The sequence below is a fragment of the Bdellovibrio sp. MYbb2 genome, assembly GCF_056175685.1.
This window is the reverse complement of record NZ_JBJKJI010000002.1, coordinates 1-56911: the sequence shown is the minus strand read 5'-3', so window position 1 is coordinate 56911 and position 56911 is coordinate 1. Positions and strand designations below refer to the sequence as shown.

The 56911-nt window shown below is 48.9% G+C and carries 52 protein-coding genes and 1 tRNA gene (1 of these 53 cut by a window edge); 28 read left to right on the top strand and 25 right to left on the bottom strand.

What is annotated here, in order from left to right:
• Positions 1-1688: the 3' portion of an acyltransferase family protein gene (locus tag AC04MQ_RS10300; protein ID WP_475392040.1), read on the top strand. The gene continues 253 nt to the left of window position 1, outside the view; only the last 1688 of its 1941 coding nucleotides appear in the window; its start codon lies beyond the left edge, outside the window; it ends in the stop codon at positions 1686-1688.
• A 65-nt stretch (positions 1689-1753) separates the two neighbouring features.
• A complete protein-coding gene (locus tag AC04MQ_RS10295) occupies positions 1754-3004 on the top strand; it encodes an O-antigen ligase family protein (protein ID WP_475392039.1) in 1251 nt (416 codons plus the stop codon).
• Here the strand turns inward: AC04MQ_RS10295 and AC04MQ_RS10290 are convergent.
• Genes AC04MQ_RS10290 through AC04MQ_RS10275 form a run of 4 tightly spaced genes read right to left on the bottom strand, consistent with a single transcriptional unit; the run spans position 2979 to position 9604 of the window.
• Positions 2979-5339 (bottom strand): ArnT family glycosyltransferase, encoded by a 2361-nt coding sequence (locus tag AC04MQ_RS10290; protein WP_475392038.1) that lies wholly within the window; start codon positions 5337-5339, stop codon positions 2979-2981. The genes AC04MQ_RS10295 and AC04MQ_RS10290 overlap by 26 nt on opposite strands.
• Positions 5336-7648, bottom strand: a complete 2313-nt coding sequence (locus tag AC04MQ_RS10285) for a hypothetical protein (RefSeq protein ID WP_475392037.1) — start codon at positions 7646-7648, stop codon at positions 5336-5338. The genes AC04MQ_RS10290 and AC04MQ_RS10285 overlap by 4 nt, the downstream gene beginning before the upstream one ends.
• Before the next feature lie 59 nt (positions 7649-7707).
• Complete coding sequence (locus AC04MQ_RS10280) at positions 7708-9006, bottom strand: lipopolysaccharide biosynthesis protein (RefSeq protein WP_475392036.1); 1299 nt, start codon at positions 9004-9006, stop codon at positions 7708-7710.
• Positions 8972-9604: an acetyltransferase gene (locus AC04MQ_RS10275; RefSeq protein WP_475392035.1), complete on the bottom strand. Its 633-nt coding sequence runs from the start codon at positions 9602-9604 to the stop codon at positions 8972-8974. Before AC04MQ_RS10275 ends, AC04MQ_RS10280 begins: the two co-directional genes overlap by 35 nt.
• A 157-nt stretch (positions 9605-9761) precedes the next feature.
• Between AC04MQ_RS10275 and AC04MQ_RS10270 the strand changes: the two genes are divergently transcribed.
• The 3 genes from AC04MQ_RS10270 (at position 9762) to AC04MQ_RS10260 (ending at position 14655) form a co-directional block, all read left to right on the top strand.
• A complete protein-coding gene (locus AC04MQ_RS10270) occupies positions 9762-10973 on the top strand; it encodes a DegT/DnrJ/EryC1/StrS family aminotransferase (protein WP_475392034.1) in 1212 nt (403 codons plus the stop codon).
• The gene (locus AC04MQ_RS10265) at positions 10973-12835 is read left to right on the top strand and encodes a polysaccharide biosynthesis protein (protein ID WP_475392033.1); all 1863 of its coding nucleotides are present in this window, start codon (positions 10973-10975) and stop codon (positions 12833-12835) included. Before AC04MQ_RS10270 ends, AC04MQ_RS10265 begins: the two co-directional genes overlap by 1 nt.
• Positions 12836-12909: 74 nt before the next feature.
• Positions 12910-14655, top strand: a complete 1746-nt coding sequence (locus AC04MQ_RS10260) for a hypothetical protein (RefSeq protein ID WP_475392032.1) — start codon at positions 12910-12912, stop codon at positions 14653-14655.
• On the opposite strand, the gene AC04MQ_RS10255 is transcribed toward AC04MQ_RS10260, so the two are convergent.
• The 5 genes from AC04MQ_RS10255 to AC04MQ_RS10235 form a co-directional block, all read right to left on the bottom strand.
• The gene (locus AC04MQ_RS10255; RefSeq protein ID WP_475392031.1) at positions 14645-15460 is read right to left on the bottom strand and encodes a class I SAM-dependent methyltransferase; all 816 of its coding nucleotides are present in this window, start codon (positions 15458-15460) and stop codon (positions 14645-14647) included. The two genes, AC04MQ_RS10260 and AC04MQ_RS10255, sit on opposite strands and share 11 nt — an antisense overlap.
• Before the next feature lie 15 nt (positions 15461-15475).
• Positions 15476-16378, bottom strand: coding sequence for a methionyl-tRNA formyltransferase (locus AC04MQ_RS10250; RefSeq protein WP_475392030.1), 903 nt, complete (start codon positions 16376-16378; stop codon positions 15476-15478).
• Positions 16371-17315, bottom strand: a complete 945-nt coding sequence (locus tag AC04MQ_RS10245) for a glycosyltransferase family 2 protein (protein WP_475392029.1) — start codon at positions 17313-17315, stop codon at positions 16371-16373. Before AC04MQ_RS10245 ends, AC04MQ_RS10250 begins: the two co-directional genes overlap by 8 nt.
• A 131-nt stretch (positions 17316-17446) precedes the next feature.
• On the bottom strand, positions 17447-17917 hold the full coding sequence (locus AC04MQ_RS10240; protein ID WP_475392028.1) for a hypothetical protein: 471 nt from the start codon (positions 17915-17917) through the stop codon (positions 17447-17449).
• Positions 17918-18051: 134 nt separating this feature from the next.
• Positions 18052-18501 (bottom strand): hypothetical protein, encoded by a 450-nt coding sequence (locus AC04MQ_RS10235; RefSeq protein WP_475392027.1) that lies wholly within the window; start codon positions 18499-18501, stop codon positions 18052-18054.
• Positions 18502-18750: 249 nt separating this feature from the next.
• Between AC04MQ_RS10235 and AC04MQ_RS10230 the strand changes: the two genes are divergently transcribed.
• Both AC04MQ_RS10230 and AC04MQ_RS10225 read left to right on the top strand, forming a co-directional pair.
• Positions 18751-18966 carry a helix-turn-helix domain-containing protein gene (locus AC04MQ_RS10230; protein ID WP_015090833.1) on the top strand — a complete coding sequence of 72 codons (216 nt, stop codon included), beginning with the start codon at positions 18751-18753 and terminating at the stop codon, positions 18964-18966.
• Positions 18963-20222 (top strand): HipA domain-containing protein, encoded by a 1260-nt coding sequence (locus tag AC04MQ_RS10225; RefSeq protein WP_475392026.1) that lies wholly within the window; start codon positions 18963-18965, stop codon positions 20220-20222. The genes AC04MQ_RS10230 and AC04MQ_RS10225 overlap by 4 nt, the downstream gene beginning before the upstream one ends.
• Positions 20223-20277: 55 nt before the next feature.
• On the opposite strand, the gene AC04MQ_RS10220 is transcribed toward AC04MQ_RS10225, so the two are convergent.
• Positions 20278-21762 (bottom strand): nitronate monooxygenase, encoded by a 1485-nt coding sequence (locus tag AC04MQ_RS10220; RefSeq protein WP_475392025.1) that lies wholly within the window; start codon positions 21760-21762, stop codon positions 20278-20280.
• 297 nt (positions 21763-22059) lie between these two features.
• On the opposite strand from AC04MQ_RS10220, the gene AC04MQ_RS10215 reads away from it, so the two are divergent.
• Together AC04MQ_RS10215 and AC04MQ_RS10210 are read left to right on the top strand one after the other, a co-directional pair.
• Positions 22060-22530 carry a mobile mystery protein A gene (locus tag AC04MQ_RS10215; protein ID WP_475392024.1) on the top strand — a complete coding sequence of 157 codons (471 nt, stop codon included), beginning with the start codon at positions 22060-22062 and terminating at the stop codon, positions 22528-22530.
• The gene (locus AC04MQ_RS10210; RefSeq protein ID WP_475392023.1) at positions 22527-23114 is read left to right on the top strand and encodes a mobile mystery protein B; all 588 of its coding nucleotides are present in this window, start codon (positions 22527-22529) and stop codon (positions 23112-23114) included. Before AC04MQ_RS10215 ends, AC04MQ_RS10210 begins: the two co-directional genes overlap by 4 nt.
• Positions 23115-23122: 8 nt before the next feature.
• Here the strand turns inward: AC04MQ_RS10210 and AC04MQ_RS10205 are convergent, their stop codons facing one another.
• Entirely contained in the window at positions 23123-23545 is a 423-nt protein-coding gene (locus AC04MQ_RS10205; RefSeq protein ID WP_475392022.1) for a PPC domain-containing DNA-binding protein, read from the bottom strand.
• A gap of 102 nt (positions 23546-23647) precedes the next feature.
• On the opposite strand from AC04MQ_RS10205, the gene cysK reads away from it, so the two are divergent.
• The 4 genes from cysK to AC04MQ_RS10185 all read left to right on the top strand — a co-directional run bounded on the left by cysK (position 23648) and on the right by AC04MQ_RS10185 (position 26169).
• A complete protein-coding gene (gene cysK / locus AC04MQ_RS10200) occupies positions 23648-24637 on the top strand; it encodes a cysteine synthase A (protein WP_015090839.1) in 990 nt (329 codons plus the stop codon).
• A gap of 3 nt (positions 24638-24640) precedes the next feature.
• Positions 24641-25387, top strand: a complete 747-nt coding sequence (locus AC04MQ_RS10195; protein ID WP_015090840.1) for an endonuclease/exonuclease/phosphatase family protein — start codon at positions 24641-24643, stop codon at positions 25385-25387.
• Between the two features lie 124 nt (positions 25388-25511).
• Positions 25512-25754 carry a type II toxin-antitoxin system Phd/YefM family antitoxin gene (locus AC04MQ_RS10190; protein WP_015090841.1) on the top strand — a complete coding sequence of 81 codons (243 nt, stop codon included), beginning with the start codon at positions 25512-25514 and terminating at the stop codon, positions 25752-25754.
• Positions 25744-26169: a type II toxin-antitoxin system VapC family toxin gene (locus tag AC04MQ_RS10185; RefSeq protein WP_015090842.1), complete on the top strand. Its 426-nt coding sequence runs from the start codon at positions 25744-25746 to the stop codon at positions 26167-26169. The genes AC04MQ_RS10190 and AC04MQ_RS10185 overlap by 11 nt, the downstream gene beginning before the upstream one ends.
• Here AC04MQ_RS10185 and AC04MQ_RS10180 read toward each other — a convergent pair.
• The 3 genes from AC04MQ_RS10180 to AC04MQ_RS10170 form a co-directional block, all read right to left on the bottom strand.
• Positions 26156-30253: a tail fiber domain-containing protein gene (locus AC04MQ_RS10180; protein ID WP_475392021.1), complete on the bottom strand. Its 4098-nt coding sequence runs from the start codon at positions 30251-30253 to the stop codon at positions 26156-26158. The two genes, AC04MQ_RS10185 and AC04MQ_RS10180, sit on opposite strands and share 14 nt — an antisense overlap.
• Before the next feature lie 105 nt (positions 30254-30358).
• Entirely contained in the window at positions 30359-30880 is a 522-nt protein-coding gene (locus AC04MQ_RS10175; RefSeq protein ID WP_475392020.1) for a hypothetical protein, read from the bottom strand.
• Positions 30877-31407: an RNA polymerase sigma factor gene (locus AC04MQ_RS10170; RefSeq protein ID WP_015090845.1), complete on the bottom strand. Its 531-nt coding sequence runs from the start codon at positions 31405-31407 to the stop codon at positions 30877-30879. Before AC04MQ_RS10170 ends, AC04MQ_RS10175 begins: the two co-directional genes overlap by 4 nt.
• Positions 31408-31607: 200 nt before the next feature.
• Between AC04MQ_RS10170 and AC04MQ_RS10165 the strand changes: the two genes are divergently transcribed.
• Together AC04MQ_RS10165 and AC04MQ_RS10160 are read left to right on the top strand one after the other, a co-directional pair.
• Complete coding sequence (locus AC04MQ_RS10165) at positions 31608-33674, top strand: sodium-translocating pyrophosphatase (protein WP_015090846.1); 2067 nt, start codon at positions 31608-31610, stop codon at positions 33672-33674.
• A gap of 180 nt (positions 33675-33854) precedes the next feature.
• The gene (locus AC04MQ_RS10160; protein WP_051026289.1) at positions 33855-34394 is read left to right on the top strand and encodes a hypothetical protein; all 540 of its coding nucleotides are present in this window, start codon (positions 33855-33857) and stop codon (positions 34392-34394) included.
• On the opposite strand, the gene AC04MQ_RS10155 is transcribed toward AC04MQ_RS10160, so the two are convergent.
• Positions 34391-34666, bottom strand: a complete 276-nt coding sequence (locus tag AC04MQ_RS10155; protein WP_015090848.1) for a TMEM165/GDT1 family protein — start codon at positions 34664-34666, stop codon at positions 34391-34393. The genes AC04MQ_RS10160 and AC04MQ_RS10155 overlap by 4 nt on opposite strands.
• A 60-nt stretch (positions 34667-34726) precedes the next feature.
• Between AC04MQ_RS10155 and AC04MQ_RS10150 the strand changes: the two genes are divergently transcribed.
• The 3 genes from AC04MQ_RS10150 (at position 34727) to AC04MQ_RS10140 (ending at position 37067) form a co-directional block, all read left to right on the top strand.
• Entirely contained in the window at positions 34727-35314 is a 588-nt protein-coding gene (locus AC04MQ_RS10150) for an exopolysaccharide biosynthesis protein (protein WP_148278777.1), read from the top strand.
• A 101-nt stretch (positions 35315-35415) separates the two neighbouring features.
• Entirely contained in the window at positions 35416-35802 is a 387-nt protein-coding gene (locus AC04MQ_RS10145; RefSeq protein ID WP_015090850.1) for a cysteine rich repeat-containing protein, read from the top strand.
• Positions 35803-35810: 8 nt separating this feature from the next.
• Positions 35811-37067, top strand: a complete 1257-nt coding sequence (locus AC04MQ_RS10140) for an MFS transporter (protein ID WP_475392019.1) — start codon at positions 35811-35813, stop codon at positions 37065-37067.
• Here the strand turns inward: AC04MQ_RS10140 and tsaA are convergent.
• From tsaA to AC04MQ_RS10120, 4 genes are read right to left on the bottom strand one after another with little or no spacing between them, the layout of a single operon-like run.
• Entirely contained in the window at positions 37042-37815 is a 774-nt protein-coding gene (gene tsaA / locus AC04MQ_RS10135; RefSeq protein WP_475392018.1) for a tRNA (N6-threonylcarbamoyladenosine(37)-N6)-methyltransferase TrmO, read from the bottom strand. The genes AC04MQ_RS10140 and tsaA overlap by 26 nt on opposite strands.
• Positions 37800-38576 (bottom strand): RNA methyltransferase, encoded by a 777-nt coding sequence (locus tag AC04MQ_RS10130; RefSeq protein WP_475392017.1) that lies wholly within the window; start codon positions 38574-38576, stop codon positions 37800-37802. The genes tsaA and AC04MQ_RS10130 overlap by 16 nt, the downstream gene beginning before the upstream one ends.
• A complete protein-coding gene (gene metG / locus AC04MQ_RS10125; protein WP_475392016.1) occupies positions 38576-40639 on the bottom strand; it encodes a methionine--tRNA ligase in 2064 nt (687 codons plus the stop codon). The genes AC04MQ_RS10130 and metG overlap by 1 nt, the downstream gene beginning before the upstream one ends.
• Entirely contained in the window at positions 40640-41389 is a 750-nt protein-coding gene (locus AC04MQ_RS10120; RefSeq protein ID WP_015090855.1) for a carbonic anhydrase, read from the bottom strand. It abuts the gene before it with no gap.
• 127 nt (positions 41390-41516) lie between these two features.
• Here AC04MQ_RS10120 and AC04MQ_RS10115 point away from each other — a divergent pair, with 127 nt between their 5' ends.
• A complete protein-coding gene (locus AC04MQ_RS10115) occupies positions 41517-42491 on the top strand; it encodes an aminotransferase class IV (protein WP_015090856.1) in 975 nt (324 codons plus the stop codon).
• On the opposite strand, the gene mreB is transcribed toward AC04MQ_RS10115, so the two are convergent.
• Together mreB and AC04MQ_RS10105 are read right to left on the bottom strand one after the other, a co-directional pair.
• Positions 42488-43531, bottom strand: coding sequence for a rod shape-determining protein (mreB, locus tag AC04MQ_RS10110; RefSeq protein WP_015090857.1), 1044 nt, complete (start codon positions 43529-43531; stop codon positions 42488-42490). The two genes, AC04MQ_RS10115 and mreB, sit on opposite strands and share 4 nt — an antisense overlap.
• Position 43532: 1 nt before the next feature.
• A complete protein-coding gene (locus AC04MQ_RS10105; protein ID WP_015090858.1) occupies positions 43533-44147 on the bottom strand; it encodes a hypothetical protein in 615 nt (204 codons plus the stop codon).
• Between the two features lie 82 nt (positions 44148-44229).
• On the opposite strand from AC04MQ_RS10105, the gene AC04MQ_RS10100 reads away from it, so the two are divergent.
• The 6 genes from AC04MQ_RS10100 (at position 44230) to AC04MQ_RS10075 (ending at position 48652) form a co-directional block, all read left to right on the top strand.
• A complete protein-coding gene (locus AC04MQ_RS10100) occupies positions 44230-44994 on the top strand; it encodes a glycosyltransferase (protein ID WP_041578307.1) in 765 nt (254 codons plus the stop codon).
• The gene (locus AC04MQ_RS10095) at positions 44972-45955 is read left to right on the top strand and encodes a hypothetical protein (RefSeq protein ID WP_015090860.1); all 984 of its coding nucleotides are present in this window, start codon (positions 44972-44974) and stop codon (positions 45953-45955) included. Before AC04MQ_RS10100 ends, AC04MQ_RS10095 begins: the two co-directional genes overlap by 23 nt.
• An 82-nt stretch (positions 45956-46037) precedes the next feature.
• Positions 46038-46113 (top strand) — tRNA-His (locus tag AC04MQ_RS10090).
• Positions 46114-46347: 234 nt separating this feature from the next.
• Complete coding sequence (locus AC04MQ_RS10085; protein ID WP_148278778.1) at positions 46348-46974, top strand: zinc metalloprotease; 627 nt, start codon at positions 46348-46350, stop codon at positions 46972-46974.
• 108 nt (positions 46975-47082) lie between these two features.
• On the top strand, positions 47083-47622 hold the full coding sequence (locus AC04MQ_RS10080) for a rhodanese-like domain-containing protein (protein ID WP_080602367.1): 540 nt from the start codon (positions 47083-47085) through the stop codon (positions 47620-47622).
• A gap of 40 nt (positions 47623-47662) precedes the next feature.
• A complete protein-coding gene (locus AC04MQ_RS10075) occupies positions 47663-48652 on the top strand; it encodes a cysteine synthase A (protein ID WP_015090863.1) in 990 nt (329 codons plus the stop codon).
• Positions 48653-48664: 12 nt separating this feature from the next.
• Here the strand turns inward: AC04MQ_RS10075 and AC04MQ_RS10070 are convergent, their stop codons facing one another.
• The 3 genes from AC04MQ_RS10070 to AC04MQ_RS10060 form a co-directional block, all read right to left on the bottom strand.
• Entirely contained in the window at positions 48665-49951 is a 1287-nt protein-coding gene (locus AC04MQ_RS10070; RefSeq protein ID WP_015090864.1) for an erythromycin esterase family protein, read from the bottom strand.
• Positions 49952-49963: 12 nt separating this feature from the next.
• Positions 49964-50149 (bottom strand): hypothetical protein, encoded by a 186-nt coding sequence (locus AC04MQ_RS10065; RefSeq protein ID WP_015090865.1) that lies wholly within the window; start codon positions 50147-50149, stop codon positions 49964-49966.
• A 103-nt stretch (positions 50150-50252) separates the two neighbouring features.
• Positions 50253-51119: an Fpg/Nei family DNA glycosylase gene (locus AC04MQ_RS10060; RefSeq protein WP_015090866.1), complete on the bottom strand. Its 867-nt coding sequence runs from the start codon at positions 51117-51119 to the stop codon at positions 50253-50255.
• A gap of 117 nt (positions 51120-51236) precedes the next feature.
• Between AC04MQ_RS10060 and AC04MQ_RS10055 the strand changes: the two genes are divergently transcribed.
• Complete coding sequence (locus AC04MQ_RS10055) at positions 51237-51737, top strand: DUF421 domain-containing protein (RefSeq protein ID WP_158320232.1); 501 nt, start codon at positions 51237-51239, stop codon at positions 51735-51737.
• On the opposite strand, the gene AC04MQ_RS10050 is transcribed toward AC04MQ_RS10055, so the two are convergent.
• A complete protein-coding gene (locus AC04MQ_RS10050; protein ID WP_015090868.1) occupies positions 51734-52543 on the bottom strand; it encodes a helix-turn-helix domain-containing protein in 810 nt (269 codons plus the stop codon). The genes AC04MQ_RS10055 and AC04MQ_RS10050 overlap by 4 nt on opposite strands.
• Before the next feature lie 346 nt (positions 52544-52889).
• Here AC04MQ_RS10050 and AC04MQ_RS10045 point away from each other — a divergent pair, with 346 nt between their 5' ends.
• Both AC04MQ_RS10045 and AC04MQ_RS10040 read left to right on the top strand, forming a co-directional pair.
• Positions 52890-56009: an efflux RND transporter permease subunit gene (locus AC04MQ_RS10045; protein WP_475392015.1), complete on the top strand. Its 3120-nt coding sequence runs from the start codon at positions 52890-52892 to the stop codon at positions 56007-56009.
• Positions 56010-56169: 160 nt separating this feature from the next.
• Positions 56170-56340: a hypothetical protein gene (locus AC04MQ_RS10040; RefSeq protein ID WP_015090872.1), complete on the top strand. Its 171-nt coding sequence runs from the start codon at positions 56170-56172 to the stop codon at positions 56338-56340.
• The last annotated feature ends 571 nt before the right edge of the window (positions 56341-56911 follow it).

Here is a 56911-nt window from a genome sequence, read left to right as displayed (position 1 = left end):
TTGGATGGTTCTTTCTTTCAAGCCTGGACTATCTCAGTTTTTCCAAGTCAGCAGTTTCCTCGCTGCTGTTTATTTCCAATATCTATTACTGGCGTTCCAGCGGGTATTTTGATTCGGATTCTCACTCCAATATATTATTGCATACCTGGTCCTTATCGGTGGAATGGCAGTTTTACATGCTACTGCCATTGTTCCTCTGGGGCGTATATCGGGCTATACCACAAAGAAAAGCCCTTACTGCCTTTTTATGGGTCTCCTTTATCGGCTCATTTTTATTAAGCTGCTATTTTGCTGAGGTTCGCCCATCCCCAGCGTTCTATCTTTTGCCAACGCGCGCTTGGGAAATGATTGCTGGCGGTCTTGTTTTTGTGTCGCATATCCAGCTGAAACGGATTACGGCAAATCTGCTGGCAGTCACTGGTGTGATGTTGTGTCTGATTTGTGCGGTCTTTTATACCGGTGAAATTTCTTATCCCGGATTGCATGCATTTTGGCCGGTGTTGGGCACAGTATTTGTTCTTGTTGCACAGCCTTCCGGATTATGGGTCGACAATAAGTTCCTGCAAAGTGCTGGATCCTGGTCGTATTCGCTGTATCTATGGCATTGGCCTTTTTCGTCGTGGTACCTGGCGCAGCAGAATCAGACCGTGGATTTTGTACCGCTGGTTCTGTCCTTGGCCGCGGTTGTTGGCTTGAGTCTTTTGTCCTACCGCTATATTGAAGGGACCCGTCAAGGGTTTAGCAAAAGCGTTGTTCGCCTTGGGGCGGGACTGTTTGCTGTGGTTGTTCTCGGGTGCGGTTTTATCTGGCAACAAGAGGGAGTCCGGTCCCGGGCTGAAGGAAGTGTTGCTGACTTGCTTAAGATCGAGAAGGCCATGAAGGACTGGAGCTTTCCGTCTAACTGCAATGGACTGGATTTCTTCGGTAAAATCAGACCATGCACGCTCGAAGGTAAAATTGAAGGCCGGGTTCTTTTTTTAGGGGACTCTCATGTTCAACAATGGTGGCCGCGTATTGAAGCCATTCATCAGCGGGACAGCTCGATGTCAGTGACCTTTGTCACCACTGGGGGGTGTCCTCCGTTGCCGTTGGTCGATCGTGTGGGGGCAGGTTTTGCTTGCCCCAAGTTCTGGGAGCAGGCTCTGGCGGAGGCGAACAATCCGGCTACCAGAACTGTCGTGTTCGGAAGTATTTGGCTCGATTATTTTGAGGGTGCCAAGACTGATATAGCTCCTCGCATGGCTCTAACAAAAGCTCCGGGTTCAAGCTGGGGAGTGAGCAGTCCATTATCTTCCGCCGAGGTAGATGAGGTATTCTCTGCTTTCAAGAGTGTTGTCTCTCTTCTGCAGGGGCAGGGAAAAAAGGTTTTCATTGTTTTGCCTATCTTCAGTTCGGTTGGGAATGTACCGCGAGTGATTTACGACAAGGTTTTCTTTTCCGGGGACAAGCCCGGTTACTTAGTTCCCGAGGAAGTTTTCTTGAAAAGATCTCAGTCGATCAGAGAGAGGCTAAACGGGATTTCTATCGAAACCGGAGCTGTTTTAATTGATGGGAATCATCAGCTGTGCGCTGCTGGAAGCTGTTCTTACTTTGATGAAGCGGGGAATCTTCGCTATATGGACGGAAATCATTTGCGGTCGTCATATGTAAAAGAGCATGTAGATTTTCTGGATATAATTTTCAGATAGTGTAGACTCAATTTATTTTCAAAAAGGTCGCACGACGTTTTTAACCTAGATATGGGATATTTTGAGTGAGCGAAAGACAGTTGTTTTTCAAAAAGGACATTGGATTTTATGCGGGGATTGCGCTGGCGACTCCGTTTTTGGCGTCCATACTTCCTTCAGCCGTTCTTTATGTGTCCTTGTTGGCGCTGATTCCGTTCGGTCTTTTTGTACTGATGAAAGTTCGTCGCATAGGATTTGCTTATTTTAATCCTCTTATCGGCGCCTTTTCTGTTTTGCTGCTTACCTATGTCTTATCTTTGTTTGTAACGGGCACGCCTTTTTTATTTGAGGTTTTAAGAGCCGTGATCGGCGCGGTGGTGCTGATAATAATTTATCTTCTGGGCCGCTCCTCGCAAGAGCGCAACACCTCAATTTATAACGGGTTTATGTTTGTTCTGATCCCGGTGGCATTTGTTCTTTCTGTTCTGTCTTTGATTAAGTTGTATCTTTTGATGAGAGGCAGTGAAATTCCTTTCATGAGTACGCCGTATCCCCAGGCGGCGAGCTTGAAATCCGACTATAATATCTTTGCATTCACGATGCTTTTTGCGGCGTTGGCGATCCTGGGTAAATTGATTTATGGAAAACTTACCAGGTTGGAACGGGCTTTTTATCTGCTGATGTTTACGTTGTTTTCCGTTTGTTCCATTGCGGCAGGATCCCGACGAGTTTTGATCTTGGCGCCTTTGGTGTTGGTGGGCTCTTTCGTTGTTGGTGCCGTCCGAAATGGAAGTAAGAAAACCTGGAAACTTTTGCTGACGGGGGCATCAGTTGTCTTTGCCATGCTGCTGGTTTTCAAGGTGACCTACTTTAACGTCTTCATGAAATATCTTTTGGAGTCGATGAGTATCGATAATCTTTTAGGCTTTGTGTCTCGCGTGGACCGCTGGGCTATGGGTTGGGATTTGATTTCCAAGCAAAACTGGTTCAAGCCCATGGGCTTTGCATATCATAAAGTCTTCGCGTGTCAGTTCAATGACTGCACGATTTATGATTATCCTCATTTGACCATCTTTTCGGAATGGCTGGTTTCGGGCGCTTTAGGGCTGTTTCTGTCTGTCGCTATATTTGGATTTATTCTGCGCCTTATAATAAAGGCCGGAGATCTTGGTATCAAGACAGGGGTGAGTTTCATTGCCCTGGCCGCGATTCCCCATGCTTTGATTTCCGGAGACATCCTGGTTTCAAACCCCCAGTTCCTGGGGGTTCTATTGGTCTTGTGCAGCCTTTGTGATCAAAAGGACCTTAATCTCAGTTCTCTGAATAAAAATCGATAGTCATTTTTTCAAGGGTAATGCTAGAGGCCCCCATTTGATCAATTGAAATCATGATGGATTTGACCTTTGAATTCAGCGTTTCACGGCGCTGGAAGTGCAGCTCTGTATGGGTGAGGACGGGGTCGCCTATAAGAACTTTGTCCTCTCTGTTTTCATAGAAGCTGGTGAGCCATATTTTAGTGTAGGCATGGCCCTTGAGGTCCAGAGAAATTGTTACTTCTTTGGAAAGCTTCTGCCGATCACTGAGATTCATGATCGGACTGGATATTGTTGTTTTAAGTTCCTTGTGAAAATAGGGGCGAGTTTCAACATTGGTCCCGGTAAAATCCGCATCGTTAAGTCTTAAGTAAGCAAACGACTTGTTTGCTCCAAAATCTATTCCCGTTTCCTGTTTCCATGGTCCTTGTTCAGGCGTCAAGAACAGGGATTCCGTATTTGATAAATGTGAAGCCGGCTTCAGCTGGTAAATCTGGTGGCCAGAGAAAGACACCTGCAACGTGGACATTTCAGGGTTTGCCATGATGTGCATGAGCGGGCTGTAGATAACTGTTGGAAGCAGGAAGTCCGGCTGATGGATATGGGTGACACCGATATCCAGAAGTGCCTTGTACCCCTCTTCGACGGTCTTGCTGTTGTAAAAGCTCATCAGCGAAGGATCGGTGTGAGTGATCATTCTTCTGTCAGAGTAGTATAAGTCCGCCGGTTTCGTTGTGAAAACCACAGCATCTTTTGGCAGGCTGTCCCTTGCCGTATAGATGAGTTTGTATTCGGGGCGGGATTTCAGACGTTCGGTATATTCAGTATTGGAAGCTGCCGGGAAAGAGCGTTCCCTGTACAGATGGTAAAGCCATCCCTGCAGGCAAAATGAAGCAGCGATCATTGGGGTGATTGCTTTAGAAAATGGCAGTCGTTTTAAGAGGCTGCCGATCATGAATAGGGCACAACCACCTAATACTGCGGCAAAAGGACTGACAAGCAGTAGATAGCGGTCATTTTTAATCATGATATTTAAACCCAGCAGAATCGAGAGCAGAACCCCTGCATGGTACACAGCCAGAACAATAAAACTGGTGGTGCCAGAGCTGAATCCTTCAATACAGGCGGGCTCCGTGTTTTTTCTGTTTTTTATGTTCGCAGTCCACAAGGCCGCTCCGCCTGCTGCCAGCCAAAAAAGAAGGCCATAAGAAGCAAGATTACCCCAGCCTTTCAAAAGTCCGTATTGAATCTGAGAGAAGAAGGTGTCAATTCCACGGGCCAGGAAAAAGTATTCGTCCCAGTGCAACGACTTCAGGCTGACAACCGGAGGGCTGTCGCTGATGAAAGATCCGAAAAGACGGAAGTTTTTAAGATAAGGATAAAAGGCGACAAGCAGCGATCCAGCCAGGGCAACGGCCGGTGCCGAGATGGCTTCAGTCCATTTGCGCTGAAGTATTTTTTCTAAAGATATAACGCCCAAAAAGATCGGCAACAACAACAGAGCCTGTGAGTGGGTCCATAAAGTGATTCCCAGAAGAATGCCAACCGTGATCCACTTTCTCAGAGAGTCACGCAAGAACAGAGTCGAGGCAAAAACCAGGCAGCCGGCAGAGATCGGCAGGATATCTATCAGAGAAGAGTTCGCTCCAAGATATAAGAGCGGTGTCGTTATAAAAATCAGGATTGTTAAACGCGTTCGTTCAGATTTCTGTCCTGACAGGGTGCCCAGCAAAACGGAAGTTGCAATCAGCATCCATGGAGCCAGAAGCCTCATTAGGCCAGGGAAAGCGGCGTGTCCTTGAAGCACCTGAGTTAAATATATCTGAGCGACATAAAGCGGCGGATGTGTCCACGGCGCATAGAATCCGGAAAGGCTCTGTGCAGTTTCAATCAGTGGATAGAAATGAAGAGTTCGTTTGAAGAAAATCTCGCGACCGATAGTGGCATATTCCAGGGCATCATTCTGTGTCAGGGGCAAAGTCAGTGAGTCGTAGATCAGCAGAAGGCTGACAAAGAGCATGGCGATCAAAAGAGGGTCGACAGAGAGGACTTTCTTTATGCCCCAAAGTTCGCGTATTTTGGAGTGCTGTTGATGCGCAAGAGCGGCTCCGAGAATAAGGATCGCCCCGAGTATCACAGTAATGTGCAGGCTGTGGGATGCGCCAGGAAGCGCCAGCAGGACAGCAACGGCAAGCAGACCGCAAATAAGCGGGGCCAGGGTTGCGCCGAAAGCGACGAGGAATGTATTGGAGGCCGATTTTTTCCATGGCAGGGCGATGGAAATAAGAATTCCTAAAATCGAAGAGGCAAAGACGGTCACGGCAAAGATTATAAAATCAAAAAAAGAAATTTCAGTCATAGGGTCGTCGCCCCGTTCAAAGTCAGGATTTCCACCTTTGATTCCTCCAGATAATCAAGGCCTCGGCTTTTGAGCTTAACGAGGATCTTCTGTGATTCAGAAGGCGCAAACAGCTGTCGTTCCAGGTTGAAAGGGATTTTGGGGTCCATGAGAGCAATATCGGCAACATTTGTTGTTCCGATCACTCGGTTTTCATTGTTCAGGAAAACGGCATGAACGCTTACACGGCCAAAGCCCTTGAGGATTGTTTTTAAGACGACTGAATCCGAGCCTGCTGATTGGCCGTCCAGGGAGAATGTCTCTGACCGTTGTTGAGTCCATTCGCGAAGATACTTCAAGACAGGGGCCAATGGCTTTAGTGAATCGGCAGGCAGGGCTATAAGGTCTTTTCTTCCCCCTAAGGTGATCAGAGCCTCGGTTGTTTCCGCTGTCGATGTAAGTGCTGTATAACGGGCAGAGACAGGACTCGCATTGATCTGATAAAGCTGTGAATCCGGTCCTGCTCCAACAAGCTTGGTGTAAACGGGATTTCCAATAATTTTGATCAATGCCGTGTTGTATTCGGTTGGTTGAATATAGGTTGGAACGTAAATGTAATCAAACTCGTTTGCTTTTAGCCATTCCCAAGCGGCACCAGCCTCACTAACTTGATAAAGAGGAATTAGAACTGGATCCACATGGGATGTGGTCGGGATGTCATTCAGGAAAGAGTCGGCGGGCTTGTAGGAAAGTACTTTCCCGGTTAAATGCATGTCTTTCCATGAATGTAAAAATTCAGTAGTCTCTGTGAAGGATCGGCGCTGCTCGGTTTGGCGCGATCCACCCCAGCTTTTTTTCAGGAATAACAGCTGACCCGCCAATGATAGCGCGAAGGTCAGGCCGACAAGTCCTTGCAGGATCAGTTTGGCGTTTCGGGACTTCAGAGGGTTCTGGGCAAGCACCTGCATCGCAAAACAAATCATCAGAGGCAGAAGAATCATCTGGTAGCGTTCGTTCTTGATATAGTGGGTGGTTCCCAAAAGTGAGATCGCCACGATGGAGGCAAAAAGCCCAAGAATGATAAATAAACTCAAATTCACAATTGAGTGCTTCTTTAAGTGCTGTGATTTTCTTCGGACAGCACAAAAATAGATTCCCAGTGTGAATAAAAACACCCAGGGAATAAGGTTGTACGCTTCATAGTTAAACCACATTTTCAGGTATCCAAATCGCACCACATCAACGAAGTGATAGTAGCCTCTGGAAACCATAAAGTAGGGGTTCATATCCAGGGCAGCGATCTGCGCTACTGGAGAGGCGTCCTTGATTGGATTTCCAAAAATCACGGTATTTCGAACGTAGTAGATGCCGCCGATCAAGATGGCTATACCGCCTGCGATGATGCAATTCTTGATATAGCGGAAGGGCGTCTTTCTATAGACAAACAAGAAGCCAATCCCGAACACCAGTGGATTCAGTATGGCCTGGGAGTGGGCCCACATTCCAAATCCTGAAATCATTCCGACAATAAGGGGGTATGACATTTGATCTGGTTTCAGGGCACAGACCGCAACAAACAATGCAATGTAGGCAGAAAGAGTGCAGGCATCTATGAGTGCCGTGGTTGCCCCCAGACTCCACAGTGGCACGCTCAAGCAGAGAGCAAATGAAAGAAGTGACAGGTTTTTGGAGGTTCGCCATGTTACAGCCGCAATCAAAAAAACTGATGACAGGTAGAACCAAGGGGAAATCCATCTCGTCAGGCCGATTTCATGGATGCCGCCTTGGATAAGGTTCGCAGCATAAAGCAGAGCGGGATATAGAGGAGGGTGAGTCCATGGTCCATAGAAATTCAAAGGATTTTTTTCAGGACTGACTAAAGGGTAAGAGAAAATGTCGTGAGTCTGAAACAGGAATTTACCCACGATCAAATACTCAAGTCCGTCGTTCTGAGTCAGCGGTGTTGTCGTCAGGGCCAGGAGGAACAAGATGCCGGTGATTGCTGCAAAAGCAACGAAGACCCAGCGATGCTTTTCAGCAGGTGATGATGAAGTCGAAGGCGCTGCTGTTTGCGGCAGCAACGCGGCCACACCACGAGTTGTCAGGAAGAAAAAGATAAAGCTCAGGATCAGGTGAAGCATTCCGGAAGATCCTGGAGTCAGCGACATGGCCAGAATCAGGGTCAGGCCCCAAATGAACGGGGCCAGAACGGCACCCATTCCCCAGTGCAAGTGATTAAACTCCGGACTCCAGGGAAAGAGTTTGCAGAGACGAATGCTCTCTAAGGACAGGATGACAGCAATACCTAGCAGTAAAATGGCACTCAACATGGGCCGATCTTATTAACTGATTGCTATTGAGGGCAAATGTTTATTTACCCCGCAGGAAATTAACCCCAAGAGGGAATCACCAGCATCCACACTAAAATGGATGCCCCCAGGGCGGCGAAAACCACCGAAATGCTATTCCAGGAAATTTTGTAAACCCTCATCAGGCTGCAGGTCCATGCAAGATAGTAAACGCTCGTGATTGTGCTAAAAGCGGAAAGGGCCATGATAGGCATGTTAAGAACAGGCCCCCAGATGATTAATGCCAGCAGCGCGAGCACCCCAAAGGCAATCTCGGTTTTGAACACGATGTGGTGTTGCTTTGAGAAATCGTAAAAACGGTCAAGCCAGGTGGTCGTCATCATAAGAAACGAAGGGAACAACATGATCTTCAGAACCTGGGCTGCGCCATCCCATCCAGGGCCGAGTAAAAGGGCAACAATTGGTGCGGCATTTTTATAGATAAGTACTGTTGGCGGTATCAGCAAAATCCATTGTCCCAGCAGATATTTGCGCAATAAATTGGCTGGGGAGTTCTGGCGGGATAAGGCCTCGGTCGCCAGGGGGCGCAGGGCGGTTGTCATAAGTGTTGTTGGGGCTCCCAGCAGGCGGTCCGTCTGGGCGAAAAGGCCCAAAAATTGTTTCTCAGGCAGGCCCGCCAAAGCGAAGTACGGCAGGCGGGTTCTTAGAGTGGAAAGAAAGAAGCTTGGCAGCGCAAACTGCGGGAAAGACCGATAGATCGTTGCAACGGCCTTGACTCGTTTGGACGGGCGCCATGATTTGGGCCACATTTCGGAGGGGATGAGTAAAAATGAGGCAATCGCCGCAATAAGATGGGCGGCGCAAGCTCCTAAGAGCAGGCCATTTCCAGGCAGTTCTTTGAATGCAACCTGCAGCAAAGGGATTAAGCCCAACATAAGGAAAATGAGAATAGTATATTGAGTGTAGCGCTTTCCTCGAATCAAAACTTGGGTTGCCACGTTTGCAAACGACACCGAAAAGACACTTAAGATCGAAAGCAGCGCAAAGGCGATATTGTTATGCGTTAGTAAGGCAATGGCGACCAAAAGCGGAGCGAAAGCCAAGTTTGCCAAGAGTGAAAAACGCACGGCAATTTCCCCTAGGACATTGGCTACAGAGTCGCGTTTGGCGGTTGATATGGCTTCTGCGTACTTTCCAGAGGCCGCACCGGCCAGCACAACCACCAAAGATAGCAACAGGCCGAACTGTGCATACTGCTCCGGGGTATAAATTCTTGCCAGGACAGGAACGAAGAGAATGTTCAAAGTCTGGGACGTAATAATGCCCAGAGAAGTTCGAAGGACTCTATTTATTTTTCTGAGCACGGGCAGGGTTTCCATAGGCGCAAGAGTGAGGGGGGATCTCGCGAACCACGACGGATCCAGCTCCTATCGTACAGTAGGCGCCAATCTTCATCAGTGGAATTGCGACGGAGCGAGCCCCGATTAAGCTCATTTCACCCACATGGACCCCGCCACACAGGACACTGCCAGGAGCCACATGTGTATAAGATCCCACAATGCAGTCGTGTTCCACGATCGTGCCCGTGTTCAAAATGGTGCCTTCCTGAATTTCAGTGTCAGCATTGACGATGGCGCCTGGCATGATGACGGTGCCCATACCGACCCGCACGTTTTGACTGAGGATCGCAGAAGGATCCACCAGCACAGGAAGCATGAGCCCAAGCTCCTGCGCCTGCAGGGACAGTTTTCTGCGCACTTCATTGCTGCCAATGGCTATCGCTGCTGATTTGATATTTTCCGTGACCATAGCGGCCTGCAGATCGGACTTTGTTGAGTAGACGGGGCATCCCAGGAAGGCCTTGCTTTTTGGATTTTCGTCGTAATAGGCCGCAATTTTATAGCGACCCTCTCTCTGAATGACGTCGGAAACTACTTTTGAGTGTCCTCCGCAGCCAAAAACCACAATGCTCTCCATAAGCCTACCTCGATGAGGATTAGGCTATTTGATATTGCGCTTAATCACAAGCTCCGTTATTGCGGCGCGCCTTCGCTTTGATAGCGCACGATATTTTGGCGACGAAAGAAAGATTCTTTATTAGACTTCTTCGCATTCTAGTAAAGGGAAAGAACTCATGGCAGATCTTTTGGCGATTGATGGTGGAACTCCAGTTAAAAAAACTCCGATGGCTCCTTGGCCTTTTTATGCGGAGGATGAGGTGCAGAAGACTGTCGATGTTTTGCGCTCTGGTAAAGTGAACTACTGGACCGGTCCGGAAACAAAACAGTTCGAAGAAGAATTTGCCAGATATCACGGGATGAAACATGGCATTGCCCTGGGTAATGGAACCTTGGCCTTGGAGTTGGCTTTGATCGGCTACAACATCGGACCCGGCGATGAGGTAATCACCACGGCGCGAACGTTCATTGCCTCTGCAAGCTGCATCGTGCGTGTGGGAGCCACGCCGATTATTGTGGATGTGGATCCGGTATCCCAAAACCTTTCAGTTGAAGCAGTTAGAAACGCCATCACTTCCAAAACGAAAGCGATCATTCCGGTACACCTTGCGGGTTGGCCCTGCGATATGGATGCTCTGATGGCTTTAGCCAAAGAACACGATCTGAAAGTGATCGAAGATTGTGCACAGGCGCACGGAGCTAAATACAAAGGACGCATCGTTGGTTCCATTGGTGATATGTCTGCATTTTCCTTCTGTCAGGATAAAATCATTTCTACGACTGGCGAAGGCGGGATTCTGCTTTTGAATGACACCGAGATTTATGAAAGACTGTGGGCATTCAAAGATCACGGCAAAAGTTACGAAGCGGTTTATCGCCGTTCCCATCCTCCAGGGTTCCGTTGGTTGCACGAAAGTTTTGGTACCAATTGGCGCATGACTGAAGTGCAGGCGGCCGTAGGACGTTTGCAGCTGCAAAAGCTGGCGGGCTGGATCGACAAGCGTCGGCACCTGGCTTCGTCCTTCCTGAAGGGGCTGGCGGATGTTCCTGGTTTGAAAGTGACTTTGCCAGGTGATGAAATTTATCACTCCTATTATAAATTCTATGTTTCTGTGGTGCCTGATCAACTTAAAGCCAATTGGAGTCGTGACGCCATCATGGCTGCCGTCAATGCTGAGGGTGTTCCTTGTTTCTCTGGCAGCTGCAGTGAGATTTATCTGGAAAAAGCGTTTACCGGCGCCGGTCTGGGGCCCAAAGAACGACTGACTCATGCCAAACGTTTGGGGGAAATCAGTCTGATGTTCCTGGTTCATCCGACCCTTGAAAGCTCTTATGTGGAAGAGGCGCTAACTGCTGTCCGCAAAGTTATGAAAGAGGCGTGTAAATAATGTTTGCTCGCATTACTCTGCTTCCCCGAAAGATAAAGATTCTTATCATGCTCTTAAGTGATGCGATCCTGCTGCCATTGGCGCTCTGGTCGTCTGTCGCATTAAGAATGGGAACTCTGAAACCGGATGTCGCTGAGTACTCGTGGCTCTTTTTCGTAGTACCTTTTGTTACAATTCCAATTTTCGTTCGCCTGGGACTGTACCGCTCTGTTATCCGTTTTTTGAACGATAAGTTTATTTATACTGTCTTTTACGGTGTCTCGCTCTCTGTTCTGATGCTGACTGCCGTAGTGGTAATGGGCAGAGCATCGGCATTGCCTCGTTCTTCCGTGCTTATCTATTGGGTTATTGCATTTTCCTATATTGCTTTCAGTCGTTTCTTTGCGCGCGGTGTGATGCTCAGTTTTGGGCGCAACTCTGATCGCAGGCAGGCTGTGGCGATTTACGGTGCCGGTCAGGCCGGGCTTCAGACCGCATTGGCGTTATTGTCCGGAACCGAGTTCCGTCCGACGGTGTTCTTTGATGACAATGCCGAACTTCAAGGGACCAATGTTGCGGGTATTCGGGTCTATGACCCCAATGATGCCATTGAGGTGATGCGCAGAAAAGACTGTCGTCAGCTGTTGTTGGCGATGCCGTCCGCCAGTCGCTCCCGCAGGCGCGCGATCATTAAGCACTTTGAGAATGAAGGTATCGTCATGAAAACCCTGCCGGGCCTTGGAGCTTTGGTAAACGGGGTGGTTCGAGTCGAGGACATTCGTGAAGTGGGTGTTGAGGATCTTTTGGGGCGCGATCCAGTTCCGCCGTTTGATGACCTGATTAAATCCTGCATTCGCGACAAGGTCGTTATGGTAACCGGCGCAGGAGGCTCTATCGGGTCTGAGTTGTGTCGTCAAATCATCATGAATACACCCAAAAAGCTGATCATGTATGAACAGGCAGAGTATGCGCTGTACAAAGTTGAGCAGGATATTCTGAAGCATCGGGTGCATTTTGAAGTCGTGCCCGTGCTGGGGGATGTTCTTGATTCTGAGCATCTGGAAACGGTAATGGAAAAGCATGGAGTGCAGACGATCTACCATGCCGCTGCATACAAACATGTGCCTTTGGTTGAATCCAATGTAATTGCGGGAGTTATGAATAATGTCTTCGGGACATTGTCCGCTTCTGAGGCTGCCATTAAAGCCAAAGTGGAGACATTTGTACTTATTTCCACCGACAAGGCTGTCCGACCAACCAATATTATGGGGGCGTCCAAGCGTCTGGCGGAGTTGGTGCTACAAGGACTTTCACAGGATAGGTCCCACAGCACTCGTTTCTGCATGGTTCGCTTCGGCAATGTGTTGGGATCTTCAGGCTCAGTGGTGCCGTTATTCAGAGAGCAAATACGTTTTGGTGGCCCTGTAACAGTAACCCACCCCGATATCACTCGTTATTTTATGACGATTCCCGAAGCTGCTCAACTTGTATTGCAGGCGGGAGCGATGGGAAAAGGTGGAGATGTCTTTGTGCTTGATATGGGTGAAGCCGTTAAGATTGCAGACTTAGCGAAAAAAATGATTGAGTTGAGTGGCTTAGAAGTGCGCAATCCAGAGACGGGTTTAGGAGATATCAGTATCGAGTTTACAGGGCTTCGGCCCGGCGAAAAGCTTTATGAGGAGCTGTTGATAGGCAGTAATGTTTCGTGGACTTCTCACCCTCGAATTATGACGGCAGAAGAGTATAGCCTTGAGGTGAATTTCCTTCGTGAGTCCCTAGAGGAGTTGCGTAGGCTGTGTCTGGAACAGAAAGAAGACGGTGCGAGGAGGGTTTTGAAAAAACTCGTTGCGGAGTATGTCCCATATGTTGGTAGGGCAGAGTAGTGTATCAAGAAAAGGGTACTGCTTTTAGTAGGAGCTGTGGCTGGATATACATAGGGACCTCTATTTTGTTCACTATGCTCGCGGTTGTTTTTGTTTTATATGTTTCCCAATTTGGTATTGAGTTTACCGATGAAGGTTTTTACTTTAATTGGTTATCGACGCCGCACTTCTTTCCTGCCGGGACGACCCAGTTTGGATTTATTTACCATCCGTTTTATGTATTGCTTAATGGAGACATTGTAGCTCTTCGACAAGCTAATTTTGTGTTTACGCTGGCCGTCTCGTGGCTGGTGTTTAGTAAGGTTTTTTCTCTTCCGGCTTATGCAGCAGTCTTTTCTGATACTCAGTCAAAGATTGCAAAACATGCATTGTCTTTAGCATTTTCTTTGTCAGCGTTGTTGATATTTCATCTTTGGTTGCCTACGCCTAATTACAACACCTTGAATTTTCAATCTTTGCTTATTGCCTGTGTTGGGGTTTTGTATATTGAGGAAAAACCACAGAGATTCTCGTGGTTCGGTTGGAGCTTGCTTGGATTTGCTGGATTTCTTTGCTTTATGGCTAAGCCGACCTCGGCATTTCTTTTGGCGATATTGATTTTAGTTTATGCAGTCATCGCGGGACGTCTTTTTCTAAGTGTGCTTGTTGCCGGGATTGTTTCCATAGTTCTTTTGTGCGTATCAGCTATTGCAATTGATGGCTCTCTAACCCAGTTCTTCATAGTGCGCATTGCAGAAGGGATAGCAGATCTTCAGGCTCTTGGTGGGGGGCATTCATTTTATGAAATGTTTAGACTGTACAAATTCGGTTTCAGTCAAATTGAGATGATTTGTATGTTTTTTGTGGGCCTCTTGTCGGCCCTGCCCGGTTTGTTGATAAAGTTTCACCGACCAAACAGTGCACTGGGATATTTGGCCGGATCAGCGGCAGTCCTGATTTTAGTTTTGTCTTTTGCTCAGTACATACTTCCGGTTTTGCAAAATGCTCGGCCTGCAGTTTTGGTTGTAGCTCTGACATTTGGTTTGCTATTTAGCTTATACTCTATTGATAGAAAGTTCCTTGTTGAGAAAAGAAACATTTTTCTATTCTGTTTGTTCTTGTTCATGCCTTATATTTACTCTTTCGGTACGAACAATAATTATTTTTTGGTTTCGTGCGGGGCGGGTCTGTTTTGGATTGTCGCCTGTCTTTCGCTGTTTGCGACCAAGAGTAAGCTTCCTTCGTGGCATTACTTCTCAACGGCGGCTTTGTTGACTCAAGTTCTTGCTTGTGTAGTTTTATATGTAGCCGTTGCAAATCCCTACCGGCAACCTACCGCCCTCTGGAAGAATTCAGTGTCTGCTCATTTCCGGGGTACTAATTGGAAGCTGAGCTCTGAATCAGCAATTTATATCGAAAGTGTGCTGGATTTAATGAGAGACAGCGGTTTTGAGGATGAAACTCCGGTTCTGGATCTCTCTGGACGAAATCCTTCGTTTAGTTTCATTATTAATGCAAGGTCGCTTGCGTACCCATGGGTAATTGGTGGATATCCGGGAAGCCTATCACATGCGAAGAGGGGCTTGTCTCGGGTTTCGTGTTTGAATCTAGGAATGGCATGGTTATTGGTTGAGCCTAAGGGGCCTAGGTCCATATCTATGGAAGCATTGAGCCAGTTCGGTATCAACTTGGCCAGTGACTATGTGGTAGTCGGAGCATTGCAGTCACCTAAGTCTGATTATTCTGAAACCTTTGAGCAAATTGTTTACAAGCCCAAAGGAAGTCTCACGCCAAAATTATTTGAAAACGGGGGCTGCAAAGAGGCGTTTGTTAAGGATTAAATCTGTTCTTTGCTTTAGCTACTGCAATAATGGAGCCTCCAAATGGAATCTTTCCAAGTAGGCATCGTTCAACTGACAACAGCTTTCCTACTACGTCCTGAGCTTTTCCCGTGTGCGAGGAGCTGTGCTCGAGGATGTCTGTCTTATTTTTTGATTTCGGATTCATTTTTTGTAGTAAGTATGGCAGTCGTCTGAATAGGAAGATTGGTAGGATGAGGAAGCTAAAGAAGTATGAAGAAAAAACAACTTCATAGCCAGCATCACTCAGCTCTTTCCTCAGGCTTGTTATTGTGTATCTTCGGAAGTGGCCGGCGCTAATATCGTCATCCGACCAAAGCCAGTTGTAAGCCGGTACAGTTAATACAATTTTTGAGACGCCCGGCATGTTTTCCTGGATACTTCGGTAAACGTTCTCGGGATTATCAAAATGCTCGATGACATCAAATAAGCCAGCGGCGGCATTTGGTTTGGTGGATTTGAAGCCCACTATATCTGCACAGTATACGTCCTTAATTCCTCTTTTAAAGGCATTAAATACGCCGCTCCCAGCTTCAACCAGGGTTACCTTATAGCCCATGGACGCAATTTTTTGTGCCACAAAGCCATTGCCTCCTCCTAAATCATAAAATTCAACCATTTCCGGAACATGATTTTTGAGTACTTTTTCGATGATTAAATTTCTATGCTTAAACCAGAAACTTTTATCCTCAATCTCGAAGTAAGTGCTATTTCCTTGTGCGGGATAGGAGACGTTCTTTTTTGATGCGGAAAAGTATATGCCGTCGACTTTTTGAAACTCAGACATTTGTTCGTCTCCAGTCTACTTTGCACCGAAGCGAAGCTTCAGTTTTCGCAAAGGTAACAAGCTATTTCCGTTTTCGTCACGGAGATCGGTTATTTTTAATTGGCCTTTTCCACATAATACAACTGGATAGCCCCCTTCAATCTCGAAAACCTTTCCTGGTGAGTTGTTTTCAAAGACCAAGGAAGGCACGGCTTCTGCTGACATGATCCGCACCGCTTTTTGTTCAAGAATTGTGGATGCACCTTTGTAAGGGTAGCCGACGGCATCTATCTGGCGAAGGATGAGTTGTGCATCAACCTGCCAATCAATTTTATAATCTTCTTCATCTCTCCAGATACTATATGTTGCATCTTCTTCGTTTTGATCGAGTTCTGCCATATTTTTACCCGAAATAAAGCTGCTAACAATTTCTGTAGAGATTTCTTCATATATTCCAGCGACATGCTGAATGGCACTTTGAATTTTGATTGGATACTCGATTTTTACGCTTCTCTGTAAAAGAATTTTTCCACGGTCATACTTTTCATCAGCGATTAAAGCGGTAGCGCCAATTGTCGTTTCGCCGTTTATTAGGGCAGAAACCAACGGATTGAAACCTCTATAGCGGGGGAGGAGTGAGTCGTGAAAAACGACCAACCTTTTTCCGTCTGAAATAGGAATAAGAGTTCGCCATGAGATTGCGATATGGAGTTCGTTTTCTGAGGCGGTCCTCTGGGGCAGTTTTGTGTGAACTTCAATATTGTATTTAATGCATGTTTCAACTATATCGCTGTGGAAGTCATTGTCTACTGCTGGGTCTTTGCATGTTACTACGAAGGCGATTCTTTCCGGCGTAAAGTCAGCAATTATTCTATTTAAAACGCGAAGACCTTTTTCAGTCATTAAGAAAAGAATGACCTTTTTATCTGGCTTATTCAAAGTTATGCCTTTCGGAAACTAGATAGATCGGGCGGTGCTTTGTGGCCTCAAAAATTTTGCCGATATAGAGGCCAATAATTCCTAGTATGAAAACAATTAGGCCTGTGCAAAAAAGCATGAGGGTAACAAGGCTGGCATAACCCAATACAGCGAATCCGTTTGTCAAAGCCCGGATGATGACTGCTACCATTAGTAGCAGTGATATGCCCGCCATTCCCAATCCCAAACCCGCAACCATCCGAAGAGGTTTGTCTGAGTGGGCAAGTACGATGTCGAGTCCGAGGGCGCAAAGTTTTGAAAAACTATAGGTCGAGGCTCCGTCCTGTCTTGATGCGTGTTGAACCGGCAGTGAAGTTGATTTGAAGCCACACCATTTTACCATTACCGGGAAAAAGCGAATAGGCTCGTTCATGCTGCGGATGGCATCGATAACTTTACTTTGGTATATTCCAAAGTTTGCGATAGATGAATCAAAAGTAGTACCGGTTAGAGCCGACAAGATTTTATAAAATAGTTTTGATAAAGTTTTTTTAAAGAGATGGTCTTGGCGCTCAATTCTTTGCGCTAGAACGATATCAAAACCTTCTTGGGCTTTTTTGTACAATCTTTCGATTTCCTCAGGCCTATCCTGGAGGTCGCAATCCATTACTACTATCCACTCTCCAGAGCATGATTGTAGGCCGGCGGTGATGGCAGCATGCTGACCGAAGTTGCGGCTGAGCTTTATGCCTTTCACTCTTGGATTTTTTCGACAGATGTTTTCAATGGCAGTCCAACTTTCGTCAGGACTGCCGTCCTCGACGAGAATGATCTCAAAATTTCCTTGGAAGTGACTGAGTGAGTTTTCGATTGTTTCGACTAATAGATGTACGATTCTTTCAGCCCTGTAGACAGGACTTACGATACTTAGGAGTTTCTTGGGGTTATTTGTCGGCATGTTAAGTCTCGTGTTAAGGTGACTTAAACTAAATAAAAGTTCACAAATTGTATCGCTTTTTCTTCCTTCAACATGATGCGAAACGGCAGGGTGCCGTCCGCAGTTGGGTGTCATTCACCTAAGCCAAGAGATTAAAACCTCAACCGCACCCCAACCCCCACATCCAAATCCACATCCGTCTCTGGCGTCAGATCCACCGCAACGGACACTTCCCCAAAGAACTCAATGTCCGGATTATTGATATTATAAAGCAGTCCCAATGGCGCACGCGGCCCGATAGCCAGCTCCCCATCGTGCTCACCCTTGTTGAAGTTAATCAACCGCACCCCAAGGCCATAATACATTTCAATCGGTCCGCTGTTTTCAATCGCAAAAGTGCGGGCTTTGTCCCAAAGATATGTAGCATGAATGTGAAGCCCGGAATGGTCTCCCGTGGCATAGGCCAGCGCCCCTTCGATGGAATGCTGTCCATCCAGGGAAGCTCGTCCTGAGATCCCTGTTGGATCGCCCAGCACAATACCGAGGGCATTGTCGGCAAGGGCGTTAGAGGTGGTAATCATCATTGATAGGGACAACGTCGCTGCTGCCATTAACTTCTTCATGAAGTCCTCCGCTGAAGTTCATTATCCGCAATCGAACAAAGAACTCCATATAAAAGATCGGCCTGTTTCAAGCTGAGTGGCAACAGTCAAAAAAATCGACAGTTTATTAAACTTAGTTCGTCATTTTTGCTGGTTTATTCTGGATATTCGATTTGCATCTTTCTTTTGACTTCTGGAAGGCCTACGAGCAGGGGGAGGTCTTGGCTTCCTTTGCGGATGTGCATCTCCGCCGCCTGAATTATTTTTTCCATTTGTGCAGGAGAAAGATACCCCTTTTTGTTGAGTTGAGTTCTGCAGCTTTTAAAGAAGTCCGACGTTCCGGACTTTTTCTCGTCCAAGTATTCTAACAATATAGATATGTCCTCAATCGACTCTTCAGAGTATCGTTGGTCCGCTCTGGCGTCGTCAGGTGGGAGCGCGAAGTTACCGCCGTTGACGCCTGTTTGAGAGATGTGCTGGCGAATCTTTGCCGCTATCCATTTATGTATGTCAAGGCCATGAGTAGATAGGAAACGATCGAATGTTATCGCTTCATTTTGGGTTAATTCTGAAGTATCGAGATAGTATTTGATAAGTGGATTCATATAGTCGTTCCAACATATCGAATGTAATCGTGGCAAACTAAATGTTATTTACAGGCGTGTGGCATCAATTTTACGAGGGGCTCCGCGACTAAGACCATAGATCCCCCTTTAGTTGCCCACAGGCAACTTTCTCTATTAAAATCTAGTGTTTTCGATAAAATGTTGCCTGAAGACAACTTTTAGTGGATTTCCCCCATAATTCCATTAAAATGTTTACTGTAAGCAACTTTGGAGGTTCAGGTGGAATATATGCGTATTACAGGTGCTTCTCAATTGGCAGAAGAGGTCCGGAAGATTCGCAAAGAGCAAGGTATTACCAGCGAAAAGCTCGGGCAGTATGCTGACCTTTCTCGCTATGCCGTTTTGAACTTCGAAAATCAAAAGTCGGACATCAAGTTGTCGACGCTTTTGAAAATTCTAAAGCTTTGCAATATCGAGATTTATATCAAGGTCAAAAGCAAATGAAGCGGCCGTTGAATGTCTTTTACAAAAAGCAACATGTTGGAGTGCTGCTGAAAAAGCCTGATGACACTTTGGGTTTTTCATATTCAGAAAAATGGATTTCTGGGAAAGATTCTTTTGTTCTGTCGCCAGCCTTGCCATTGCAAAAGGACGAGTTTAACAATCGCCTGACCAAGGCGTATTTCGACAATCTTCTTCCTGAAGGTGACACTCTAAAGCTGTTTGAACAAATTCTGAAAAAAAGCTTCGAGGATCCCTACCAACTTTTGGAAAGCTACGGTCTTGACTGTGCGGGAGCCCTTGAAATTACGCCGTTGGACGAGGCGCCAGAGACGGTATTAAAAGGGGATCTGGAAGAGATTTCATTTGAGGAAATAGACCGGGTTATCAATAACAAAGAAAGCCTGTATGTGCACAGCCTTGTGAACCATAAAGGGCGTTTTTCATTGGCCGGGGCTCAGGATAAAATTCCGGTGATTTTTCAGAGCGGGAAGATTTTTTTGCCGGCGGATGCAAGGCCCACAACTCATATTCTAAAGCCACCCACACGGATATCTGGAGTTTTAAATTCGGTGCAAAATGAGTATCTGTGCATGAGGCTTGCGGGACTTTGCGGACTGAGTATTCCGGATGTTCAGTTGGTCGGGGAAGAGCATATATTATTCTTAGTAGAGCGTTACGATCGTAAAATTGAAAAAAATGGAACGGTTGAGCGCATTCATCAGTTCGACTTGTGTCAGGCCCAAGGGGTCCCTTCTGCAGAAAAGTACGAGGAAGATGGTGGGCCGTCATTTGCGCAGAATTATAAGGTCGTAGGGGATATTTCGGACAATAAGATTCAGGATCTCGAGGCCATCTTGAAGTGGCTGGCCTTTAATTTGTTGGTTGGAAATAACGATTCCCATTCTAAGAATCTGTCTTTTTTATACGTAGATGGTCATACTCAATTGGCACCTATGTATGATTTGCTTTCTACCAGCATCTATAAAAATATGTCGTCGGCATTTGCGTTCTCGGTCGGAGGGCAGCGACAGCCAGCGAAAATGAAAAAGAAAAATTTTGAGATGCTGGCTGAAGAATTGGGTTTCTCTAAGAAGAAAGACATCTTTGTGAAAACTCTGAAGGAGATGTCCGTATTAGTGGAAGAAAAAGTGGAAACGCTATGGTCAGAAATCGCGGATGATGATCGCTTTAAGTATATTAAAGGTAATCTTCGCGGCGAAATTCAAAGCCGTTTGAACCTTTACAAGTCGTTGTAAGCGCCTCTGTGGGATGGGGTGCGGATTTTAAACCCGCACCCGTTGTGGCAAAGCTCTAATGAGCATCTTTAAATGAGAGTTCGTTGGGGGTAGATACTTTAGCTGTAGCATCAATGCCCAGCAGATAAGCCACAACGTCTTTAGCGCTGTAGGAACTTTTCCCACGAAGCATACGAGCAACATTATTCAAATCATCCCCCGCAGTCAGCAAAGGCTGCTCTTCCATACCGCCGGCCTGGATTTGGCCCATGCCCACGTCAGCCATCAAAGCATTGCACAGACATTTGCGTCCGACAGTGTCTTCTTCCAAGCCGCCCTTTTTAACATAGTCATTCACCGGTTCAGCAGGGCAGCGTTGGCCCACACTGCCGTCAGGTTTCTGATAAGCATGGCGCAAGTAACCCAGATCACAAATACGTTTGCGTGACAGGTACAAAGCTTCTTCAGAAATAGTCCCAGAAAGGCGCGCGGCCTTAAATGGAAAACCTGTCGGCGAAGAGCGTGGATCCGTAAAGATCCAGCCACCTTCAGGCGCTGTTTCCGTCGTGATTTTTTTCAAAGCCTGAGCTTTGTGTTCTTCCTTCACGCCGGATTCTTCCGAGAAGGCAAACAAAGTTCCCACCTGAACACCGTGCGCGCCTTGAGCACGAACTTCAGCCAGCTTTTCCGGAGTCGCATAATAGCCCGCCATCCAGAACGGCAGCTCTAGTGCCGCCATTTCTTTCAAGCACACTTCATCGCGAGTTCCATAAACCGGCTCGCCACGCTCATTCAGCTTCATTGGTCCGCGCGGAGGCGCATTGTGGCCGCCAGCCAAAGGACCTTCCACGATGAAGCCATCCACGCGACCCGTGGATTTCTTTTTAAGGTTCGCCGCCAAAATAGCAGAAGAAACAATCGGGAAGAAGTAAGGGCGTTTCAATGGAGCAAGCTCAGTGCCTTCCATCACAGATTGCGGATCAAAAGAAGTGATCCCGTCTTCGGAAGCTCCAGCCACCGGAACCTTCAAAGTCGCTTTCAGGTTCTGAGAAAGCAAATCCAGGGCCCCCGGGATTTCACGCGGGATTCCCGCACCCATGATAACGTAATCCACACCAGCCAGCAGGCCGCCGTAAAGGCAGGCAAGATTTGGCAGAACGACTTTTTCCAAAAGATTCAGACCGATCACGCCACTGTGACCCTCGCGTGCCAGCCACACTTCAACAAAGCTTGCCGCCACAGTCAGTTGCAACAATGCTTTCGGAGATTCCAGATTGAACATCGGAGGACGTTTGTAGGCTTGAGTCGCAGGACGGCCGCCTTCGATGAAGTAAGTGTCCAGAATCTTTTGAGCGATCTCCTGGGAAGGGAAGGCTTTCAAAGCACGGCGGCAGTCACCGGCAATATCACCATCTTGCAGACGACGAACCAGAACTGAATTGATCGCAGTTCCAGAAACAACGCCCAACTGGCCTGTTTGAGAAACTGTTTTTGCCAAACGCCAGTCAGAGACTGCGATCCCCATGCCACCTTGAATTACGATCGGATGATTAAATTGCATCCGAGCAATCTATCGGGGGCCGAAGTAGGGTTGCAAACATATAAGATATCTCGGGTTGCTTTTTTGATTGCACCGCATCGTGGTTAGCCCAAAAGGTCCAGTATTTACATATAATTTACATATCTATTGACCAGGGTCGGGCTCTGAAAATAGAGTCGAAGAGTCCAGTGGCTGTTGGTCACTCTAAAACCATACAAAACGTCTATCTATAAGTAGATAATTTATATCTATAGGTCTATCTATAAATAGACGATAAGATGTATTATATCTATCTATAGATAGACGATTGGGGGTTTTGTGAAATCTAAAACGGCCAAACTTCGACGGGCGCAGTTGGATCAACAGTTTATGACAGCACATGGAATCAGCTCGGTGAAAACCCCCAAGACGGGGTGGGTTCGCGAAGTGCGTACCGCTCTGGGGATGTCGATGAGTGATTTGGCCGCGCGCCTTGGGGTGATCAAACAGCGTATTGAAGGGCTAGAAAAGAATGAGGTGGCGGGGACCGTCACGATCGAATCCTTAAGAAAGGCGGCAGAGGCTATGAACTGTGATTTCGTTTATCACTTTGTCCCAAAGCAGGGGTTGCAAAAAACCTTAGAATCCCAAGCCAGCAAAGTCGCCGAAGAGATCGTCAAATCCAGCGAGCATTCCATGAGCCTTGAATTGCAAAGCACTTCCAAATCCGCACAGAAAGCTCTTGTCGAAGAAATCGCGCTTGAACTTTTGCGCAACGAAGACCGCCGTATCTGGAGTTTGAAAAAATGAAGATCCCGTCCACTCTCGGAGCCACACCGTTGGATGATGAGACCTTGCGAGGACTTATTCCGGGTTTGACGACTCACGGGGAGCTGGATGAATTCGAAGCCGCCAATATTGCGCGTGCCATGTTGTGGGCTGAATCCAGCCGGTCCTTGAAAAAAGACCTGCTAAGTATGACGGGACTTAAGCGTCTGCATCAGAAGATGTTTGAAGACACCTGGAGTTGGGCCGGTGACTTAAGAATCCGTCAAACCAACATCGGCGTGTCGCCGCAGACGATTCAGAGTGATATGGCTATTTTACTGGGTGATATCAGCTACTGGTTGAAAAATCAGACTTTCCCGGTCGAAGAAATCGCCATTCGTTTCCATCATCGTCTGGTGCATATTCATCCCTTTCCCAATGGCAACGGGCGTTGCGCGCGATTGGCAACAGATCTGTTTTTGAAACAGCAGGGGGTTGCTGGTTTCACGTGGGGGCTTGGCAGTTTGGCGCAGTTGGGAAAAGCCCGCGAAGAATACATTCGCTGTCTCAGAAAAGCCGATCAAGAAGGGGACTATGGCCCCCTTTTGAATTTTGCGAAAAGTTAGCAGCTGCTTTACCGCTTCTTTATCACCAATTCTTTGTACTGCGTGTGACCATCCACTTCCCGGTGGAATACCAGCTCATGATTTTCCAAAAGCACGATTTCAGCGGTTGTATGAATTAACGATCCGTCCATCAGATGACCGCCAATGACTTGGCCTTCAAAGTTGCTGATGGACATGTGCAAGTGCGCCCCATCAGGCCCCAAAGTTCCAGACAGGGACACAATCTCAAACGGCCCTTGAAACTCCACTACGTCCTTGCCGCCGGACATGCGCAGATGTGCTTTATCGACGCTGCCAACGGCGCTTACGACGCAGGCCGCCTGAAGGTGATACTTCTGGCAATAGAACAAGAGCTCTTTTTTAAGGTCCTGCCCCGGTCTCAAACGGAAACAATATGTGGTGTTCGAGCTGGAAAAAGGTTCAGTTGCCATCAGATTTCCCCTTATTAACGAAATGAAAACAAAATTTTATAAACTTCATCTTTGTCCGGTCCCGCAACGGGAGTACTATTGAAGAACGGAGATCGGCATCTTATGAAAATATATTCTGATATCACAAAAACCATTGGTCAAACCCCCTTAATTGAAATGCAAAGAATCGGCAAAGACTTGCCTGGGCGTTTGTTGTTGAAACTTGAATTTTTCAATCCCCTGGGATCCGTCAAGGACCGCATTGGCCTGGCGATGATCGAAGACGCTGAGCGCTCAGGTCAGCTTAAGACCGGAATGAAAATCATTGAACCGACAAGTGGCAATACAGGGATTGCGTTGGCCTTTGTGGCAGCAGCCAAGGGTTATGACATCACACTGACCATGCCAGAAACCATGTCCCAAGAGCGTCGCACATTGTTGTTGATGTTGGGGGCGAAAATCATTCTGACTCCAGGTCCATTGGGTATGAAAGGCGCCATCGCCAAAGCCATGGAGCTTCTTGAAAACACTCCGAATGCGTGGATGCCTCGGCAGTTTGACAATCCTGCAAATCCGGCGATTCATAAAGCAACCACGGCGCTTGAGATCTGGAACGACACCGACGGTAAAGTCGACATGGTCATCAGCGGAGTTGGAACATCCGGCACGATCACCGGCGTGGGCACCGTTCTGAAAGAAAAAAACAAAAACATCAAAATCATCGCAGTCGAGCCTGCAGAAAGCCCGGTGCTTTCCGGCGGCAAACCCGGTCCGCACAAAATCCAGGGTTTGGGCGCAGGCTTTATTCCTAGCGTGATGGACAGATCCGTTGTTGATGGGGTCGAGCAAGTGTCATCTGAAGAGTCCATGAAAGTGGCTCGCGAAGTGATTAAAAAAGAAGGCATTCCGGTGGGGATTTCATCGGGTGCAGCGATCAGCGCAGGTCTTCGTCAGGCGGCGAAAGAGGAAAATCGCGGGAAAAATATTGTCGTGATCATTCCAAGCACCACCGAACGTTATCTGTCGACGCTGCTGGCAGAGCAGGAAAGAGCGGAAGCCCAAAGTCTTCCGGTTGCCACTGTGGATGAAAATTACCTGAGTAAAGTGAAGTAAAAAATGGTTCCCTTTATCGTTCCGGCCAAAGAAAAAGTACTGCTGAAGATCGGAGAAGCCCCTAAGCTTCCCGAAGCGCCTTCGCAGTTTGATATCTTTGTCTGGAACGTTTACAAGGGGCAAAAGGCTCATTTGTTTGAACAGGATTTCAAGCGCCTGGGTGAAAACAAGGACTTTATCTTCCTGCAGGAAGCCTTGCTGGATCAACGCATGCCCGCGATGTGGAGATCCGATTTTTCAGCCTACGAATGGCACCTGGCTCAGAGCTTTCATTATAAGAAAGACCTTTCCAGCACCGGGGTGGCGATTGGCTCAAGACTGACGCCTCAGTCAGTTGATTTTATTCGCGCCAAAACCCGCGAGCTGTTCTGGCTGACGCCGAAATTAACTTTATTCAGTGAATACAGCTTCGGAGACAAGAAGGCTCTGTTTGTGTGCACGCATGTGCTGAACTTTGTGACCTTGAAAGCGTTCACATCCTCACTTTATGAAATCGCTGAAAAGATCTCGCGCTTTGACGGGCCGGTGGTATTGGCAGGGGACTTCAACACCTGGAACTTTAAACGTTATATGATCATGAAATCCATCTTCCGTGATCTGGGGCTTGAGCATTTGGACTTAGAAGACGACGGTCGTATTCTAAAGCTCGATCATGTCTTTGTGCGAGGCTTTGATGTCGTGAAAGCCAAGGTCCACCACACCATCGTAAGTTCCGATCATTTCCCTCTGGAAATCACCCTAAAACTCTAAAAAGTTCCTGGTTCTTTTTCGGGTCTACACTGCGTTACCTTGTGGGGGTGTATGGGGAGTCTCTCAAAAATTGACTTTTGAATATGACCATGATATTATGACCATAAGTTACAAAGAGGTCATAATGGCTGAAAAATACCCCGCTGGCCAGTTTAAGGCTCAATGTCTGATGCTGATGGATAAAGTTAAAAAATATGGTCAGAGTGTCACCATTACAAAGCACGGCAAGCCCGTGGCGAAATTGGTTCCTGTTGTTGACGATGCTGAGGGCGTGGAAAGCCCATTCGGTTCAATGTCCGGCACCGGCGAGATCAAAGGCGACATAGTAAAATCCACAGGCGAAAAGTGGAGTGCCGATGAAAAGTAATGGCTTGCTATTGGATACCCACGCCTGGATTTGGGTGGCGTTGGGGCATGAGCGCATGGCTAAAAGCAGTGGCCGAAAAACGGTTGAGAAAGCGTTTAAAGAGAAAGCTCTTTTCTTGTCGGCAATTTCATTATGGGAGCTTTCGATGCTAGAATCCAAAGGGCGTATTGCCCTGACAGAGCCATGTTTGGATTGGATTCAGACATCCCTGGCGCGGTTACAGATTGAAGTCTTACCGTTGTCGGCAGAGGTGGCGGTAGAGTCCTCAAGACTTCCCGGGGGCTTTCATGGCGACCCTGCGGATAGAATTATAGTGGCCACGGCCAGAAAAGAGCGCCTGCAGTTGATGACTCAGGATGAGCTGATCCTGAGCTATGGTAAGCAAGGCCTGATAAAGACGATTACTTGCTATTGAGAACCGCTTTTTCCAGCCGGTCCATGCGGGCCTTTAATTCTGCCAGCTCTTTGTCTTTCTGGGCCTTGTCCTGCTCTAAAGCTAGAATCCGCTGATCCTTGTCGGCAAGGGAGCCTTTCAGGGCACTGATTTCTTCATACAGAGCCTTGATGGCCTCTACCAACGGGGACACCAAGTGCGAATAGTTCACAGACTTCATGCCCTGGGAATCGGTCTCTACCAGCTCTGGATAAATTTTTTCAAGTTCCTGGGCGATAAAGCCCAGTTGAGGGCGTTTGCCGTGCTCTGGATTTTTCCAGTTGTAACTGACACCCTGAATTTGCAAGACCCGCTGTAAAGCCTCGGAAGAAGACAGCGAGGCTATGTCCCGTTTCAAGCGGATGTCGGAAGAATCCGTGATTCCAAATCCGCGCAAAGTTCCATTCACATCCAGTTTGTATCCCGGGGTTGTGGTTCCAATCCCCACGTTGCCATTGATGGCAAAATGCATGCGCGGGGAGTTGTTGGAATAGATCTGCAAAACCCCGTCAGACACCCATTCAAGTCCGGTGTCCTGATCCCCGATAGCCAAGGCAATCCCCGGGGTCACAGATCCCCAGCCCGAGTTGTTATAAACATACAACTTGTCTTTGACGAAGGTGTTTCCTTCGACATGCAGCTTGGTGTTGGGCGAATTGGTCCCGATACCCGTATTACCCGTGAAGACATTCGTTGAAGCGGTGTCTTCCTGATAAATTCCATATTTCGTGGTTCCTGCGACCGATCCGATATGCAATCCATAACCCGTATCGATAGTTCCGCCCCCGGTATTGGACACTGTCAGATAGGCCGCTTTGGCCAGGGTGACCGTGCCGGTAGAGGTGTTCTGCACGTTCGCCTGAAGGCCTGTCGCATTGGACATCGTGGAAGCTGATTTGTGGTGAACGTCATTGACTGAGCCAATAGCATTGCCAATGTTCCCGGTTTGCCCGGCAGAGTCTTCGATTCGATTTACGGCCCCGTAAAGTGCGCCGGTGAAGGACTGCGCCGAACCGACCAGGATTGTATTCCAAACTGCGTGCAAGTTCTGAGTCACGGTCGCCGTAGGAGCCGGAGACAAAGAGTTACGAACCAGCACAGCCGGCGGTGACGCAGCTGAAGTCGTCACATGTAACAGGGAGGACGGGGAGGTCGTACCGATGCCGACATTTCCGACGTTATCGATGCGCATTCTTTCGTTGGAGCCAGCACTGGTGTTGGTTGCAAAGGTAATGGCGGTGTTGGAGTAAGTGTTGATTTTGAAATTCCAGCTGGAATTCGATTCGATGTAAGTCAGGGCACTTCCGCTGCCCTGGCCCCAAGTGCCGAGGCTGAGGCTGTTGGTTCCGGCTTTGGCGTTGATGTAAGCGCCCCCGGTGTTGTTTGTATTGTTGATTTGGATGCCTTTGCTGGTGGTGGCAGATGCCTGAACTTCCAATGGGAATGTGGGGGTGGTTGTGCCAATACCCACTTCCCCTGTACTAAGCACCGTCATCCGCGTCGTACTATTGGTTTCAAGATTCAACGCCTGAGCATCATTTGTCCCGAGAGTCGCCGCCGCGCCAAAGCTGTTCCCGCCATTGGCAAAAAGACCTGAAGAAGCATAACTCGTGCAACCCATCACTCCGGCAGCATCAAAAGTGACCAGCTGACCTACAGCACATGTGAACGCTGTGACCGCGGATCCCGTTCCATCACTTGCCAGCAGTCGATTGGCCGTCAATGAACTTGTCCCAGTCCCACCTTTGGAAACGGGCACCACCGGCAATTGAGATGTCGTAAGCGTGCCGCTGATATCTGCAAAGCCCAATAAGGCGTTCACCCAGTCCGTACCGTTATAGCGCAAAGTTTGGCCTGTTGCATAGGCGGCAGGCGATACCGTCTTGCCTTTGATTTTATCAACGCTGGTCGAGCCGGAAGTCCCACTCACATCACCAGAGAACGTCGAGGCAGTGCCCAGTTTGTTGTTAAACGTGTTCCAGTCTGTCGAGCTTAAATACCCATTGGTTGTCGTGTTGGCCTGACTGATCGTGATATTCGGTGTGGCGCCACCGCTGGAAGCCAAAGGGGCACTTGCCGTGACACTGGTCACACCGTTAGATCCGGCGCCATCGCCGACCTTCACCCATGTGCTTCCAGTATCGCGGTAAAGAGAGTTGTCGTCCGTGCCAATATAAAGTCTGCCCGCCGTGGCTGCCGCCGGACGGCTGGCGACGGTCCCGGATTGCACACTCGGTGTGCCGCCGGCATTTTGGATAGAATCGGTGATGCCATAACCTGTCAATGTCGTGGGCTTGCCCGTTGTGATTTTTGACCAATCCAGGGAAGGCACATCAGACGCAGCCAAGGTCGTTCCCGAAGTCACGCGACCTTGCGCATCGGTTGTGATCTTCGTGTAAGTCCCTGCCGTGCCGGTGTTCTTTAATGTCACCACACCTGTGGCAGACATCGTGGAATCGCCGCTGATTGAAGACGGGGAATACTGGGTGCCATTGTAAATCAGAATCTGCGCGGAAGTCGGTGCAGTGGCACTGACGGCCGTGCCTTTGATTTTATCAACGCTTATTGCTGCAGAAGTCCCGCTGACATCGCCAGCAAACGTCGAAGCCGTGCCCAGTTTGTTGTTAAAGCTAGTCCAGTCGGTTGAAGTTAAAAGACCTGTTGTGGAACCACTGGCTGTCGGGATGGAAACATTGCCAGCCGCCGTCAAGCGACCTTGCACATCCACGGTGAAGCTTGGCACCTGAGTGCCGGAACCGTAGGATCCCGCAGTGACCGAAGTGTTCGCCAAAGAAATGGTTCCAGTGGAAGTAATCGGTCCGCCAGAAAGACCTGTTCCCGTGGCGATATTTGTAACCGTGCCACCGGCATTGCTGTCGTTGGCCGGAGCCCACTTCGTGCCATCATATTTCAGAATCTGCCCGGAGGTCAGGCCGGTGGTGTCCACATTCACACCTTTGATTTTATTGACCGTCACCGCCCCAATGCTGCCGCTGACGTCACCCGCAACAGAAACATTGATCGCCTGACACTGGAATGATCCTGCCACAGAACTCCAGTACGGAGTTTCATAGGCCGCGCAATTTCCACTTCCCACCGCCGCATTAAAGGCCGCGGTCGTGTGATAGTTTGCTAGACTGGTGGAAAGATTGTTCACATCAGTGATCTCAATAGACGACGGCAACCACTGTGCACCATCGTGTTTAAAGAACTTGCCGTTGCTGGGGGCCGTGTTTGAAACGGCCACGCCCTGAATTTTTACCACCGATGGACTTGGATAAGAACCGCCCAGATCTCCGCCTGCAGAACCGGTCGGCGTGCGTGAGTCGGTAAAGCGCGGATCATTGCCGGCAGCCACTGTGCCAGCCGCAGTGCCCACATTCAAAGTCAGAGCCGGGGTCGAAGTTGAATTCACCACAGTGATATAGGAATTGCTGGAAGTCACCTCCGTAACGGTGCCGCCCGAGGCCCCCGTCACCGGAGCACACACCATTGCCGTGCCATTCCAGGAAAGGAATTCGTTGACAGAACAGGTTGGTACGGCAGCTTTCAAAACAAAATCAGCTTCGACTTTGCTTCCCAGTTTTTCTGCCGACAGGGCATAGGCCGAGTAGGGAACTGAGCGGATTTCATTGGCCGGAGAAATCACCTTCCAGCCTGAACCGTCATGGAATTGAACCTTTAGCAGGCGCACATCACCCGTGCCGGCGGTGTACGTCGCACCACCATAACAGGTGTGCTCCAAAGAGTTATTGAAGGAATCCAAAAGAGTGAACAAAGGATCGGTTGGGAACAGCTTGGTGCCTGAGCCAATCGGAACATCAAAAACACCTTTTGAGTTCACCATACTGACGCCATCGCGCTGTTCACGATAGATCACGCAATTGCCATTGGGGCTGGTGATTTCAAACAGGAAGCTGGTGTTGCCGTACTCTAAAGGAGTGCCGTCGGCTTTAATGATTCGCCCTTGATAAGTCAGATTTGAAGGTGCTGCATAACCAGACTGGAGCCAGAATGTACAGATTAACAGGGTCAAACAGAGCACCATTAACGTTCGTTTGCTCATGCTGTTCTTATCGGCTTTTTAACCGCGAGTTTGCAGTGATTTCATATTTTTAAGAATGATGCTCAACTATGAGACGCCATTTTCCCCCGAGCGGGGGAGCCAGGATTAAATGCTTTTGATGAAAGCTCGGAAACTGCGTTTGCTGATCGTAACCATCTCCGCCCCCACAGATGCACCAAACAACCACAGCACCGCACTTTCCCAAGTGACCTCGTGGCTGATGGAAGAAAACACACCCAGTGACACCAACGCAAGCGAAGCAATGCTTAAAGCGCGCGAACGCAAAAGCACCAACCACTCTTCACGATTTAAGATTAAGCGAGCCAACAGGAACGTCGCCGCCAGATAGTAGGCGCCACACAAAGAATGACAGAACGTCTCACTGAGACCCATAAAGGAATGCATCAGATCATGCCCGGTGTTAAACAGGGTCACACCAAACTGTGAACAAGACGCCAGTGTCAGGGTGGTCGCCACCGTGTGGGCAATACCCAGTTTGCCAGCCACCTTCCATGGTGAAGGAAGCTCTGTCTGCAAAGTGCTGTTGATTTTATTCAAAACAAAAGAGGATCCCGCCGGGGAGCCGTCATCAGCAAATGATTCGAAGTCTTTTTTGATATCTGTCATTTCGATGCTCCTTTCGGTTTCTGGCCTCTTAAAAATTTCAGGCTGCGCGAAACAATCTGACGGATGTTGCTTTCAGACTCTTGCAGCAGGGCCGCAATTTCGTTGTACTCCATCTCGTCCAGATAGCGCAGACGCAGGACTTCCTGCTCCCGGGGCTTCAGGTCCTTCAACAGGGCGTCGGCCTCGTCCTTCTCTTCGATTATAGGAGCAGACTCGTCAGTTTGTGACAGGGAATCGTCCCACTCGAGGAAATCTTTGATTTCGCGATTTCTATAGTCTTTTAGCTCACTTCGGGTGATGACATAGATCCAGGCCAGGGCCGAGTGTTTGGGGTCGTAAAGGTGTTTCTTACGGTAAATCTGCAAAAACACGATCTGCAGCAGGTCCTCAGCGCGTTCCTGAGACAGGCGTCTTTTTAAGGCATAGCTCAGGACCCGGCCGGAATGTCTTAGATAGAGGATATCCAGGGCTTTTCGTTCGCCCTCAGAAAGTTTTATTAATAGATCCTCGTCGCTTAAGTCATTCATGTTCCCTGAAGGTACGCTGAGCTTTTTAGGAAAGCAACGCATCGTTAAAAGGGCGGCGGAGGTGATTTATGCCCAATCGTTGGGCATAATGCGGTGCAAATTCATATGCTACGGCCCCCTCCCAGATTGACTCGGTGTAATGAGACGCGGTAACTCTAAGCCTTCGTAATTAAAACGAGAAATCATAAACGGAGTGCAACATGTTTAGTGAATCTTTGCTGATCTCTCCTGCAATTGCAGGGGTCGTTGGTTTGATCGTTGCTTTGGCTCTGTACCTTCGCGTGAAGGCACAACCAGCGGGCAATGAGACAATGAATCGTATCGCGTCCTACGTGCGCGAAGGTTCTATGGCGTTCCTTGTGCGTGAGTACAAGGTACTTTTCGTCTACGCAATCGTCGTAGGCTTGGCTCTTTGGTTCGCCTTGGGCGGTATCGCAGCAGGATCCTTCATCCTGGGTGCTTTCCTGTCTTTGCTTGCGGGCTTCTTCGGTATGAAGGCGGCAACTTATGCCAACGTTCGTACCTCTCAAGCCGCAGCTGGCGGTTCTAAAGCGGCGGCTTTGCTGGTTGCTTTGGACGGCGGCGCTGTAATGGGTCTTTCCGTTGCAGGTCTTGGTTTGATCGGTCTTGGTGGTTTGTATGTTTGCTTCCAGGGTGATGCTCACCTTGGCACAATCCTTCACTCGTTCGCCGTGGGCGCTTCTTCTATCGCTCTATTCGCGCGTATCGGTGGTGGTATCTACACTAAAGCGGCAGACGTTGGTGCTGACATCGCTGGTAAAGTTGTAGAAAACATCCCTGAAGACGACCCTCGTAATCCTGGTGTTATTGCCGATAACGTTGGTGACAACGTCGGTGACGTTGCTGGTATGGGCGCAGACATCTATGAGTCCATGGTTGCTGCGATCGTATCTGCTATGGCGATTGCTTTGACAATCCCTGCAGAAGGTCTGTCTGCTTTGATGACGGGTGCGGATGCTGAAACTGTGCGTATTGCCGGTGTTGCATTGCCAATCTTGTTGTCCACTTTGGGTCTGGTTATTTCTATCATCGTGATCTTTGCTGCTCGCGCGTTCAAAAACGGCAAGCCTGCAACTGTATTGCGTAATGCTTTGATCTTCCCTCCAATTCTTTTGACTATCGCTGCTTACATCATCCTTCCGATGTTCGGTATCAATCAGAGCGTGACTGTGGCATTGGCTGCGGGTGCGTTCGGTGGTGCTTTGATCGGCCTGATCACTGAGTACTACACAGCGGCTCGTCCAATCCGTCTGGTTGCTGAAGCAGCTTTGACTGGTGCGGGTACTGGTGTGATCCGTGGTTTGGCAGTGGGTATGGAATCCACAGCGATTCCAATGATCATCGTGGTTATTGCGGCTTACGTTGCTGACCAGGCTTTGGGTCTGTACGGTATCGCAATGGCGGCAGTGGGTATGTTGGCTGGTACTGCAGTTGTAATGACTGTGGATGCTTACGGTCCAATCGCTGACAACGCGGGTGGTATCTCTGAAATGTCGGGCTTGGGCAAAGAAGTTCGTGCGATCACTGACGAATTGGATGCTGTTGGTAATACAACTGCAGCTATCGGTAAAGGTTTCGCGATCGGTTCTGCGATCCTGACAGTTGTGGCGCTATTCTCTGCATTCAACATGGAAGTAAACCACGTTCGTGAGGGCGCGGGTCTTGCTAAAATGTCTTTGGATCTGACTTCTTCCGGCGTTCTGATCGGTATCTTGTTGGGCTCTATCCTGCCATTCCTGGTTGGTGCGACAACAATGACTGCGGTTGGTAAAGCGGCTCAGAAAATCGTTCAAGAGATCGCTCGTCAGTTCAAAGAAATCCCAGGTCTTCGTGAAGGTAAAGCGGAACCACAACCGGCTAAGATCGTGGACATTGCAACTCAGGCTGCATTGTTCGAAATGATCCTGCCAGGTATGATCGCGATCCTTGCTCCAGTGGCAGTTGGTTTCTTGTTGGGGCCTCAGGCTTTGGCAGGTCTTCTTGCTGGTGGTTTGGCTGTCGGTGCAACTATGTCCCTGTTCATGGCGAACGCGGGTGGTGCATGGGATAACGCTAAGAAATACATCGAAAAAGGCGGCCTTCCAGGTCATCCAAAAGGTTCCGATGCCCACAAAGCAGCGGTTGTTGGTGACACTGTCGGTGACCCGTTCAAAGACACTTCCGGTCCAGGTGTTGCGATTTTGATCAAAGTTATGTCCGTCGTATCTTTGTTGATCGCTCAACTGATCGCCACTATCGGCGGCTAATCGGCCCCGGCCGAGGAGGCTGAAAGCGCCAACGGCGCTGTAAGCTGGACTTCATTCGAAGTTAAAATTCAAACCCCGCAAGCTAACACTTGTGGGGTTTTCTTTTTTTGTCCACAGGACCTCGGACCATTCTGATATCAAACTTGTGACAAGCCTGCTTTGTAAACCGTATAAACAAGTATGCGTAAACCACAGCTTGCACTTACTGGATCGTTATTGGTTTTATTGCTTTCTTCCTGCGGCGGCATCGAATCGGTGATCGGTCCGTCTGAGATTCTTCACGAAATTCCCTCTGAAATGTTTTATCAGACCAAGGGTGACTGCGCTCAGGGTGATTTATCATTCAGTTTGCTGGTCGCAGCGGGCACACAGATGTGGACGGATCCTTCTGCAGTACTGCATTCTCAGCAGGAGCTTTACCTGCATTCCAATCACACTTTTGATATGCGTTATCGTGAATTCACTTTGGATGATGTGGCGTTTGATACAAGATTGCAGGCGCGCTTCAGTGTTGACGGTCACAGTGGGCTGGTGAAGCTGAATGGAGTCGGTGAGGGATTTGTTGTTCAGGACAACGGACGCCGTTATCTGCAACTGCAATTCACTCAGGCGGTGAATTCCCCGGCACTAGTCGGCAAAACGGCGCGTTTCAGAATCATGAATTCATTCAATGGACTCGACACGGATCGTGCCGAGTACTGTGGTTATACGCTGTTCTAGGATTTAGCTGCCAGAACCCAGATTCCGACCAGAATAAACAAACTGCCAGAAACGTATTTCATGATTTGGGGGCTTAACATAGTCCCCAGGAACTTTCCAAAGATCACTCCCAGTGCTCCGGCAAGACCCAAGGCCAATACAACGGCCAGCATCACAGTCATCGTCGACTTTGTTTGTGAAGATGCAGCCAACGCAGCAAATTGGGTCTTGTCTCCCATTTCAGCCAAAAATATAGTGATAAAGGTGCTGGCAAAAATCTTCCAATCCATCATGGGTCCTTTGTTCAAGAAATGAAAACCTAGTGATAAAAGGATAGGTGAGGGAAGGCAAGTTTGAAAAGTCGATTTATTACCGCCATGGATCTTTTGCAGGAAGAAGCTTCCAAAGGACACCTCACTTTGCGAAGAGTCTTCGAATTACTCGGAGAAGAAGGCCACGCCATGTTGGTGTTGTTCTTCTGTCTGCCGTTCATGCAGCCTGTTCCGATTCCTGGGCTTTCAACACCGTTGGGGATGATGATCTCGGTGGTGGCATTTTTCCTGTATCTGCAAAGACCTCCTTGGCTTCCCAAACGTTTTGAAAATGTGAAGCTGTCGTCTGAGGTGGTGATCAAGGTCTCGGAAGTCGCCGAACGGATCTGGACCTATGTTTCGCGGATTGTTAAAGAACGTCTGACCTTCTTCCACGATGTGTGGTTTTTCCGCATCCTGAATCTGATTGTATTTGTGGGAAATGCGGTGCTTTTATCCCTGCCATTGCCGATTCCTTTTTCCAACACCGTGCCTGCGGTAGGGATCATTCTTTGCGCCATCGGCCATATGGAAAAAGACGGTATTTTTATCCTTTTCAGCTACCTGTGGTGTCTTATTGTTGCATCGTTCTTTGCAACACTGGCCATGGGAGCCATCAAGCTGGTTTAGCTTCCCTTAGGTCTAGTCACACAGAAAGGACCAACAAGACCAAAAGATCTTTGTGAGCCTTTCCCAGCTGCTCTAACATGAGTATCTGGGGGGATACTTGTATGGGAAAATGGATTGCAGCAGTTTTGATTCTTTGTTTTGCCAATGTATCAATGGCGAAGGGCCCGAATGACGTTTGCGCGAAAGATCGCGAAACACTGTGCGGAACTATCCAGCCTGGTGAAGGGCGCGTTTTGAAGTGCATGATGGAAAATACCGACAAACTTTCCGCTGATTGCAAAGCAAAGTACGAAAAAATGAAAGATCACGCAGGCGAGATGAAAGATGCCTGTCACGAGGACTATGAAAAGTTCTGCGCGAACGTACCGGCAGGCAAGGGGCGCAAAATCAAGTGCATGATGGACCGTAAAGATGAACTGACCGCAGATTGCCGTGCACAAATGGATAATGCCAAAGATGCACACAAGAAAATGAGAAAGGGTAAATAAAGAAATCTATGCGCGAAAAAAGTCTTAGGCTTAGTCTTTTCGACGCTTTTCTTTGTTCACTGATGATTGGAGCCGGCGAAACGTATTTGCCGGCTTATTCTTTATCTATCGGCATGGGCGAAATCTTCGCCGGTATTCTTTCCACGCTTCCCATTGTCAGTGGAGCGTTCCTGCAGCTGATCACGCCGCGCGGACTTCAGCGCATTCGATCTCACAAAAACTGGGTGGTGGCTTCGGCCACGTTACAGGCTTTGACCTTCATTCCTTTGATTTATTTTTCGGCCACCAAGGCGCCGAATTTCTGGATGCTGTTTTTGATTTTATCCCTGTACTGGGGTTCTGGCTTTGCTGCGGGACCGGCCTGGAATTACTGGATGGGTCGTCTGGTGCAAGTGGAAGAGGGCAGTCGCTATTTTGCCAAGCGCGCCCGGGTTTCGCAGGTCGGTATTTTGCTGGGGCTGATTGGCGGTGGCGTGGCCCTGCACAATAAAGTGGAGATCGGACCGTTTTCGTCCGTTTTCACAATGCTCTTTGTTTTTGCTTTTGCCTGTCGTCTGGTTTCATCCTTCATTCTTTCATCCCAGTATTTTGATCCGGCCTGGAATAAGGAACCAAAACTGGGTTTCCGCGCTTCGTGGAAAGTCTTTTGGGCTAATAAACCCAAGCGGCAGTTTTTCTTTTATCTGGCGCCTTTCCAAGCGGCCGTCTTCGTGTCTTCCCCCTTCGTGACTCCGTACATGCTGGCGCAGGTAAAAATGGACTATGGCGCCTATATGACGGCTATCGGGGTTTTATTCATTGGTAAGATTCTGACTCTGACTTTGATTGATCGTTTCCGTCAAAGTGCTTCCGGCTTCAATTTATTGGTATTTGGCGCTGGTGCCATTGTGCCGCTGCCGGCGATGTGGGCGGTCAGCAGTGACATGTACTTTATTTTCTTCCTGCAATTCATCAGCGGCATGGCCTGGGCCTTTGTGGAAGTGGGGCTGTCACTGATCTTCTTTAAAGACATCAAGCAAGACGAAAAAGTTCCGATGCTGACGGTTTATAATCTTCTGAATTCGCTGGCGATCATCTTTGGCACCTATATCGGTGGCAAAGTGCTGTGGATGATGGGTGAAAAAGTCAGCAGCTATTATGCCGTCTTCGTGCTGGGAACTTTGACCCGGGCCTTCGGGTTCTATCCGCTTTACCGCTATGTGAAGAATCACCTGGGTGTGGTCGATAAAAACACCGAAGTCACTTCAACGGAAAGAGCTTCTTAAATTCCCGGTGCAGTTGTTTGTCATGATAGGTGTCTTCTTCCGAAGACAGATCCGCATCTGAATAGCCCGAGAAAATCTTAATCACACTGACGTGAACGCCTTGAATTTCAAAATGCGCGCGCCACGTGCGATAAGCTATCACAAACCCCGAGCCTTCGGGCTTCACGCGTTTCTTGCGGGAATTATCCGGTTCAAATTCCAGTTGATGCTGCAAGAATCCACGCAGTTGATGTATCTGGTGAAGCTCCAGCCACTCCAGTTCCTGTTTGGCCTCGACTGAATAATCAATCATAAAGCGCTCAGCGTTTTTCAGCCACGCCGGTTCCACGCCGGGGAATGAATCCGCATAGGCCACATAGGGTTTGATATCCAGAATCGGACTGCCGTGCAAAAGGTCAGCGCCTTCCACGTGGATCTTCAGTTTGTCGATGGATTTGACCTTTACGCAGCTGATGCCCACCGGATTGGGGCGGTAAGGGGATCTGGTGGCAAAAACGCCTTGTTTGGTGTTGCCGCCACGCGGGGGCAGCACCATCGGGCTCCAGTGGTCATTATGATGAAACAAGAACACCACCCAGATGCGTTCACAACCTTCAAGACCCGTCAGAGCCTGTTCAAAGTTGTGACCGGCTTCAAGCTCGATCACACCTTGCGAGTGAAACTCATCAGGCTGGCGTCCGGCTTCGTAAGGGTGCACCTGTGGGCTTTTGAAAGTGCCAATGGCTGTAAACTTTATTTCAGTCGCCATTGTCTCATCCATTCAAATCCGGCAACCGCAGCAGTGACGCCGACATTCAGGGAATTTTTGCGCCCACGCAAAGGAATGATACGGACTTCATCAATGATCTTTAAAACTTCCGGATCAAGGCCGAAGCGTTCATTCCCCAAAACAAAAGCAGTGGGTTCAAATTCAAACTTTTCAAACAGATCTGAAGCGCTGGCCGCCGTTTCCAGGGCGACGATGCGATAACCTTCGTCTTTCAGTTCTTCCAGACACTCTAAAAGTTTCGGAGCTTCTTCCCAGGTAAGATATTCCTGAGTTCCCATGGCGGTCTTTTCAACCTTCCATTGGGTCGGAAGCGGGGTGTAGCCGCACAGGTAAATTTTTTCAGCGCCCAGGCACTCGGCCGTGCGGAAGATGGATCCTACATTGAAGGCCGAGCGGATGTTATCCAGAACAAATACCAACGGCAATTTGCTTCCAGCCTGCTCGCGGTCGTTTTCAACCACCAGGAATTCATCATCCTGCAGATTTTTATGCAAAAGGCGTTCAAAAGGAATGGCATAGCTGACGAAATGTTTCAGCGTCATGCCGGGGGTCAGATGCTTTTCCAAAGGAGCCAGACGGGCAACATCAGGATTCTCGCAAGCAGACAAGGCAGAAATCAGAGATTTCAGTTTTTTAAGTTCTGCTTCTGCAAAAGAAAAATCCCCCGAGGATTTCTCCAGCTTCAAGAAAAGCTGATGGATTTCTTCGAGGGATTTTTTATCCTGAATCGAAAGATTCATTATTTCACTCTCTGGCCGACCTGGGCACCGTCATCCGCAGAAAGTACAAACAGATCGCTGCCACCAGTTCCTGCCGCCAGCACCATGCCTTCAGACATGCCGAATTTCATTTTGCGTGGTTTCAAATTCACACAAACCAGCACTTTGCGACCCACCAGTTGTTCGGGTTTGTAAGCCGCTTTGATACCAGAAATGATCTGACGGATCTGGCCTTCGCCGATGTCGATTTTAAGACGCAAAAGTTTGTCCGCTTCTTTGATCTCTTCAGCTTCAATGACCTGACCAATACGCAGATCCACTTTGTCGAAATCAGCAAATTCGATTTCAGCCGGGCGGTCGCCCACTGTCGCCGTTGCAGCAGGGGCCGCCGCCGCCGCTGGTTTTGCGGTGGAAGCCGCTTTTTTCGCCGCTTGAATTTCTTCGTTGATCTTGCGACCCTCCTCGATCATGGCTTTGACTTTGTCAGCCTCAATGCGAGTTGCCAGATGTTCATAGTCGTTGATTTCACGGTTGGTAAGAACTGTGTTCAGATCAGACCACACATAGTCATTTTCACCCAAAAGTTTGGCAACCTTCTGGCTATAGAACGGCAGCACCGGTTTCAGGTAAATCGCAAGCAAACGGAACATGTTCAAAGTGGTGGTGATAACCTGCTTGGTACCTTCTGGATCCGCTTCCAGAGTTTTCCAAGGGGCTTTTTCGTCAAAGTATTTGTTGGCGTCATCAGCAAGTCCACGAATTTCACCCAATGCTTTAGCAAAGTCGCGCGCCTCATAGTGGGCGGCGATGGATTCTGCGGTTTTTTGACCGTGCTCAATCAGTTTTTTGCCTTCCGCATCCGGCACGCTCATTTTGCCGTCCATTTTCTTTTTCAGCATCTGGCCACCACGGGACCCCAGGTTTGTGACTTTACCCACAAGCTCGGAATTCACACGATTGGTGAAATCTTCCAGATTCAAATCGATATCGTCCACAGAACTCGACAGTTTCGTGGAATAGTAATAACGAAGATACTCGGGGTTCAAATGGTTCAGATAAGTTCTTGCCGCGATGAAGGTCCCTTTGGACTTGGACATTTTCTCGCCGTTGACCATCAAGTGACCATGCACGAACACCTGATTAGGCGAGCGGAATTCCGCAGCCTTCAGGAATGCCGGCCAGAAGATCGTATGGAATCTTGCGATGTCTTTACCGATGAAATGGTAAATTTCACGGTTTGGATCCTGCCAGATGTCTTTAAGGGTTTTACCCTGGGATTTCGCCCATTGCTCGGTGGTGGACATATAGCCCATCGGAGCATCCACCCATACATAGAAGAATTTTTTATTGTTGGTGCCCGGAATCGCAAAACCGAAGTACGGTTCATCGCGGGAAATATCCAGATCCTTCAGGTCCTCGTTGAACCACTCCAGCATCTTTTTGGAAATCTCAGAAGAGCAGTGTTTTGGGATCCATTCTTCAAGGTACTGTTTGAAGTCATTCAGTTTGAAGAAAATGCTCTCGGAATCTTTCATCACCGGAGCTGTGCCACACAAAGAACAGTGCACATCTTTCATGTCACTCGGGGAATAAGTCGAAGCACAGACGTCACAGGAATCTCCATACTGTTCCTTGGCGCCGCACTTTGGACAGGTGCCCTTTACGAAGCGGTCCGGCAGGAACATTTTGTCGTGATTGCAGTACATCTGCTGAATCGGCTGGCTGCGGGTGTGATTGCCTTCTTGCATTTTTTTATAGAAGTACTCACAAAGCAGACGGTTTTCTTCTGAGTTGGTGGAGCCAAAGTGTGAGAACTGCACCTGGAAATCAGCAAAGTCCTGCGTGTGCTCTTTATAGCTTTGGGCAATCAAAGCTTCCGGAGTGATGCCCAGTTCGCGGGCTTTCACCATGATCGGGGTGCCGTGAGTGTCGTCTGCACAAATGAAGACGCATTCATTGCCACGCATATTCTGAAAACGGGCCCAGAAGTCGGCCTGAAGATACTCCACTAGGTGACCCAGGTGAATGTATCCGTTTGCATAGGGAAGAGCACAGGTGATCAGAATCTTGCGTTTGTCGTTCATTTATCGAAACTCCACATTTCCAGCTTCAAGACTGTAGGCAGCCTTCACTATCTTTACATCACCCGAGGCTACAGCGTCACGCAGGATTGCGGAGCGTTCTAGCAGTTCATTGGCAAGGCCTTCCGCCGCCGTCAGGTCACCGCAAGAGTCCGAACCCATGATCACCACCAGATTGGTGCCCAGAGTGCCCACAGAATACTCAAGACTTTCCTGAACGTTTTTGTCCAGGATCAGCTCGCCGGTGCGGACCACATAGATTTCACCCAGTTTTTGGTCAAATACGATTTCTGGAGAAACACGAGAATCGCTGCAAGTGTAAACGGCCGAATGCGGGCGCTGCAAAGCGCTTACGCGACGGCGGTCGGCAGCCGAGGCGCCATCATTACGGAAAGTGCCGCGCACAAAACGGGTGTTGCCGTTCTTAAGCCAGCCAAATGCTTTTTCTGCAGGCACCGGTCCGGCTTCACGGGGAGCTTTGCCATGAGTGTCTTGAATATGTTGAGCAGCAGCGGCAACGGCTTCTTTTACTTCCGTAGCGTGAGCTTGTGCTTCAGCATCGCTGCCAACCTCAACCCGGGTCATTTCTTTTTCACCGCCCGTGCTGGTGGCTTGGGCAGGGGCTTCTTTAACGCCGCCTTTGCCGTCTTTCAGGGTCACTTTCGTTTCCTGATTCGGTTCGCGATGGCTGGTAAAAGATGCGCAGGCTGTAAGGTTCAGAGCAAGAAGCCCGATAATGAGATTGGTTTGCATTGACGTCCTCCGTGATGTCTTATTGTCAGGACCTCCATAAGGGATGGTCAAATTAAAAACAAAAAAAACTTCACGCCGAACCGACGTGAATCTAGAATGAAACCGTGATTTTTTAATAAGGACGTTTATGAATCTACCCATTCTTTCTTCCGCGGATGTTCAGGCCCAACTTTTAAAGCGACAATACCAGGCTCAAGGCAGCTATCTGGCGATGTACAGCAGCTGGTATGGCGGGGTGATTAAAGACCCGGGGTTGATGATGGTGCCAGTGGATGATCACCTTGTGCACCGCGGGGATGGCGTCTTTGAAGCCATCAAAGTCGTGGATGGTCAGGTGTTTTTGATGCAAGAGCATCTGGAACGGCTGCAGTCTTCCGCCCAGCAGATTGGTATCAGCCTGCCGCACAGTCTGGAAGATATGAAAAAGATCATTCTGGAAACCACACGCATTGCCGCAGCCCCTTATGCGGTTTTGCGCCTGTATATTTCCCGTGGTCCTGGGTATTTTACGACAAATCCTTACGATTCCATCAGCTCTCAAATGTATTTGATCGTGACGTCGTTCACGCCGTTCACTGATGAAAAATACCTGAAGGGCGTGAAGATCGGACGCAGCCAAGTCATTCCAAAGGACCCGTGGCTGGCTCGGATTAAAACCTGCAATTATCTTCCGAATGTGATGATGAAAAAAGAAAGCGTGGATCGCAAGATTGATTTCACCATCGGTATTGATCCACAAGGGTTTATCACCGAAGGCAGCACCGAAAACATCGTTCTGATCGACAAGGACAAGAATCTGCTTCGTCCAAAGCTTCGCCAGATTCTGAAGGGCACAACCATGATGCGCACCTTTGATCTGGCTGAAAGCCTGATGGCGTCAGGGGAATTAAAATCCATCCAGGAAAAAGATCTGACCGAACAGGATATCCTGAGCGCTTCAGAAGCCATGATGATCGGAACAACTCTGGATGTTCTGCCAGTGACCGAATACGAAGGTCAGCAGATCGGCGAGGGCAAGCAAGGACCGCTCGCATTTAAGCTTTTGCAGCTTTTGCGCGAGGATATGAAAAAGGGGCCGAAAACGACCCCTGTAAAGTTCTAAACTTCCAACTGAATCTTATCGAGCAGTTCTGGATCACTCAGGACTGCTTCGCCGCCCTTGGCGATCGCTGTCAGCGGATCTTCCGCGATGCGAACCTGCAGGCGAACTTCATTCTGAATGCGCAGATCAAAGTCGCGAATCAGAGCGCCACCACCAGCCAAAGTGATACCTCTTTCGATAATATCAGAAACCAGTTCTGGTGGAGTGTGTTCCAGCGCGCGGTGAATCGCATTGATGACTTCCTGAATACAACCGTTCATTGCCAGACCCACGTCTTCGGAGCTGACTTCCATTGTGCGGTTCATTCCGGTATCAGCATCGCGACCGGTGATCGAGACACTGCGAATGTCTTTTTTCGGAACCGCAGTTCCGACAGTGACCTTAAGGTATTCCGCCGTGGTGTCAGAAATGATCAGTTTTTTGTATTTTTTGAAGTAGTCAATGATCGCATCATCCAGACGGTGACCACCCACGCGGGCGGCTTCGCAGTAAACGATGTCAGCCAGAGCGATAACCGCCACTTCCGTGGTTCCGCCGCCGATATCGATGATCATGTTGCCTTCTGCCGATTTTACATTCAGGCCGGATCCAATGGCAGCGGCCATCGGTTCATCGATCAGATAAACTTCTTTTGCGCCCGCTGCTTTGCAGGACTCAATCACGGCTTTCTTTTCAACCTCAGTCACCCCGTAAGGAAGCGACACCACCACGCGCGGACGGGAAAAAGCACCCTTAACGCCTGGTTGGCTTAAGAAGTGCTTTAGCATCACTTCAGAGGTTTCAAAGTCCGCAATCACGCCATCGCGAATTGGTTTTTGCGCAAAGATGCTGCCTGGGTTGTTTGCCAGTTTTTCTTTGGCGTCGTTCCCCACGGCGATCACGCGTTTTTTACCGGGGCTGGTCTGCTGATAAGCGATCAGCGAGGGTTCATTCAGGATGATCCCTTTGCCACGAGCTGCGATAAGAGTATTGGCTGTCCCCAAATCTACGTATAGATCTGCAGCTGTTCCGGTTTCGTCCTTAAAGAACCATGAAAACATATTACTTCCCGAATCCTTTGTGGCTTTCAAATGGGAATGTCAGATAAAGGGAGATGTAGGAATAAGACTTGTTCAGGTCAATGCCCACTTCCGCGCCCATATTTACTTCTTTCCAGTCAACATAGTGGAATTCGCTTCCCAACGCCAGGTTGGAGGCAACGAAGTTTTCGTCTTTGGTGTTCAGGAATGTAAACGGCACCGCAAGGTAAGGCACGGTCAATCCATATTCTGTGTCAAAACGTTTGCTGACCAGTGGGGCGAACTGGAACTGGATCAGGTTTTCGTCCTCATCGCGGGCAATGCCCGCACCGGCACGAAGGCCCATCGCTGGCTGGTTGTCCACGTCAGGGATTGGAATCCACTTAACGCTGGCAAAAGTGTTAAAGTCCACAGCACCTGCGCCCATGCTGATGCGCGCGCTGGAGGAATCTCCCAAAGCGGTATCAAAGAACACGTTGAAGTTGGCACCGTTGCCTTTGTTGGTCAAAAGCTGAGGCTCAACACCCACTTGATATTTGCCCGGAGCCAAAAGCTCGCCGGATTCTGCGATGCTCAGGTAAGCATGCGCTTGAGAAGTTAGAAACAGTCCGAAAACGAAGTATTTAGCAAAATTCATGGATAAAAGCCTTTCGATTCAAAAAATGGTATCGAGTCGTGAATCGTTTGACAAGACCTTGATCCAAAGAGAATCTGATTCCGTGACGAAACTTCCCATTTCCCTTGTGATCATTACCTTGAACGAAGAGGCGCACATTGAGCGCTGCATTCGTTCCGCCCCCTTTGTAGACGATGTTGTCGTGGTCGACAGCTTTTCGACGGATCGCACCGTTGAGATTGCTGAAAAGTGCGGCGCCCGCGTGTTCCAGGAAAAATGGAAGGGTTTCGGACCCCAGAAGGCCTTTGCGACGGCTCAGGCGAAAAATGCCTGGGTTCTGTCTTTGGACGCCGACGAGGCACTCAGCCCTGAACTTGCATCAGAGCTTTACGAAAGCTTTCATGCGTTGGATCCGGAGGCAGGGTACCTGTTTCCGCGCAAATCCTACCATCTGGGACGCTGGATCGAATTCGGCGGGTGGTATCCGGACTATCAACTAAGACTGTTTAATAAATCCCGTTCCCAGTGGAATTCCGCAGACGTACACGAAAAAGTGGAAGTCAAACGCATGCTCAAAATGAAGCGGGATCTGCTGCACTGGGTGTTTGATGGTCTGAGCGATCAGGTTATCACCAACGACCGCTATTCCACGCTGGGAGCCAAACAGCTGATGGCTGCGGGCAAGAAATTTTCTTACTTCAAGTTGATCTTTAAGCCCTGGGGCAAATTTATTGAGACCTATTTTGTAAAGCGCGGCTTTATGGATGGGATGCCGGGCTTTGTGATCGCCGTCGGAGCAGCCTATTCCCTGTTTTTAAAGTTCGCCAAGCAGTGGGAGATGGAACGTGTTCACAAAAAGTCTGAATAGTCTTCTTTCTGTTCTTTTGCTGGCGGGGATCACTTTGGTGGATTCCCATGTTTTTGCGACTGCTCCCAAGTATCCGGCGGTTCGTGAGGTTCGCGGGCAGGCGTGGTTGACGGGGAAGGACGGCAAGCGCCTGTCTCTTCGCGGTACGACCACTTTGCGAGAAAAAGCGACGCTGGAAACATCTCTGGATTCAGAAGTTAAAGTACAACTTGATGAAAAGCGCAGCTTCACCGTTCTGGGGGGCAGCGAGCTGATCATCCCGGTGATTAGCTGGGAGGGCGGAGAAGCCCCCGTGCTGAATCTGAAATCCGGTCATCTTCATTGGAGTCAGTCCCTTAAAGACAAGGGCGCTTACAATGTGGCTGTGCGTTCGGATCTTTTCGAGTTTATTGCTCCGGCCGGGGATTATGTCCTTAGCATGGATCCGGCCAAAGCGTTTGCCGGGGTGAAGATGTTTGAAGGCTCGATGGAGTTTTCCGCCCTCAACGGCGAAGATTCGGCGAAGGTTCAAAGCGGGCAGCAAGTCGGCTTTCAAGGGGTGATCGAAGGTGGTGAAATCGCCTATGACATCCTTTTGCAGGGACGAAAGATCCCTCGCGGGCGCCTGACCTCGGTGACCGCCCTTGACCTGAAAGAGCTGTCCATTGCCAGTGAAGCTGAAAAAATGCGCCGTAAAAAACAGGCCACCGATCAAGCCCGGGCTGCCAAAGCCAAAGCGGATAGCAAAAGATCCGGGTCCATCTGTGAAAAGCCGGCCGGGCGCTTTAATGAGTGTTCATGGACATGCTTAAACAACCCCAAGAAAGAAAAGAAAGCCTGCCTGGTTGCCGCAGAAGGCGTTTCCTGTGTTCGTCACCGTTGCAACGCCAATGGGGATTGGGCGGAAGAAACGGTCCTTGATGCCGAAAAAGGGGGCAGTGCCTGTAAGGCGCAGGTGGTCGTAGGTTCTTGTGATTACTAGGGCTTTTTAAAATCTGCGTTCCGGGGTCATTTTCGTGCTTGCACTTTCTTTGGCAAGGCCCTATAAAAGATCTTCCTTTGTGGTGGGTATAGCTCAGTTGGTAGAGCATCGGATTGTGATTCCGAGTGTCGCGGGTTCAAGCCCCGTTACTCACCCCAATTTTTCCCTTTTTTATTCCCGTCATATTAAACACATCCCTGTATGCTGACGCGTTTTGGAACCGATTGTCTAGGTTCTACGCTCCGGGCACAGGCCTCGGCCAATCTATCGCACTCAAGGCAGGCGAATACCTTGCATCGCTCTTATGGATTAGGTCAGGCAGGTGTTGATTGAAAACTAGAGTTTTGCTTGTATTCCTTATTCTAACTTCCGCTATGCAGGCAAAGGCTGGCATGTTTACTTGGCGTCGCTGGCGTCCTGAAGCTGTGAAAGTCTGCTTTGCCAACCCAGTGCAAAACTCGAAAGAAAAATACCGTCGATCGGTCTGGAGCTCCCATGATAAAGATCAAGTTCGTCGCTGGCTCGAGGATGAGTTCACTCCATCCCGCACGGGAATACATTTTGTCGGGTTTGAAAACTGTATTCTGGGTGACCAAAGTAAAGTCGTCATCAACTATCGCCCGAAAAATGCTTTGAAATGGTTGGGCGGCACGCTGGCCTCCGCATCGGTTGGGGTTCAGCTTGTTTATCCTGCCAAGGACTTTCCGGGTGCGACGGGCGTGGTGCACTTCTTCGCCGGAGGCCTGACTAAATCCACGGTCGTGCACGAGTTTGGTCATATAGCAGGTCTGTATCACGAACACGATCATCCTCATTCCACCTGCACCATAGGTGGCAAAACGAAAGAGGGTATGAAGTGGGGCTTCGGCTATACAGAATACGATGCAGACTCGATCATGAGTTATTGTGTCACTCGCAAATGGGACGACCGCGGTTTAAGTGCCGGAGATCTGTTCACCCTCCGACTGATGTACATTGATAAAATTGAGTCAATGACCTCAACGGGTATTTTGAGATAACACCCGAATCTGCCATCAGGCTCTGGCTTGCAGTTCAGCAAATTTGTGATTTGTGCGACCTCGAAATGGCTATATGTGAGGGCGCCGCATTCGCGATAAGATGATTTGATGAAATTAACTTTGCTGCTGGCAGTTTTCTTATTTTGTGGATGTCAAACCCGGCCGGGTCCTATTCAGATAGATCTGCCGCAGTTGAAATCTTATTTGTCCCAGAAAAACGAAGTCGCCCAGTGGAGCAGTAAAGCGCGCATGGCTTCATTGGGCGGACGTGCACCCACTCAGCAGCTGGCGCCGACCTTCGCCATGCCTTTTAGTCAGGCCAAACTCAAAGCCCATGTGTTGGACGTGCGCAGTGAAGCAGACTTCGCGCAGTTTAACATGAGCATGGACCCCATCACAAAAATGCCGGTCAGTAATATTCCGGCTTCCGTATTAAGTCCCCTGGCTGCAGGTGATGCTGTCCAAGTTATGGGAGCCAAAGGCATGACCCCTGATTCCATCATCATCGTCGTTTGCAGCAAAGGGGCAGGTTCTCCGGACTTGGCCCAGCAAATCTTCGCTTGGGGGTTCCCAAGGGTGCTCAATTATCCCGGTGACTATTCGGGATTGCAGGGCTGTCACGACGAAGTAAAGCCTTTGAATCAATAGGCTTCGGGATATATAGTTCTGGCTGGATTGCGAGGTGCTTATGCAGGCAGGTTCAGTATCAGACGTTGTTGGTCACACACCCTTAATCAAGCTTCAGTCTCTTTCAAAAATCACCGGATGTGAGATCTTCGCCAAGGCTGAATATCTGAACCCAGGTGGCAGTGTGAAAGATCGCACGGCCCTGGGGATCATTCAAAGCGCTGAAAAACAGGGGCTGCTGAAACCTGGATACACGATTGTCGAAGGCACTGCTGGTAACACGGGGATTGGTCTTGCCACCTTGGCCGCTCAGCGCGGATATCGCTGCGTGATCGTAATGCCAGACAATCAAGCCAAAGAAAAATACGATGCGCTTCATGCTTTGGGAGTGGAGCTTGTGAAAGTGGCTCCTTGTCCGTTTGCCAATCCCAATCACTTTTACCACACAGCTCGCACTTTGGCTGAATCTCGTCCCAATGCATTTTGGGCCAATCAGTTTGAAAACACCGCCAACTTCGAAATTCACTATAAAACAACCGGCCCTGAGGTGTGGGCGCAGATGGACCAAAAGGTGGATGCCTTTGTTTCTTCTGTAGGCACAGGGGGGACGCTGGCCGGGGTGTCTGCCTATTTGAAAGAGCAGGATTCAAAAGTGCATACTCTTCTGGCTGATCCCATGGGTTCAGGCCTTTATTCTTTTGTTAAAACCGGAAAATTTGAATCTCAAGGCAGTTCCATCACCGAGGGCATCGGAATCATGCGTCTGACCGAAAACTTTAAAAAAGCCCGTGTCGATGAGGCAGTTCAGATCCACGATGAACAAATGCTCTCAATGCTTTATTATCTGGCTCAGCACGAAGGCCTTCTGGTGGGGACTTCCGCAGCGCTGAATATCTTCGCGGCTTATCAATATGCTTTGCAGAATCAGGGAAAGGGTTTGCGTATCGCGACTGTGATGGGGGATTCAGCACTTCGCTATCAGTCCAAGGTGTTCAACCCGGATTTCCTGAAAGAAAAGAACCTGCAAATCAAGCCATTGATTCCTGCTTAAGGCAGAAAAACGTTATAGGCCCGACGGGAAGGTTTCCGGTATTTCACTCCGGTCAATTTCCTGTCGCAGCGGACTTAAAGCGCGCGATTCATCAAAAAACAGAAAGCTGTCATAGCGTTCCGCGATTTTGGTCGAAACATAGTTGGCGCGTTCATGGTGGGGGTTATAGACAACGCCCACCGCACGATGGCCCCGTGACTGGGCCCAAGATTTGGTCCGATCCTCTTTAGTAAAGTTCAAAGAAAAATTTTTGAATCCTGAGGCATAGGCCACTTGGTGAAAAAGATCCTCATAGCTTCCACTCTGTGCCTGGGGCAGATTCATCACCCGCACCGGACCCGCCCAAGCCGGGGAGGCAATCACGCTTCCCTGATAGCTGCCAAAACCCACCAAGGCCACATTGTTTTCACCGAAGATCTCTCGAGCCAGGCCTCCGATGTTGACGCTGCCTTCGATCACCATGTCTGTGGCCCGGTAGTCACCGATGTGGGTGTTGTGAGCCCAGACAATGGCTTTTGCGTCGGTGCCATAGTGCTGAAGCAAGGCCTCCAAGGACTCCAGCATATGCCGGTCACGCACGTTCCACGAGCTGTCTTCAAAAGCAGTCATAGCCTGATAATATTTTTCAGCATTTTTGATCACACGGGCGTTTTGAATGGCATCAAAGAGGGCGTTGTCGGCGCGGGTCATGTTTTTTTCAAGCAGATCTTCCAGGGCAGACACAGCCTCTTCGCGGCAGCCTTTGGAGTTTCGCATAAGATCTCTGACGTACTTTTTTTCGTCATGCCGGTAAGAGGCAAAGCAGCTGTAGTACTCCTTTAACGGAGCCACCAGATCAGGTTCGATACCACCCACGGTTTTGACAATGGCATCGATGGATTCAAACAGCGAGTAAACATCCAGTCCATGAAAACCGACCGGTTTCTTATTTTGCAGATGATTGTGCGAGCGCAGCCAGGTTGTGAAATCACGGACTTCTTCGTTGGCCCACATCCATCCTGGCCACCGGGAAAAATGCGCAAAAGGAAGTTTGTCCAGATTGCTGGAACGAACATAGCGATCCAGATACTGACACGAGGGCCAGTCTCCTTCCACGGCGACAAAGCTGAAGCCGTGTTTGCTGACGAGCTCCTGGGTTATTTGGGCACGCCAGTGATAGTACTCATGCGTTCCATGCGATGCTTCTCCCAGCATGACCACTTTGCGGTCCTTGATATGGGAAATCACATCCTGCAGGTCTTGATGACGTAGCAGGGGTGTCTGGCGCTTTTTCAGTTCTTCAATTTGCTCAGGGATCATAGGCACCCCTGATTATTTTTTAGAGCTGTGCTCGCTGGAACTGCGATTGCGGGTCGTTTGATCTTCGTGCACGGTGTTCGTGTCGATAAGATCCGTGCCCTGGTGCTCAGAACGATAGTTCTCGCCCTTTTCCTGAGAGTCGATGATTTTCTTTCTTAGATCCGCTCCTCGTACTGCCTCATTTTTTTTCTCAGCCATAGGTTCCTCCCGCATTCAGGGATATTTTCCGCCGCCCTTGCAGGAACGGAAATTAAAACCCCCGGTTGCTGATTTAAAACAAGCTTCAGGATTGGCTAAGGTCCTAGCTCTGCCAGTCCGGGACCCACGCAGTGGTGCGTCCGGCAATGTCCTCATGTTTTATTTTGTGTCCCTTGTGGGTTTTGGCAGTTTTTGACTTGCCCCAGCGTTCGTGGAAAAGCCACGTCTTGGGAAAGCGCTCATAGTCCGCATCCACGGCAATGGCTTTTCTCACGACTGACAAAGTCACTCTGCGTATGGTGGTCACTTCAGCCAGCGTCAGATCCGAGGCCAGACGATGGGGCGAGATGCGCGCCTGAAACAAAATTTCATCTCCCAGCCAGTTGCCAATCCCCGCGAATAGCCCCTGATCCAGCATCAGTCCTTTGATGGATTTCTTTCGCTTGTGCAGACGTTCATACAACGCTTTGGCTGTCGGGAAATCCAACAGAGGGTCAAAGCCCAGCTTGGCAATGCGTGGATGTTGCCACGGATCGTCCGTCAGCCACATCCGGCCAAAGCGGCGCGGGTCACTGAAAGCCATTTCGATTTTTTTATCCAGTCGAAGCAGCAACCGGCAAAACCAAATCATGCTGTGTTCGCTTTCATCTTCAAGACTCCACAGTTTTTTGCCGCCCCAGATATTGCGGTGTCTGGCGTCTGAGGGATCCGTCAGCAGCGAGATGTTTCCGCTCATGCCCAGGTGAAACAATGGCCAGGGCTTACGATCCAGCTCCAGCCAGAAATACTTTCCTTTCCTGCCGGTGCCGGTGATGCGGGCTCCTTCCAGGGCCTTTTTCACTTCTTTGGCTGGGGCAAAGGCGAAAAGGTGTCTGTCTTTGTCTTCATAAATGACTTCTTTGATCCTTTTGCCGCGCAGAGCTTTGTCAAGATGACGGCGCACGGTTTCGACTTCGGCAATCTCTGGCATGGGGACCTCCGTAAGATGCCATTATCCTTGTGCGCACAGACAAGGGACAGGGAAAACTGGTTGCGATGGCAGCAGTCAAGAGCGAGCCTGAATCAAACGAGGTGGCGGATGTGGGAAATGACGAACCCCTGGTGGGAACTGATACTTCGTGCAGTTATCGTATACTTTTTCGTATTCGTGCTGTTGCGGGTGATTGGTAAAAAGCAAATCGGCGAGTTCGCTCCGTTTGATTTTGTTCTGCTGCTGATTATCAGTGAAGCCGTCAGTAATGGATTGATATCGGATGAATACTCCGTCACCGGGGCCTTGATTCTGGCAGCCACCCTGGTGGCGGTGAACTCTTTTGTGGACTATCTTAGTTATAAGTTCAAAAAAGTCGAAGAAGTCGTTGAGGGCGAACCCCGGGTGATTATTCAAAACGGGCAGGTCATTGAAAAAGTGCGCACTTCCGAAGGAATCACTCAATCCGAACTTGAAGCCACGCTGCGGGAGCATGGCCTGAAGTCGTTTTCAGATGTTCTGCTGGGGGTTCTTGAAACCAATGGTAAAATCAGCATCGTACCAGTGTCTTCGATACCACCGCGGCCTAAGGCGGATGAGTCGCCCCGGCCCTTTTAAAAGTTGGTGATTTCGCCAAAAGTGGAACTGAACTTTTTCAATCCCTCATAGTCGTGCTTCAGAATGGTGTGGGCTGAAACAATCACGGCCGACATAAGTTCCTCAGGGGCTTTGGTTTTTTCTTCGTAGGTCGCGAGCTTTTCAAAACTGCGCAGGGACTTGTTCTGTTCTTCAACCCACGCCTGATAGCTGGCTTTAGAGATTTTGACCACCTGAGTGGAAAAACTCGCCTGATTGCGCTCTTCTTTTTTCTTTTGGGAATAAAGCCCTTCGCGAACCAGATCGATAAAGAAATACGCCACGCCTTTGATGAAGGATTCAGAATGAGCCCGCGCCAAGGCCGCATTTCCGAGGTTTGGAATGGTCTTGAAGGCGGGTTTAACCTTTTGTTTTCCGGTGACACGGATCAGGTCATGCTTTTCCAGGCCGATCAGATATTTGTCCGTGCTTCTTGCGGTCAGTTGATACTCGTCAGCAATCTGTTTTGGAGTCATTCCATCAAAAAGCTTCATCAGATAAGCAAAGTAGTTCTTGTTCTTTGCCAGGAAGGCATCCTGTTCTTCGGTGAATGAAGGACTTCCGGTTTCTTCCTCGGCCGTCAGGGTTTCAATTTCAGCAAGGTTGGTGTCTAAAATATCACACAGATGCAAAAGGCGATTTAGAGTCAGTTCTTCGGGCCCCAGAATTCTTTTGATCGTCGGAACAGAGCATTCCATCTGTTCTGCAAGGGCGTCATAAGTCAGTCCTTTCTTTTTCAGAAGAACTTTAAGAACTGCTTTTATTTTCTGGGACTTAAACTCTTTCACGGGATCCTACCTTTTGAAGTTCTTGCGAAATTCGCGTTCCAGAATGTGACTGCAATCCACCTCCAGACTGTCGAAACCAAGCAGCGAACACAGAATATAAAAAACTTTTTTCATTTGAGACCTGCCTCTTTCAGAAAGCCTCATCGCTTTCTGAAACCAGATTGCAGCATTTGGTTTGGAGTCTCAATCATCATCCTGAGGGTATCAAAAAACGAGCTAAAAAGCCATAAAATGGCTCAAAAATAGGTCGTGGTATCGAAAATAGATCCCACCTGCGGGACTGCTTCGGTCCTCGAATATCTCTCCAGTTGTCCGCACTCATCCTTGCTGCTAATTTCCCGCCACTATGTCACCAGCTTTATTATCAGTACGCCAACCCGTTCTTATCATGTCTCTTGTCATCCTTATGCTGACTCTTGGAGGCATCTCTTTAAAAAACCTTCCCATCGATTTGTATCCGGATGTCACGCTTCCCACTGTCGTGGTTGTGACTTCGTATGCGGGTGCCGGTCCTCAGGAAGTTGAAACCGAAATCACCAAGGTATTGGAAGATCAGGTTTCAACCATTTCCGGAGTGCAGAAGGTCTCTTCGCAGAATATGGAAGGGGTCAGTATTCTTAGTATCGAGTTCTCTTTGAAAACCAATCTGAACTTCGCCGAGCAGGAAGTCCGCGCCAAAGTGCAAAACTCCATGCGTGAACTTCCCGATGACGTCGATGAACCCGTGATCCGTAAGGTGGGTCCGTCGGATGCGCCGATCATGTATATCTCACTCCAAGCCGACATGGAGGACGGAAAGCTTTACGATCTGGCCAAAGAGATCATTTCCCCGCAGTTTGAGCAGGTCTATCAGGTCGGCCAGGTGGAAATCCTGGGGGGCCGCAAGCGTGAAATTCACGTCAGTTTGAATCGGGACCGTTTGAACGGCACGGATATCTCAGCCAGCACAGTGGCCGAAGCTCTGCGCAGCGGGGGGCGCAATATCCCTGCCGGTAAAATTGATGTCGGAGAAACTCAGTTTTCTTTCCGCACCCTGGGGCAGTATCAGTCCGTGCATGAAATCGGGTCCACCGTGCTTCGTCTGGCGGATGTCTATCATCCGATCACCATCGGCACGGTGGCCAGGATCGAAGACACTTTGCAGGACGAAAGCTCGCGCAGCCGTTTGAATGGCAAGAAAGCCATCAACTTCAGCATCTATCGCCAGTCCGGAGCCAATTCGGTCAAAGTTGCTGACGATATCGCCAAGAAGGTAACCAAGATCAACGAGGACTTCAAAGCCCAAGGGGTGGAAGCCCAGATGAAGATCGTTCAGGACACCAGTAACAAGATTCGCGCGAACGTTTATGACGTTTATGAATCCATTATATTCGGGGTGATCCTGACGATTCTGGTGGTTTATTTCTTCCTGGGCAGCATGAAATCCACTCTGATTACGGGCTTTGCACTTCCCAACTCGCTGCTGGGGGCGTGTATTATGATGGGGATCTTCGGGTTCTCTATCAACATCATGAGCCTGCTGGCGATGAGTTTGGTCGTGGGTCTTTTGGTGGATGACGCCATCGTCGTTCGTGAAAACATCTTCCGTAAGCTTGAAATCGGCATGTCGCCGAAGAAAGCCGCCGTGGTTGGTACCAATGAAGTGACTCTGGCCGTTGTTGCGACCACTTTGACGATTCTTGCGGTGTTTGGCCCGATCGGAAATCTGCAGGGGATTGTGGGGCAGTTCTTCAAACAGTTTGGTTTGACGATCTGTTTTGCCATGATCGTCAGTTTGTTCGACGGTCTGTTTGTGGCGCCGACTTTGTCAGCATACGTGGCGGGGGAGCATTCTCACAAACCTCCAACATCCAGGTTCGGCATCTGGAATCAAAAAGCTCTGAAGGCCTTTGATCGCTTCCAGACGCGCATGGAGCAGGGGTATGTGAAAACTCTGGGCTGGGCTCTGGCGCATCCGGCGAAAACCATCCTGGCCTCTGTCGGGATCTTTGTGTTTTCGCTCTTTATTGCCACACGCGTGCCATTCACATTCCTGCCCGCGCAGGACAATGGTGAATTCTACGTGCAGTTTGAGCTTTCTCCGGGGGCCAGTCTTGATGGCACGGATGTCATTGCCAAAGAAATCGAAAGCCGCACCCGCAAGTTCCCAGAGATCGAGGACATTTTGACCTTCGTGGGTACCGGCAACGGGGAGCCTCACAAGGGAAGTCTTTATATCCGTCTTGTGCCGTCTAAAAAACGCAGCATGAATACCACGCAGACCAAAGCGGCTTTGCGTGAAGCGTATAAGGGCCTGGAGAAATACAACATCATCGTGACGGATAACCCCGGTCAGCAGAACAGCCGTCAGTTCAACTTGAATATCGTGGGTCAGAATATGAACGATCTGATTCAGTATTCTGAAAAGGTGCTGGCGAAGCTGAAGGCCGAGCCGGGTCTTTCCCAGCCGGATACAAGCTATCGCGCCGGTAAGCCCGAGTTCCAGGTGCAGCTGAAGCGTGAAAACGCCCAAGCTTCGGGGGTTTCCCTGATCGGTGTTGGTATGGAGCTTCGTACTTTGATCGAAGGCCAGACGCCGGCCATCTACCGTGAAAATGGTGTGAATTATGATGTGCGTGTGCGCCTGCAGCCGGATCAGCGTGACTTGCGTGAACAGTATCCAAGTCTGAAGGTTCCAAATCTCAGTCAGCGGCTGGTGCCTTTGGCGAACGTCGCCCACTTGAAAGAAGCGCAGGGGCCGTCGGTGATCTTGCGTGAAAACCGCAACCGTTACATCCAGCTTTCTGCAGATATCACTCCAGGCGGGAAAGGCCTTGGGGGTGTGATCACTGAAATCAACAGTCTGTCGAAGACAGAACTGAAGCCGCCTCCGGGTGTGACTTTCAGCTTCGTGGGTGAAGCCGAACGCTTTGCCGAGCTGATGACGAACATCCTGGTTTCCTTGGGCTTGGGTGTGATGTTTATTTATCTGGTGCTGGCCAGTTTGTATGGTTCTTTCATCACCCCGGTGACAATCATGTCTGTGATTCCGCTGGCTGCCTGCGGAGCTTTCCTGTCGTTATTCATCACCCGTTCCAGCTTTGATTTGTTCTCGATGATTGGGTGTGTGATGCTGATGGGTCTTGCGACGAAGAACTCTATCTTGTTGATCGACTCTGCAGCTGAACAGCAAAAGCATGGTATTTCTCCGAAAGAAGCTTTGCTGAAAGCGGGCGAAACCCGTCTTCGTCCGATCATTATGACGAGTCTTGCGCTGATTGCCGGGATGGTGCCTGTGGCGATTGGTTTGAATGAAGCTTCGAAATCCCGTACAAGTCTTGGGATTGTCGTTATCGGTGGTACTATCAGTTCCACCTTGCTGACACTATATGTGATTCCGGCCGTTCACTTATATGTGGACCGATTCCAGAACTGGTTCAAGGCGAAATACCGCAAAGTCTTCGGACACGACGAAACAGTGATCTAAATATAGAAGCCGTCCCTTGGGGCGGCTTTTTTTATGTCTAAATTCAATCGTCTCTGCACCAAAGTGATGGATCGTGACTGTAAACTGGCACTGTTGATGGATTCTTCCTGGGGCGATTTCATTCAGTAATAGAATAGAACAAACGAACCAGGAGGTTTTTATGGCTTCGAAATACAACGATAAAGAAAGCCTCTCCCATAAAGTGGGGGATAAAATCGAAAAGGTTGGACAGAAGATCTCTGAGAAGGCCCCTAAAACAGGTCAGGCCATCCATGATCTGGGGGATAAGATTGAACACATGAACGACAATAAGAAATCCCGCCGTACTTAATGAGCGGTTTTGAAGGCCCCTTTCTTATATAGAAGGGGCTTTTTGCATTTTCTGATCCCTATTAATAAGGGAAATGGCCCCTCTATCTAGAGATTTCCTCTGAAATGCGGGATAAATGGGCTCCTCTTTTATAGGCATGAAGCGCTGCGGAGTCGCTTTGTGCCCATTAAGGCGGCATAAAGCGCAATTTTTGCCCTATTTTTCTACACTTTTATTTATTTAAAAAAGGCCTTGCCTGGAAAGGGCATTAGGCCTATAAATCAGGACCTCACCGACGTTATGTTTGATTCCAAACACAGACAGGGTTCATAAGTAATTGATTTGAATTCAATTATTTGCGACACGTTTGAACGTTGATTGAGGATCAAATATTTTTTCGAAAAAGTTCTTTTTGAAAATTTTCGAAAAAAATGTTTGAGAGGGTGTTGACAAGAGCTTAGCTCTTCGATAAAACTCTCTACCTCGCCGCTAAGTAAGATTAACGGCGAGCAAGATTCGCTCTTTGAAAACTGAATAGCTAGATAAAATAGATTTTTGGGCTCTTTGAATACCGAGTAATTGGTATTCACAA

What these genes read in the sequence shown, in the direction of transcription:
- AC04MQ_RS10290 (WP_475392038.1), bottom strand. Translation starts at nt 5,339, where the DNA reads ATGACTGAAATTTCTTTTTTTGATTTTATAATCTTTGCCGTGACCGTC.
- AC04MQ_RS10285 (WP_475392037.1), bottom strand. Translation starts at nt 7,648, where the DNA reads ATGTTGAGTGCCATTTTACTGCTAGGTATTGCTGTCATCCTGTCCTTA.
- AC04MQ_RS10280 (WP_475392036.1), bottom strand. Translation starts at nt 9,006, where the DNA reads ATGGAAACCCTGCCCGTGCTCAGAAAAATAAATAGAGTCCTTCGAACT.
- AC04MQ_RS10275 (WP_475392035.1), bottom strand. Translation starts at nt 9,604, where the DNA reads ATGGAGAGCATTGTGGTTTTTGGCTGCGGAGGACACTCAAAAGTAGTT.
- AC04MQ_RS10270 (WP_475392034.1), top strand. Translation starts at nt 9,762, where the DNA reads ATGGCAGATCTTTTGGCGATTGATGGTGGAACTCCAGTTAAAAAAACT.
- AC04MQ_RS10265 (WP_475392033.1), top strand. Translation starts at nt 10,973, where the DNA reads ATGTTTGCTCGCATTACTCTGCTTCCCCGAAAGATAAAGATTCTTATC.
- AC04MQ_RS10260 (WP_475392032.1), top strand. Translation starts at nt 12,910, where the DNA reads ATGCTCGCGGTTGTTTTTGTTTTATATGTTTCCCAATTTGGTATTGAG.
- AC04MQ_RS10255 (WP_475392031.1), bottom strand. Translation starts at nt 15,460, where the DNA reads ATGTCTGAGTTTCAAAAAGTCGACGGCATATACTTTTCCGCATCAAAA.
- AC04MQ_RS10245 (WP_475392029.1), bottom strand. Translation starts at nt 17,315, where the DNA reads ATGCCGACAAATAACCCCAAGAAACTCCTAAGTATCGTAAGTCCTGTC.
- AC04MQ_RS10240 (WP_475392028.1), bottom strand. Translation starts at nt 17,917, where the DNA reads ATGAAGAAGTTAATGGCAGCAGCGACGTTGTCCCTATCAATGATGATT.
- AC04MQ_RS10235 (WP_475392027.1), bottom strand. Translation starts at nt 18,501, where the DNA reads ATGAATCCACTTATCAAATACTATCTCGATACTTCAGAATTAACCCAA.
- AC04MQ_RS10230 (WP_015090833.1), top strand. Translation starts at nt 18,751, where the DNA reads ATGCGTATTACAGGTGCTTCTCAATTGGCAGAAGAGGTCCGGAAGATT.
- AC04MQ_RS10225 (WP_475392026.1), top strand. Translation starts at nt 18,963, where the DNA reads ATGAAGCGGCCGTTGAATGTCTTTTACAAAAAGCAACATGTTGGAGTG.
- AC04MQ_RS10220 (WP_475392025.1), bottom strand. Translation starts at nt 21,762, where the DNA reads ATGCAATTTAATCATCCGATCGTAATTCAAGGTGGCATGGGGATCGCA.
- AC04MQ_RS10210 (WP_475392023.1), top strand. Translation starts at nt 22,527, where the DNA reads ATGAAGATCCCGTCCACTCTCGGAGCCACACCGTTGGATGATGAGACC.
- AC04MQ_RS10205 (WP_475392022.1), bottom strand. Translation starts at nt 23,545, where the DNA reads ATGGCAACTGAACCTTTTTCCAGCTCGAACACCACATATTGTTTCCGT.
- cysK (WP_015090839.1), top strand. Translation starts at nt 23,648, where the DNA reads ATGAAAATATATTCTGATATCACAAAAACCATTGGTCAAACCCCCTTA.
- AC04MQ_RS10195 (WP_015090840.1), top strand. Translation starts at nt 24,641, where the DNA reads ATGGTTCCCTTTATCGTTCCGGCCAAAGAAAAAGTACTGCTGAAGATC.
- AC04MQ_RS10190 (WP_015090841.1), top strand. Translation starts at nt 25,512, where the DNA reads ATGGCTGAAAAATACCCCGCTGGCCAGTTTAAGGCTCAATGTCTGATG.
- AC04MQ_RS10185 (WP_015090842.1), top strand. Translation starts at nt 25,744, where the DNA reads ATGAAAAGTAATGGCTTGCTATTGGATACCCACGCCTGGATTTGGGTG.
- AC04MQ_RS10180 (WP_475392021.1), bottom strand. Translation starts at nt 30,253, where the DNA reads ATGAGCAAACGAACGTTAATGGTGCTCTGTTTGACCCTGTTAATCTGT.
- AC04MQ_RS10175 (WP_475392020.1), bottom strand. Translation starts at nt 30,880, where the DNA reads ATGACAGATATCAAAAAAGACTTCGAATCATTTGCTGATGACGGCTCC.
- AC04MQ_RS10170 (WP_015090845.1), bottom strand. Translation starts at nt 31,407, where the DNA reads ATGAATGACTTAAGCGACGAGGATCTATTAATAAAACTTTCTGAGGGC.
- AC04MQ_RS10165 (WP_015090846.1), top strand. Translation starts at nt 31,608, where the DNA reads ATGTTTAGTGAATCTTTGCTGATCTCTCCTGCAATTGCAGGGGTCGTT.
- AC04MQ_RS10160 (WP_051026289.1), top strand. Translation starts at nt 33,855, where the DNA reads ATGCGTAAACCACAGCTTGCACTTACTGGATCGTTATTGGTTTTATTG.
- AC04MQ_RS10155 (WP_015090848.1), bottom strand. Translation starts at nt 34,666, where the DNA reads ATGATGGATTGGAAGATTTTTGCCAGCACCTTTATCACTATATTTTTG.
- AC04MQ_RS10145 (WP_015090850.1), top strand. Translation starts at nt 35,416, where the DNA reads ATGGGAAAATGGATTGCAGCAGTTTTGATTCTTTGTTTTGCCAATGTA.
- AC04MQ_RS10140 (WP_475392019.1), top strand. Translation starts at nt 35,811, where the DNA reads ATGCGCGAAAAAAGTCTTAGGCTTAGTCTTTTCGACGCTTTTCTTTGT.
- tsaA (WP_475392018.1), bottom strand. Translation starts at nt 37,815, where the DNA reads ATGGCGACTGAAATAAAGTTTACAGCCATTGGCACTTTCAAAAGCCCA.
- AC04MQ_RS10130 (WP_475392017.1), bottom strand. Translation starts at nt 38,576, where the DNA reads ATGAATCTTTCGATTCAGGATAAAAAATCCCTCGAAGAAATCCATCAG.
- metG (WP_475392016.1), bottom strand. Translation starts at nt 40,639, where the DNA reads ATGAACGACAAACGCAAGATTCTGATCACCTGTGCTCTTCCCTATGCA.
- AC04MQ_RS10120 (WP_015090855.1), bottom strand. Translation starts at nt 41,389, where the DNA reads ATGCAAACCAATCTCATTATCGGGCTTCTTGCTCTGAACCTTACAGCC.
- AC04MQ_RS10115 (WP_015090856.1), top strand. Translation starts at nt 41,517, where the DNA reads ATGAATCTACCCATTCTTTCTTCCGCGGATGTTCAGGCCCAACTTTTA.
- mreB (WP_015090857.1), bottom strand. Translation starts at nt 43,531, where the DNA reads ATGTTTTCATGGTTCTTTAAGGACGAAACCGGAACAGCTGCAGATCTA.
- AC04MQ_RS10105 (WP_015090858.1), bottom strand. Translation starts at nt 44,147, where the DNA reads ATGAATTTTGCTAAATACTTCGTTTTCGGACTGTTTCTAACTTCTCAA.
- AC04MQ_RS10085 (WP_148278778.1), top strand. Translation starts at nt 46,348, where the DNA reads ATGTTTACTTGGCGTCGCTGGCGTCCTGAAGCTGTGAAAGTCTGCTTT.
- AC04MQ_RS10080 (WP_080602367.1), top strand. Translation starts at nt 47,083, where the DNA reads ATGAAATTAACTTTGCTGCTGGCAGTTTTCTTATTTTGTGGATGTCAA.
- AC04MQ_RS10075 (WP_015090863.1), top strand. Translation starts at nt 47,663, where the DNA reads ATGCAGGCAGGTTCAGTATCAGACGTTGTTGGTCACACACCCTTAATC.
- AC04MQ_RS10070 (WP_015090864.1), bottom strand. Translation starts at nt 49,951, where the DNA reads ATGATCCCTGAGCAAATTGAAGAACTGAAAAAGCGCCAGACACCCCTG.
- AC04MQ_RS10065 (WP_015090865.1), bottom strand. Translation starts at nt 50,149, where the DNA reads ATGGCTGAGAAAAAAAATGAGGCAGTACGAGGAGCGGATCTAAGAAAG.
- AC04MQ_RS10060 (WP_015090866.1), bottom strand. Translation starts at nt 51,119, where the DNA reads ATGCCAGAGATTGCCGAAGTCGAAACCGTGCGCCGTCATCTTGACAAA.
- AC04MQ_RS10055 (WP_158320232.1), top strand. Translation starts at nt 51,237, where the DNA reads ATGACGAACCCCTGGTGGGAACTGATACTTCGTGCAGTTATCGTATAC.
- AC04MQ_RS10045 (WP_475392015.1), top strand. Translation starts at nt 52,890, where the DNA reads ATGTCACCAGCTTTATTATCAGTACGCCAACCCGTTCTTATCATGTCT.
- AC04MQ_RS10040 (WP_015090872.1), top strand. Translation starts at nt 56,170, where the DNA reads ATGGCTTCGAAATACAACGATAAAGAAAGCCTCTCCCATAAAGTGGGG.